This is a genomic window from Desulfobulbaceae bacterium (genome assembly GCA_015231515.1).
GTDB lineage: Bacteria > Desulfobacterota > Desulfobulbia > Desulfobulbales > VMSU01 > JADGBM01.
On record JADGBM010000012.1, the window covers coordinates 1 to 45,256 of the forward strand.

44 protein-coding genes are annotated in these 45,256 nt (G+C 47.5%); 21 read left to right on the forward strand and 23 right to left on the reverse strand.

Translation table 11 applies throughout. The annotated features are described in order from the left end of the window. Window positions 1-579 (forward strand): ATP-binding protein (locus HQK80_03530; protein ID MBF0221294.1); only part of this gene is annotated, 579 nt, incomplete at its 5' end. Next, a complete protein-coding gene (locus tag HQK80_03535; GenBank protein MBF0221295.1) occupies window positions 572-2,539 on the forward strand; it encodes a response regulator in 1,968 nt (655 codons plus the stop codon). The genes HQK80_03530 and HQK80_03535, both read left to right, overlap by 8 nt. On the opposite strand, the gene HQK80_03540 is transcribed toward HQK80_03535, so the two are convergent. The 8 genes from HQK80_03540 to HQK80_03575 form a co-directional block, all read right to left on the reverse strand. After that, window positions 2,536-2,898 carry a PilZ domain-containing protein gene (locus HQK80_03540; GenBank protein ID MBF0221296.1) on the reverse strand — a complete coding sequence of 121 codons (363 nt, stop codon included), beginning with the start codon at window positions 2,896-2,898 and terminating at the stop codon, window positions 2,536-2,538. The genes HQK80_03535 and HQK80_03540 overlap by 4 nt on opposite strands. A gap of 75 nt (window positions 2,899-2,973) precedes the next feature. After that, window positions 2,974-3,633: a (d)CMP kinase gene (locus tag HQK80_03545; GenBank protein ID MBF0221297.1), complete on the reverse strand. Its 660-nt coding sequence runs from the start codon at window positions 3,631-3,633 to the stop codon at window positions 2,974-2,976. A gap of 11 nt (window positions 3,634-3,644) precedes the next feature. After that, the gene (locus HQK80_03550) at window positions 3,645-4,739 is read right to left on the reverse strand and encodes a histidinol-phosphate transaminase (protein MBF0221298.1); all 1,095 of its coding nucleotides are present in this window, start codon (window positions 4,737-4,739) and stop codon (window positions 3,645-3,647) included. 16 nt (window positions 4,740-4,755) lie between these two features. Further along, window positions 4,756-6,216: an Asp-tRNA(Asn)/Glu-tRNA(Gln) amidotransferase subunit GatA gene (gatA, locus tag HQK80_03555; GenBank protein ID MBF0221299.1), complete on the reverse strand. Its 1,461-nt coding sequence runs from the start codon at window positions 6,214-6,216 to the stop codon at window positions 4,756-4,758. Between the two features lies 1 nt (window position 6,217). Continuing rightward, the gene (gene gatC, locus HQK80_03560; GenBank protein MBF0221300.1) at window positions 6,218-6,502 is read right to left on the reverse strand and encodes an Asp-tRNA(Asn)/Glu-tRNA(Gln) amidotransferase subunit GatC; all 285 of its coding nucleotides are present in this window, start codon (window positions 6,500-6,502) and stop codon (window positions 6,218-6,220) included. After that, window positions 6,499-7,545: a response regulator gene (locus HQK80_03565; GenBank protein ID MBF0221301.1), complete on the reverse strand. Its 1,047-nt coding sequence runs from the start codon at window positions 7,543-7,545 to the stop codon at window positions 6,499-6,501. The genes gatC and HQK80_03565 overlap by 4 nt, the downstream gene beginning before the upstream one ends. A 9-nt stretch (window positions 7,546-7,554) precedes the next feature. Next, entirely contained in the window at window positions 7,555-8,595 is a 1,041-nt protein-coding gene (locus HQK80_03570; GenBank protein ID MBF0221302.1) for a histone deacetylase, read from the reverse strand. After that, the gene (locus HQK80_03575) at window positions 8,592-9,206 is read right to left on the reverse strand and encodes a 5-formyltetrahydrofolate cyclo-ligase (GenBank protein MBF0221303.1); all 615 of its coding nucleotides are present in this window, start codon (window positions 9,204-9,206) and stop codon (window positions 8,592-8,594) included. Before HQK80_03575 ends, HQK80_03570 begins: the two co-directional genes overlap by 4 nt. 115 nt (window positions 9,207-9,321) lie before the next feature. Between HQK80_03575 and mutM the strand changes: the two genes are divergently transcribed. The 5 genes from mutM (at window position 9,322) to HQK80_03600 (ending at window position 16,693) form a co-directional block, all read left to right on the forward strand. Next, a complete protein-coding gene (gene mutM, locus HQK80_03580; GenBank protein ID MBF0221304.1) occupies window positions 9,322-10,152 on the forward strand; it encodes a bifunctional DNA-formamidopyrimidine glycosylase/DNA-(apurinic or apyrimidinic site) lyase in 831 nt (276 codons plus the stop codon). 10 nt (window positions 10,153-10,162) lie between these two features. Continuing rightward, window positions 10,163-10,918, forward strand: a complete 756-nt coding sequence (locus HQK80_03585; protein MBF0221305.1) for a hypothetical protein — start codon at window positions 10,163-10,165, stop codon at window positions 10,916-10,918. Window positions 10,919-10,961: 43 nt separating this feature from the next. After that, a complete protein-coding gene (locus HQK80_03590; protein ID MBF0221306.1) occupies window positions 10,962-13,949 on the forward strand; it encodes a L,D-transpeptidase family protein in 2,988 nt (995 codons plus the stop codon). Next, the gene (locus tag HQK80_03595; GenBank protein ID MBF0221307.1) at window positions 13,946-16,198 is read left to right on the forward strand and encodes a sel1 repeat family protein; all 2,253 of its coding nucleotides are present in this window, start codon (window positions 13,946-13,948) and stop codon (window positions 16,196-16,198) included. Before HQK80_03590 ends, HQK80_03595 begins: the two co-directional genes overlap by 4 nt. A gap of 132 nt (window positions 16,199-16,330) precedes the next feature. Then, the gene (locus tag HQK80_03600) at window positions 16,331-16,693 is read left to right on the forward strand and encodes an iron-sulfur cluster assembly accessory protein (protein ID MBF0221308.1); all 363 of its coding nucleotides are present in this window, start codon (window positions 16,331-16,333) and stop codon (window positions 16,691-16,693) included. 12 nt (window positions 16,694-16,705) lie between these two features. Here the strand turns inward: HQK80_03600 and HQK80_03605 are convergent, their stop codons facing one another. The 8 genes from HQK80_03605 to HQK80_03640 all read right to left on the reverse strand — a co-directional run bounded on the left by HQK80_03605 (window position 16,706) and on the right by HQK80_03640 (window position 24,133). Then, a complete protein-coding gene (locus HQK80_03605; GenBank protein ID MBF0221309.1) occupies window positions 16,706-17,359 on the reverse strand; it encodes an endonuclease III domain-containing protein in 654 nt (217 codons plus the stop codon). Between the two features lie 11 nt (window positions 17,360-17,370). Next, the gene (locus HQK80_03610; GenBank protein MBF0221310.1) at window positions 17,371-17,703 is read right to left on the reverse strand and encodes a hypothetical protein; all 333 of its coding nucleotides are present in this window, start codon (window positions 17,701-17,703) and stop codon (window positions 17,371-17,373) included. Between the two features lie 40 nt (window positions 17,704-17,743). Continuing rightward, window positions 17,744-19,045 (reverse strand): phosphomethylpyrimidine synthase ThiC, encoded by a 1,302-nt coding sequence (gene thiC / locus HQK80_03615; protein MBF0221311.1) that lies wholly within the window; start codon window positions 19,043-19,045, stop codon window positions 17,744-17,746. A 205-nt stretch (window positions 19,046-19,250) separates the two neighbouring features. Next, a complete protein-coding gene (locus tag HQK80_03620; GenBank protein ID MBF0221312.1) occupies window positions 19,251-19,592 on the reverse strand; it encodes a hypothetical protein in 342 nt (113 codons plus the stop codon). 11 nt (window positions 19,593-19,603) lie between these two features. After that, complete coding sequence (locus tag HQK80_03625) at window positions 19,604-20,545, reverse strand: D-alanine--D-alanine ligase (GenBank protein MBF0221313.1); 942 nt, start codon at window positions 20,543-20,545, stop codon at window positions 19,604-19,606. Window positions 20,546-20,740: 195 nt separating this feature from the next. Continuing rightward, complete coding sequence (locus HQK80_03630) at window positions 20,741-21,016, reverse strand: hypothetical protein (GenBank protein MBF0221314.1); 276 nt, start codon at window positions 21,014-21,016, stop codon at window positions 20,741-20,743. A 163-nt stretch (window positions 21,017-21,179) separates the two neighbouring features. Next, a complete protein-coding gene (locus HQK80_03635; protein ID MBF0221315.1) occupies window positions 21,180-21,806 on the reverse strand; it encodes a response regulator transcription factor in 627 nt (208 codons plus the stop codon). 62 nt (window positions 21,807-21,868) lie between these two features. After that, a complete protein-coding gene (locus HQK80_03640) occupies window positions 21,869-24,133 on the reverse strand; it encodes a PAS domain S-box protein (GenBank protein ID MBF0221316.1) in 2,265 nt (754 codons plus the stop codon). Between the two features lie 182 nt (window positions 24,134-24,315). On the opposite strand from HQK80_03640, the gene HQK80_03645 reads away from it, so the two are divergent. The 3 genes from HQK80_03645 to xerD all read left to right on the forward strand — a co-directional run bounded on the left by HQK80_03645 (window position 24,316) and on the right by xerD (window position 27,096). After that, the gene (locus HQK80_03645; protein MBF0221317.1) at window positions 24,316-25,719 is read left to right on the forward strand and encodes an FAD-binding protein; all 1,404 of its coding nucleotides are present in this window, start codon (window positions 24,316-24,318) and stop codon (window positions 25,717-25,719) included. A 104-nt stretch (window positions 25,720-25,823) separates the two neighbouring features. After that, a complete protein-coding gene (locus HQK80_03650; protein ID MBF0221318.1) occupies window positions 25,824-26,018 on the forward strand; it encodes a 30S ribosomal protein S21 in 195 nt (64 codons plus the stop codon). 175 nt (window positions 26,019-26,193) lie between these two features. Further along, window positions 26,194-27,096 carry a site-specific tyrosine recombinase XerD gene (xerD, locus tag HQK80_03655; protein MBF0221319.1) on the forward strand — a complete coding sequence of 301 codons (903 nt, stop codon included), beginning with the start codon at window positions 26,194-26,196 and terminating at the stop codon, window positions 27,094-27,096. A 9-nt stretch (window positions 27,097-27,105) separates the two neighbouring features. Here the strand turns inward: xerD and HQK80_03660 are convergent, their stop codons facing one another. The 5 genes from HQK80_03660 to HQK80_03680 all read right to left on the reverse strand — a co-directional run bounded on the left by HQK80_03660 (window position 27,106) and on the right by HQK80_03680 (window position 30,316). Then, on the reverse strand, window positions 27,106-27,564 hold the full coding sequence (locus HQK80_03660; GenBank protein ID MBF0221320.1) for an SH3 domain-containing protein: 459 nt from the start codon (window positions 27,562-27,564) through the stop codon (window positions 27,106-27,108). A gap of 2 nt (window positions 27,565-27,566) precedes the next feature. After that, window positions 27,567-28,466 (reverse strand): 4Fe-4S binding protein, encoded by a 900-nt coding sequence (locus HQK80_03665; protein MBF0221321.1) that lies wholly within the window; start codon window positions 28,464-28,466, stop codon window positions 27,567-27,569. After that, window positions 28,466-28,621 carry a hypothetical protein gene (locus HQK80_03670; GenBank protein ID MBF0221322.1) on the reverse strand — a complete coding sequence of 52 codons (156 nt, stop codon included), beginning with the start codon at window positions 28,619-28,621 and terminating at the stop codon, window positions 28,466-28,468. Before HQK80_03670 ends, HQK80_03665 begins: the two co-directional genes overlap by 1 nt. Before the next feature lie 48 nt (window positions 28,622-28,669). Beyond that, complete coding sequence (locus HQK80_03675) at window positions 28,670-29,023, reverse strand: PilZ domain-containing protein (protein MBF0221323.1); 354 nt, start codon at window positions 29,021-29,023, stop codon at window positions 28,670-28,672. A 75-nt stretch (window positions 29,024-29,098) separates the two neighbouring features. Further along, window positions 29,099-30,316, reverse strand: coding sequence for a hypothetical protein (locus tag HQK80_03680; protein ID MBF0221324.1), 1,218 nt, complete (start codon window positions 30,314-30,316; stop codon window positions 29,099-29,101). Between the two features lie 259 nt (window positions 30,317-30,575). On the opposite strand from HQK80_03680, the gene HQK80_03685 reads away from it, so the two are divergent. The 6 genes from HQK80_03685 to pyk all read left to right on the forward strand — a co-directional run bounded on the left by HQK80_03685 (window position 30,576) and on the right by pyk (window position 36,867). Continuing rightward, window positions 30,576-31,310 carry a prepilin peptidase gene (locus HQK80_03685; GenBank protein MBF0221325.1) on the forward strand — a complete coding sequence of 245 codons (735 nt, stop codon included), beginning with the start codon at window positions 30,576-30,578 and terminating at the stop codon, window positions 31,308-31,310. A 127-nt stretch (window positions 31,311-31,437) separates the two neighbouring features. Continuing rightward, on the forward strand, window positions 31,438-32,820 hold the full coding sequence (locus HQK80_03690) for a sigma-54-dependent Fis family transcriptional regulator (GenBank protein MBF0221326.1): 1,383 nt from the start codon (window positions 31,438-31,440) through the stop codon (window positions 32,818-32,820). Beyond that, the gene (locus tag HQK80_03695) at window positions 32,804-33,703 is read left to right on the forward strand and encodes a zinc ABC transporter substrate-binding protein (GenBank protein ID MBF0221327.1); all 900 of its coding nucleotides are present in this window, start codon (window positions 32,804-32,806) and stop codon (window positions 33,701-33,703) included. Before HQK80_03690 ends, HQK80_03695 begins: the two co-directional genes overlap by 17 nt. A 67-nt stretch (window positions 33,704-33,770) precedes the next feature. Then, window positions 33,771-34,529 (forward strand): ABC transporter ATP-binding protein, encoded by a 759-nt coding sequence (locus tag HQK80_03700; protein ID MBF0221328.1) that lies wholly within the window; start codon window positions 33,771-33,773, stop codon window positions 34,527-34,529. Next, window positions 34,522-35,361 carry a metal ABC transporter permease gene (locus HQK80_03705; protein ID MBF0221329.1) on the forward strand — a complete coding sequence of 280 codons (840 nt, stop codon included), beginning with the start codon at window positions 34,522-34,524 and terminating at the stop codon, window positions 35,359-35,361. The genes HQK80_03700 and HQK80_03705 overlap by 8 nt, the downstream gene beginning before the upstream one ends. A gap of 72 nt (window positions 35,362-35,433) precedes the next feature. Next, window positions 35,434-36,867, forward strand: coding sequence for a pyruvate kinase (pyk, locus tag HQK80_03710; protein ID MBF0221330.1), 1,434 nt, complete (start codon window positions 35,434-35,436; stop codon window positions 36,865-36,867). A gap of 41 nt (window positions 36,868-36,908) precedes the next feature. On the opposite strand, the gene HQK80_03715 is transcribed toward pyk, so the two are convergent. Beyond that, complete coding sequence (locus HQK80_03715) at window positions 36,909-37,388, reverse strand: universal stress protein (protein MBF0221331.1); 480 nt, start codon at window positions 37,386-37,388, stop codon at window positions 36,909-36,911. Continuing rightward, the gene (locus HQK80_03720) at window positions 37,385-38,383 is read right to left on the reverse strand and encodes a hypothetical protein (GenBank protein ID MBF0221332.1); all 999 of its coding nucleotides are present in this window, start codon (window positions 38,381-38,383) and stop codon (window positions 37,385-37,387) included. Before HQK80_03720 ends, HQK80_03715 begins: the two co-directional genes overlap by 4 nt. A gap of 339 nt (window positions 38,384-38,722) precedes the next feature. On the opposite strand from HQK80_03720, the gene HQK80_03725 reads away from it, so the two are divergent. The 5 genes from HQK80_03725 (at window position 38,723) to HQK80_03745 (ending at window position 45,179) form a co-directional block, all read left to right on the forward strand. Continuing rightward, complete coding sequence (locus tag HQK80_03725; GenBank protein ID MBF0221333.1) at window positions 38,723-39,940, forward strand: hypothetical protein; 1,218 nt, start codon at window positions 38,723-38,725, stop codon at window positions 39,938-39,940. Continuing rightward, window positions 39,937-40,488, forward strand: coding sequence for a hypothetical protein (locus HQK80_03730; GenBank protein ID MBF0221334.1), 552 nt, complete (start codon window positions 39,937-39,939; stop codon window positions 40,486-40,488). Before HQK80_03725 ends, HQK80_03730 begins: the two co-directional genes overlap by 4 nt. Further along, window positions 40,485-43,190 (forward strand): hypothetical protein, encoded by a 2,706-nt coding sequence (locus HQK80_03735; protein ID MBF0221335.1) that lies wholly within the window; start codon window positions 40,485-40,487, stop codon window positions 43,188-43,190. Before HQK80_03730 ends, HQK80_03735 begins: the two co-directional genes overlap by 4 nt. Beyond that, window positions 43,180-44,025, forward strand: a complete 846-nt coding sequence (locus HQK80_03740) for a hypothetical protein (protein MBF0221336.1) — start codon at window positions 43,180-43,182, stop codon at window positions 44,023-44,025. Before HQK80_03735 ends, HQK80_03740 begins: the two co-directional genes overlap by 11 nt. A 164-nt stretch (window positions 44,026-44,189) precedes the next feature. Continuing rightward, the gene (locus HQK80_03745; protein MBF0221337.1) at window positions 44,190-45,179 is read left to right on the forward strand and encodes a MarR family transcriptional regulator; all 990 of its coding nucleotides are present in this window, start codon (window positions 44,190-44,192) and stop codon (window positions 45,177-45,179) included. The last annotated feature ends 77 nt before the right edge of the window (window positions 45,180-45,256 follow it).

Here is a 45,256-nt window from a genome sequence, read left to right on the forward strand (position 1 = left end):
GCGGCCCTTGATGAAGAAGATGTGCAACTTGTAGATATGGCGGTTGCTGAATGCGAACGAAGGAAGGAGCTTATTATAAGCCTGCAGGATTTTAACCGGCCAACCTCCGGCCGGTTGGCGCCTATGGATATTCATGCCAGTATTAACAGCATTCTGCTGTTAATTAAAAAAGAGTGTAAGGAAAAGGGAATAGCCCTTGAAATTCGCTATGCCCAGGACATTCCACAGATTAAGGCAGTGTCGGATCAGATAAAACAGGTGCTCTTGAATCTGTTTAATAATGCCATTTATGCCTGCGTAAAGGGGTGCACGATTACAGTTGCAACGCAACGTGTCAGTGACGAGCAGATTTCGGTCACTGTGAGTGACACCGGAATAGGTATCAGGCCCGAAAATTTAGATCATATCTTTGAGCCGTTTTTTACCACCAAACCAGAGGTTAAAGGAACGGGTCTTGGACTTGCGGTCAGCTACGGAATAATCAAAAAACATGGTGGCCGAATTGAGGTGAAAAGTGAAGTTGATAAAGGTACGAGCTTTGTTGTAATCCTAACCATTGAGGGAGTGAAAGATGTCTAATTTCTCGATTTTGTTGGTCGATGATGAAGCGATCATTTTAAACGCAGTTGGCACCGATCTCCGCCAGGAAAAATATGAGGTCACGACGGCAAACGGCGGCCAAGAGGCTCTACAGCTTATTGCCAAACAGCACTTTGATTTAATCGTTACAGACCTCGTAATGACAGGAGTTGATGGGCTCGATGTTTTGAAGGAGGTAAAAAGACTAAATGATTTAACCTGCGTAATTATTCTTACTGGCTATGGAAACGTAACAACTGCCATTGACGCCCTCAGACTTGGTGCAGATGACTACCTGTTAAAACCATGTGATTCGGACGAACTGATTATTCGTATTGAACGTTGTCTGGAAAAGACTAAACTGGCAAGAGAGCTCGTAGAGCAAAATGAACAGCTTGCTAGGAGTGAGCGGCATAAGGCCTTGTTGCTGAACTCAACCGCAGAAGGGATTTACGGTCTGGATCTTCATGGTAAAACGACGTTTATCAACCCTGCTGCCGAAAAAATGCTGGGCTATAGAGCAGCAGAAATTATTGCCAAAAACAATCACGCCCTCATTCACCACACCAGAAAGGATGGCTCGGCCTATCCGGAGGAGGAGTGCCAGATGCTTGCCGCCATCGTAAAAGATGAAAAATGCCTGGTAACTGACGAAGTGATGTGGCGTAAAAATGGAACCAGTTTTCCGGTAGAGTATTCAAGCACCCCGATTCATCAAGATGATGAAGTTGTGGGTGCTGTTGTGATTTTTTCAGATGTAACTGAAAAAAAGAGTCAGCTAGAGCAGCAGCGCATACAGGAGAATCATCTCAGGCAGCTGGAAAAATTCCAAAGCCTGACCGCTATGGCCTCAGGTATTGCCCACAATTTTAATAATATTCTCATGGCGGTGCTGGGCAACCAGGAACTTGCCCTGGAGACAATGCCGGCACAGCAAAAAGAACGGAAGTTTATTGAAGCGGCCTTTAAGGCGTCGCAACGGGCCGCCAAGATTTCGACACTGATGCTGCAATTTGTTGGGCAGATACCCATCGAAGATCGGCAAATACGGGTGACTGAACTGCTGCCGGAGATCCTTGCCATTCTCCGGCCGCAGATTCCGAGCCGAATAGAGCTCGTTTGTGAAGGCGATGACGATGTTGTTATTAAAGGTGATACTGGAATGTTCCAGCAGGTCATTGTGAACCTGGTGACCAACTCTTTAGAGGCGCTTGGCGAACAGGAGGGTACGATACGGCTCCATTATGGCCAGAAATATTACTCGGAAAAGGAGCTGAAACTGCCTCATATGCAGAGGGAGCTGCCGCCGGGAGAATATGTATTTATTGAAGTTATTGATACCGGGCCTGGAATGAGTAGCACGGAGTTGGCTCGAGCCTTTGAGCCCTTTTTTACTACTAAATTCACTGGTCGAGGGATGGGCCTGGCGGCAATTTTAGGGATTATGCGTATTCACAAGGGCGTAATTTCCTTGAGTAGCCTTCGGGGAAAGGGCCTGACGGCTACAGTTCTTTTTCCGGCGGAGACCCCTGAAGCTATGCTTAAGAAAGGGCGTCCGGCTGGTACTCCAGTGGAGTCCAGTTTTAGTGGAATGGTACTGCTGGTGGATGATGAGCCGCTGTTGCGGAACCTGGGCCAGGAACTTCTGAAAACGATAGGCTTTGAGGTGCTGGTAGCCGCAGACGGGGCAGAGGCCTTGGAGATTTTTGCCAAGAACGCCAAGACCATTAAACTCATTGTGCTTGATTTTGCAATGCCACGGCTTAACGGACTGGAAACCCTGAAGAGGATAAGGGAAATGAGCAAGGTGGAGGCGATAATATCTACAGGCTACATAGTGGATCAGATTGCCGATCAGTTTGAAAATATAGAAAATGTAGCGTTTTTACAGAAGCCTTTTACCCTGAGTGGCCTAAAAACAAAGATCCGAGAAATTCTCAGTCCGACTATCTCGGCTTAATCATTAAAGCCTATTTGATTAATTAAAATGGTAAAAATTTTTCGTGTCTCTTTGTCCAGATTGGGAGCGCTTAAGCCAACCGCATAAAAGTCCGGGTTGACATCCTCACGACACCACATGCTTGAGGCGCTGAAATGTACTTCCCTGTCCGGGGTGTGGCCCTCAGGGAGAACCATTTTTAATGAGTAGTCTCTTTGAGGCTCGATATAGTTTTTACTGACTAACTTCATGCCTTCGACGGTCAAGTCAACCAGATGACCTAAAAACTCATCGGTGCTGTTGTCAAAAACCTCTAGATAATAGATGAGATGTCTTCGTTTAAGTTGTCGTAAATCGTTATACGTATCCTGATCCGCCATTTCTCTCTCCTTACCTCGTAACTGATTCAGTCCCAAGGCTGTCATAATTCTCAATAGTCTGCAATCACGTTATGGTTAGCTCTTTATAGAGTTAATCATAAATTGAACGACTTCGTCAATTGTCATTGTTGATGAATCTATAATGATGGCATCGTCAGCCGCCTTTAATGGCGCCAGCGTACGGGAGCTGTCGTCTTGGTCACGCTGTTGAATCTGTTTGAGAATATCATCATATGGGGCGGGTTGGCCTTTTTCTTTGAGCTGCTCTGTTCGGCGTCTGGCCCTTTCCTGAGCGCTAGCGCTTAAGAAAAACTTATTCTTAGCCTCTGGGAAAACAACGGTTCCCATATCTCTGCCTTCCGCGACAATGGCGCCGCTTTTGCCTTGATCCTGTTGGAGGTCTGTAAGTTTTTTTCGTACAGAAGGCAGGGCCGAAATTTTAGAGGCCACCATTGCCATATCTGCAGAACGAATCGCCGAAGAGACATCTTCTCCATTTAACAAAACTCGTGTGTCACCTTCAGCGGGTAATAAGGTAAGTTTGACGCTGGCAAGCATGTTGCGGATAGCTTCAGACTCGACTATTTCGAGACCTTGCCTTTGGGCTGCAAAGCCAACGGCTCGATACATAGCCCCAGTGTCCAGGTAGGTGTAGTTAAGGCGCTGGGCCAGCAGACGGCTGATCGTGCTTTTACCGGAGCCGGATGGGCCGTCTATGGTGATGATAGTGTTCACGGGTTAATACGTTACTTCTTTATGAGGAGTTCTTTGACGGCAGCGATCAGGCGTTCGTTTTCGGCCATGGTGCCAACTGTAATCCTGATATATTCAGGGTAGCCATAGGCGTTCATCGCCCGCACAATGACGCCTTTGTGGAGCAGTGCCAGATAGAACTCTTTGCCGTCACGTTTAATATCGACCAGGAAAAAATTGGTCTGGGTCGGCTTTGGATCAAGGCCCAAATTTGAGAACTCGCGGCTCAGATAATCGATACCGTTCCAGGTCATTTCCAGGGTTTTCCGGTAATGGTCGTTATCATCCAAGGCTGCAATGGCAGCAATTTGAGCCAGGCTATTAACGTTAAATGGTGCTCGGACACGATGAAGGCAGTCGGCAATTTCAAACGGCATTACACCGTAGCCAACACGTAAACCAGCGAGACCGTAAGCCTTGGAAAAAGTCCGTAAAGAGATAACCGGGGTTTTTGACTCTAGATAGTCAAAGGCCTTGACTGGATTGTCGTGTCGGACAAAATCGACATAGGCCTCATCAAGGACGACAACCACACTTTCCGGCACTTTTTTAAGAAATCTCTCAAATTCGTCCTTGGTGAATATTGTGCCGGTTGGATTATTAGGGTTATCAAAAAAAATCAGCCGGGTCTTGTCGTTGATTAGGCCTGCGATGGTATCAAGGTCGTGCCGCATATTCTTTAAAGGGACAACCCGGTTGATGCCGCCTTGGGCTTGGGTGACCTTCGGGTAGACCAGAAAGGATGGCTGCGAGGTGATAACCTCGTCTCCAGGTTGCACAAAGGCTGCTGCTAACAGTGCGATAATCTCATCAGAGCCATTGCCGAAGACAAGCTGATTGGCGGCCACGCCAATATGATTACTCAAGGCCTCGGCAAGATAATAACAGCTGCCGTCCGGATAGCGGTGCAGCTTGGCAAGGGAGTTCCTGATGGCCTCAACAGCCTTGGGCGAAGGGCCTAAAGAGTTTTCATTGGAGGCCATCTTGATCGAGCCGGAAATGCCGAGTTCCCGTTCAAGTTCTTCAATGGGTTTTCCTGGCGGATAGGGAATCAGGGTCTTAATATGGTCTGGGATGTGAAGTCTCATGGTCGTCTTCTGTAGGTTATGAAAGCGTCGGGCGTTTAGCGTGTATGTTCACCAGTTGTTCAAGATTATAGCCGATCTTGAGCAAGCGCTCTTCCTGGAAATGAGGGCCCTGGATCTGAAAGCCGATTGGCAGGCCCGAACTGCTGAAGCCGCATGGTATGGAAAGGCCCGGCAGACCAGCCAGATTAGTACAGACGGTTAGGGCATCGGACAGATACAGGCTCAAGGGGTCATCGGATTTTTCGCCACGCCGCCAGGCAGCAATTGGAGATACTGGAGAAACGAGTACGTCACACTGCGAAAACGCTTTTTGGTAATCGTTAACAATGAGGGTCCGCACCTGGGACGCCTTTTTATAATAGGCGTCATAATAGCCTGACGAAAGCGCATAGGTGCCGATAATAATACGTCGTTTTACCTCGTCACCAAACCCCATGCTGCGTGAAGTTTTGTACATATCAACCAGGCTTTCAGCCTCCAGGTTGCGGAAACCGTATTTTACACCGTCATAGCGCGCCAGGTTTGAGCTGGCTTCTGCTGGAGCGATGATATAATAGGCGGCAATACCGTAATCGGTATGGGGAAGTGAGAGTTCAACTTTTTTGGCACCGGCCTCACAGAGCAGTTCGATACCATGGGCAACAGCCTTTTTGACTTCCGGGTCAAGCCCTTCGCCAAAATACTCACTGGGTATACCGATTTTAACTCCCTGGAGACCTTTGGTGAGGGCCTTGCTGAAGGCGGGCATCTCCTGTCGCACGGAAGTTGAGTCCTTAGGATCGTAGCCACCGATAGCATCAAGCATAAGGGCACAGTCCGTAACATCTTTTGTTAAAGGGCCAATCTGATCGAGCGACGAGGCGAAGGCCAGAAGCCCGAAACGTGAAACCCTGCCGTAGGTTGGCTTGAGTCCAACAACACCGCAATGCGATGCTGGTTGGCGCACAGAACCGCCGGTGTCTGAACCAAGTGAGGCGATGCATTCACCAGCGGCTACGGATGCCGCCGAGCCGCCGCTGGAACCACCGCAGATATAATCGGTGTTCCAGGGATTTTTAGGGACGCCGTAGGCACAGTTCTCATTAGCCGAACCCATGGCAAATTCGTCCATGCTGACCTTGCCGACGATAACGGCACCTTGATCCTTGAGCTTGGTGATAACAGTTGCATCGTAGGGTGGAATGAAAGGTTCCAGAATTTTTGAGCCGGCCGTTGTCCGTAACCCTTTTGTGCAGAGTACATCTTTTATGGAAAGGGGAATCCCGCACAAAGGGCCCGCAGATCCGGCGGCAATTTTTTTATCTGCCTGCTGGGCCTGCTCAAGGGCCTGCTCCCGGTTTTGGGTAATGAACGCCCCTACCTGTGGTTCAACCTGGTCAATGCGTCGAAAGACAGTTTTTGTCAGTTCAACAGAGGAGATTTCGCCCTTAGTAAGCAGTGCGTGCAGTTCATGGATGGGTTTGTCATAGAGTTCCATTTTATATCACCTTTGGAACAACAAAGGCTTCACCGTTTTGGAGAGGACCGTTCCGGAGTGCCTCTGCCTGGGGCAGTGATCTGCAAACCTCATCGTCCCTGAAGGCGTTGTTGACTTGAATGGCGTGGGTGGTTGGTTCAATGCCGTCGGTGTTCAGCTCGTTTAGTTTTTCGACATAACTTAAGATTTTACCGACCTGTTCTGTCATGCTGTGAACCTCGGCATCATTGAGCACAAGTCTGGCTAGATTGGCCACTTTTCGGATATCTTTTTCGGCTATTTTCATTTGTTGCTCTTCATAAGTGTTTTTGCGAAGGCCTCAACGACCTCAAGGTCAAACTGTGAACCGGCACAGTTATACAACTCTTCGATAGCTTCTACCATAGGTTTGTTGTCTTTATAGCTTCTTTGAGAGGTCATAGCATCATAACTGTCAGCCACGGTGAGTATACGAGTTAAGGGATCAATGGCGCTGCCTTGCAGCCTGTCCGGATACCCTTCTCCATCAAGACGTTCATGGTGGTGTTTGATGATTGTTGCCTCTCTGGCCAAAAAATCCAGGGGCTGGACAATGTTATAGCCAATTACCGGGTGCTTGGTCACTCGCTTCCACTCTTCGTTGGTTAAAGTACCCGGCTTTTGAATGCAACTGACGTCAATAACCAGTTTACCGATATCGTGAATCTGTCCGGCCCAAGTCAGCGCCTGTCTGTCTTCACCGGATAACCCCAGGGCTTCGCCAATCATTGTTGCGTACTGGGTTACTCGTTTGGTGTGTCCAGCCGTGTATTTATCCTTTTCTTCCAGGGCAATCTGAAGCGTGGTGATGGTATTAAGCGTTTGTTCTTCAAGTTGCTGCGAGTAGTTGTCTAAGAGGATGTTTTTTCCCAAAAGCTCTTTTGTTTTTTGATTGACCTCGTATTCAAGATTTTCCTCGTAGGCTTTGTGCATGAGGACATACATCCTCTTTTCGATGGCACGTTTTATTTTTACAGCAAACAGGTCAAGGTCACTGATTGGTTTGGTTAAAAAATCGTAGGCCCCAAGGTTAATGGCCTTAACGGCGTAATCCATGGAGCCGCCCCCTGTTAAAAAAAGAACCGGGATATCGAGTTTACGCTTGTTTAACCCTTCAAGGGTCGCAAAGCCATCCATTACCGGCATATTGATGTCTAAAATAATGGTAGAGTAGGACTCATCAACAGCCTTAAGCACTTCACTGCCATTGCTTACGGAGACGACTGTATAACCGAAGATCTGTAATATTTTCTCAATGGCCTCCCGAACCAGGGAGTCATCATCGGCGATAAGAATTTTTGGTTTGACCATTTTGGTATTCTATAAATTCCAGTATTTTTTTGCAAGGTCTCTTGTCGCTTCCATGGCCATAACCGGATAGGTGTTTGACGTGAAATTCATGATGCTTTTATCATCAAGTATCGATTTGCCGCGCATCTCGGATACGGAGGCAATCACACCTTCTTTAAGACCAGCTAAATCGTAGCCGCCCTCCAGACAGGCGACAAAACGACCGTCGCACAGCTCAGAGGCTAAATCCAAGAGAACCTTGGTCATATAGGCAAAGCCTTTTTTACTGACCATCATAGCGCCTAAAGGGTCATTGATGTGGGTATCATAGCCAGCCGAGAGCAGAATCAAGTCCGGTTTGAACTGGCGGGCGATGGGGGCCAATAACTGGTTGAAAATTGTGCAATATGAAAAATCCTCAAGCCCGGCCGGTAAGGGCACGTTGATAGTGTAACCTTCGCCCCGACCTCTGCCGAGTTCGTGTGCTGCGCCTGTGCCTGGATAGTAGGGCGACTGGTGGGTTGAAAAGTAGAGGACCTTATCGGTATCGTAAAAGGAGTTCTGGGTTCCATTGCCATGGTGCAGGTCCCAATCAACGATTAACACATGACCCAAGCCCAGTTCACTCAGGGCATATTGGGCGGCAACGGCAATAGTATTAAAAATACAAAAACCCATGGCTCGGTCATGTTCTGCATGGTGTCCAGGTGGACGGACAAGGCAAAAGGCGTTGTCGATCTCTCGGGCAGCAGTTTGCTTGACAGCAGTGATTGCCGCACCAGCAGCGAGACAGGCGGCATCGTACGAAAGGGCTGAAGTCTGGGTGTCGGGGTCTAAACTTACCTGTGGCTTACCGGCAGTTTTGGCAACCCTGTTGATATATTCGGTAGAGTGGTTGCGCTCAAGCTGCTCACGAGTGGCGGGAGAAAACTCAGGAAAGAGAAAGTTTTTGGCAGCTGGGCCGTCAAAGTATTCATTCAGCACCTGCAAACGGCTTGCTGATTCAACATGATGTAAGCCCTTCATATGTTCCAGGAAGAGATCGTCTCTGAAAATTGCGGTTTTGGTCATAGCTGATCCTTGGTGAAATTGAGTATGGTACTTTCTGTAATAAGATAATCCAGCTTCTGATCGTGGGGTAGCAGAGGTAGTGGGTCTGCCACCAGCTGAAGATCAAAAGCCAGACCCACTGTAATCGACTCGGGGGCCATAGTGACAATAAAACGGTCATAAAAGCCGCCACCGTACCCTAATCTGCCGCCAAAACGGTCAAAAACACTGCCGGGAAGGAGTATAAGGTCAATTTCCTCTGGGGCCACTGGTTGATGGCGTAGAGGGTCGGGTTCAGGAATGCCCCAATAGCCTGGCTGTAAAAGGGTCTCATTGGCGACTTCGTAGGGTACAAGGCGAAACTCCTTTTGCAGAGTTAATGGTGCGCAGAGACGCTTGTTAAGGCTGGGGCAAAGTTTTATGAGGCTAGTGGTAATCACTTCACTTCGAAAATTGATATACGAAAAAATAGTTTTCGCCTGTATAAAGCGTTCATGAGAAATCAGGGCTTTAAGTATCTGGTCGCTTTTTTGCTGACGAGCCTGCATAGATAATGCATCCCGAGCGCCAAGAACCTGGGTACGTAGTTTGCGTCGTTCTGTCTGGGCTGTCTGTGTGATGTGCGAACTCATTGTCTGTTGATATATCCTTAAAACCTAGCTCTCGATTTGGTTGCTAAGGGCTGGTACTGTAACACTGAACGTGGAGTTTTGCATAAAAAAACATTCTATATGGGGTTAATAAAGAATGCCAGAATTACCTGAAGTAGAAGTAGTGAAACTGGGCCTTGAGCCTTTACTTGTTGGTCGAGTACTGCAAAAGTGCGGTTTTTCCGGAAAGGCTTTGCGTCTGCCAATTCCCCGCAGCCAATTCAAAAATTGGGTTCTCGCTGCTAAAGTTATCGGCCTCAGGCGCCGGGCAAAATTTATCAGTATTGACTTGGACAACAAGGCAAATATTGTTGTTCACCTTGGCATGACGGGTAAACTTGGGCTTTTTACACGGAAATCGGTGCGAAAGCCTCATGACCATGCCTGGATTCTTCTCGATAATGAGATGGAACTGCGATTTAACGATGTGCGCCGCTTTGGTTCGCTGCAGGTTGTTTCACCTGAAGAAGATGGTGACGCTCTTTTTGCTAAGATTGGCCCGGAGCCTTTTTCTGAAGAGTTTTCGGTGGACTATTTAACGGGAAAAGCCAAAAAAAGGGGCCAACCGGTGAAAAACTTTCTGATGGATTCGCACATTGTAGCTGGAATCGGCAATATCTACGCCAGTGAGATTTTGTTTGAAGCTGGTGTGAGGCCGGACAAGGCGGTCGGCAGAGTGACGGCTGCTCAGTGGCAAAAGATTATCCGGAAGAGCCGCTCTGTTTTAAAAAGGGCAATTGCTGCAGGAGGTTCAACCATTGCCGATTTTGTTGGCAGCAGCGGTGAAAAGGGTTATTTTCAGTTGCAGCTAAATGTCTATGGAAAAAAGGGGCAGAGCTGTCCATTATGTGCAGCGTCTATTAGCAAGACAGTTATGGCCGGTCGGGCAACCTATTTTTGCCCGGGTTGCCAGGCAGAAGACAGATGACAGAAGAGAGATGAAAGAACTCAGCAATATTGCAGTTATTCTTGTCAGGCCCAAATATGCTGAAAATATTGGCAGTGTAGCGCGAATTGCCCTGAATATGGGGGTTGAGCAGCTTTGGATTGTTGGGGTTGACTCTATTGATCGTGAAGCTGCAGGCAAAACGGCAACTCATAATGCCGCACATCTTTTGGATAAGGCCCGATTTGCGGCGAATTTTTCAGAGGTAGTACCACATTTTTCCATGCTGATCGGTACGACCGCCAGAGTTGGCAGGGGCAGAAGACCAACCTCTTGGCCGGATCAACTCGCTGCACCTCTTCGTCCCTATCTTCATTCCGGCAAGGCAGGTCTTGTCTTTGGTCCTGAAAATACCGGCTTGGGCAATGATATATTAAAACACTGTGGTATGTTGACCACGATTCCAACTGCACAGTTTTCGTCATTAAACTTGGCGCAATCTGTTGGTATTCTCTGTTACGAGCTGCGAAAGGGGCTTTTGCAGGGTGTTGCAGATCAAAATCAAGCGTTTTACCCAAAGCAGCCCGCTAAAGAACAAGAGCTTGCGGCAATGTATCTGGAAGCCACACGGTTATTTGAATCCTTGGACACAGCTGCCGGCCAGGCCAAAACGGACTTTCACTTGAAGTACATGCATCAGCTTCTTGGGCGGGCTGTAGTCACTTCCAAGGAGGCAAAATTAATTAAAGATGCCTGTCGCGATCTCGTTGAAGCGGTGGAAAACACAAAAACTGAGGCCTCGAAATGATTTTTCCCTTAAATCATAGGCTTGGACGTGGTAGATTGTTTCGATGAATTTTTTATTTACAACTTCAAAGAGATGTAGCCTGTTTTTGCTGTTCTTTTTCTTCCTCGCAGCTCACCTGCCGGTATGCCCCGCAAGTGCCGCTGTCCCTGTAAACGGCACCTCAGCATTGCTGAATCTTGACCTCAAGGTTCTGGTTGCCGGTAAGCCTATTTACTTTATTCTTGTTGAAAAAGATTTCCAGAGACTTCGCGTGCTGGAACATGACGGAAGACTCGGCGTGGTTGCTGAGTATTTTGCCGTTACCGGTGAGAATTTTGGCCGTAAGCAAATAGAGGGTGATGAGAAAACTCCTGAGGGCGTTTATTTTATCACCAAGACCTATGTTGATAATAAAATAACAGTTTTTGGTACTAGGGCATTTCATCTCAACTATCCCAACGTTTATGACCAGACAGATGGGAGAAGCGGAAACGGAATTTATATTCACGGAACCAATAAAGAACTTCGCTCAAACAGCACAAATGGTTGTATCACTTTAAACAACAGTGATCTTGATGATCTTTCTCAATATTTGAGTGTCGGCAGTATCCCGGTCATTGTTGTGTCGAGTCTTTATGATGAATCCGGCAGTAAAGGGTTATATCCGGATCTGACAGAAAATGATTTTTCCCTGGCTAAAGAACTGCTGATTTTAGGAGGCAAGCAGGATGATCTGGACTTTGTAAGCCTTTATCTGATACGGGCAGCCGGGCAAACAGTAGTGGCTGGGGAATACAAGGCCGGCAAGGTTGCCAGTCAGAGTCTTTACAGTGCCGCTTATCTGGATATATCTCAGGAAAAAGGCTGGTTTGTTGCTGAGCGGGGGCCGGGGAGTGAAACCGTTGACACTGCCCCTGAGGAACTGGTAACGGCCGTTGAAGATGTGGTTGCTAACTCCCAGCAGCCTTCTGCCTTGGGCAAAGAGCCCTGGTCAGAGTTGTGGGAACCCAAAAATGAAGACATTTATCTGGGATGGTACAGAGACTCTCTTTCAGAGGGGAAAGCCATTGTCGATATCATGGTTGAAGAGGCCCAGGCTCAAAGCAGTTTGCCTGCAGCTGAGCAGGAATCAGGCTCCAAGATACTGTATGGGCTTATGGTTTTATCTGTCTGCATAAGTGTGGGCTCCGTGTTGATTTTACGGCGGGGTCAACCCGGGCACTCTGTGATGGAGGTTGATTGTAAGGCTGAGCAGAAAATAGCTCGTCTGACAGCGGAAAAACTTGCCAATGAACAGCTTATTAACGCTATACAGAAGGAACTTGACCGGACAAATGCATCGATACTACTTGTTCAAGAAAAGTTGCAGGAGGAGAAACGTTCGATGGAGAAGGACTTAGAGCTCAAAATTAAAGAGTTGGAATCAGAGTTGCGCGAGATGCAGTCTGAGGTTGACAAGTTATCAACTGAAAAGGCGGCCTTGAAGCTCAAAGGTATGTCTCACATGTCTGGTCAGATTGAAGAGCTTGGTGCGCTTAAAGTTGAACTTGAAGAGGCAAAAGAACAACTGGCGGAGGCCCGTAAAGAGAGTGCGCGACTCCCTGTTCTTGAGAGTATGATAACGGCTCAAAAAGATGAAACAAATCGACTTGCCGCTGAAAATGCAGCCTGGAAGATGAATGAGGCCGGGGCTGATGCGGATCATAGAGATGAGATCCATAAATTTAAGAACCAGATTGCCGCACTCGAAAGCCAGGTGCAGGAAGAGGTTGAGAGAAGGAGCCTCATTGAAACACAAACGTTGGCTTCAGCCGGCCTGGAGCAGGAGCTTGCTGCGGCACAGTCTGAAGCCGCAACCTTGCGCCAGGAACGTGACGAGCTGCGGGAACTTCATGATGCCAACCGACAGTCAGAACTTGAGCAGGAAATTACCAGCCTTCGGGGCAGGGTTTCGGTTTACAAGACGGAGCTTTCATCTGAATGTGAGAAAAATGAAACTCTTGCCTATCAGCTGAAAATGGCACAAGAAACAGAGAAGAAGCTCTCAGCCCGCACGGCAGCTCTTGAACAGTTAGAGAGAGAAAACAGTCAGCTTAAGGAAGAGCTGGCCGCTAAAGACCATGAGGATGAGTTGGTTGTTCTGCGTCAGCGTTTGTCATCGTATGAAGAGGAGATAGCCTCAAAAGGCAGTGAAAACTCCGAACTGTCAATTGAGCTGCAAGCTGCCAAGGCGGCCCAGGAAGAGCTGTCAGCCCTTAAAGCCGAGGCTGTTAATCGTTTAGAACAAGAAAACTGTCAACTCAAGGAAGAGCTGGCCGCTAAAGACCATGAAGAGGAGTTGGTTGTTCTGCGTCAGCGTTTGTCATCGTATGAAGAGGAGATAGCCTCAAAAGGCAGTGAAAACTCCGAACTGTCAATTGAGCTGCAATCTGCCAAGGCGGCCCAGGAAGAGCTGTCAGCCCTTAAAGCCGAGGCTGTTAATCGTTTAGAACAAGAAAACTGTCAACTCAAGGAAGAGCTGGCCGCTAAAGACCATGAGGATGAGTTGGTTGTTCTGAGAAATCAGCTTACAGAGCACAAGACCGCTCTTGACGAAGAACGCAGTATAAATGCCCGTTTTGAGAATAGGTTGGCTAAACTGAGTGAGCTTGAAGATTTTGTGCTGGCTCGCCAGATTGAAGTGACCAGCCTCAAGAATGAACTTGAGGCCTTAAAGAACAAAGAAAGGATGAGCTCTGAGCGTGTTATTGGTCTCCAGAATCAACTTGATACCTTGCAGACAACCCTTGAAACAGAAAGGGCACAGCGTCTTGAAATTGCCGAAGCTGTTGTTGCCGATGAACGGCCAGTTGTCAGCCAACCTGAACTTCTTTATGCGGATATTCCCAAGCCTCAAGTGCAGGTTGAAAAAACAGAAATTCCGTTGGTTAGTACAGAAAAAGCAAGTGCGATTCGCTCAGAAGCAGCTCCGCAGCGTTCTGCTGAAAATCTTCGCTATGGAACACAATTCTTACCAGAAGATATTTTAAAGAAATGGATCGGGCAGGGTTGAAAACAGTTATGGGTTTTGAACACAGGATTTTAGTGCAAGCCGGTCTGGCATCGACACATCAGAACCTTATGCCCACTGACTGCAACGGGCGCTTAAAAAAGATGATGCTGTTGACTGTGGCCTGTGGGTTTTTTTTGATGGGTCTCTTTTTTGCTGGACCTGTGTGGTCTGGTCCATCTGCTTTGGAAGTGAAAGCTCAAGGAGGTGACGCCAAGGCGCAGACGGATTTGGGACAGGCCTATGAGCGAGGCCGAAAGGTAAAAAAAGATCTTAAAAAAGCTGCCTATTGGTATGAAAAGGCTGCTGGGCAGGGTGATGCTGATGCCCAGCGACTGCTTGGCGTACTCTATGAAATGGGTCGCGGCGTTAAGAAAGACTATCTGAAGGCAGCCCAGTGGTATGAGGCAGCAGCTAATCAAGGCCAGGCCAGGTCACAGGTGAATTTGGGGTATCTCTACGAAAATGGTTTGGGGGTGCCGCAGGATTATGCAAAGGCTAAAGAGTGGTATGAGAAAGCAGTTCAACAAAAGTATGCCCGGGGCGAAGTGTCTTTAGGGCTGCTTTATGAACAAGGTCTGGGGGTTGAAACGAATACCGCAAAGGCATTAGCATATTATATGAGTGCCGCCGAGCACGACTATAGTCGCGGAATGTTTAATGTTGGGCGTTTGTATGAGGAAGGCTTTGAAGGTGTGGCCAGCGATTACAGTAAGGCCAAGTTCTGGTATGAGAAATCGGCTGGCCAGGGATATGATCCGGCTCGAAAAAAGTTGGCAACCCTCAAGAAGCCAACTTCGCGTCCCCAAAAGGTAGCGATTGTTAAAGTTATTGAACCAACCAACGAGAAAAAACTGGCGACAAAGGTAATTGAACGAGCGGTGCCTGTTCAAGAAGCTGCGCCGGATTCTGAGCCTTCAATACCGGAAGCGGATCAAGTTGACAACGCCATAGCCCAACACATGGAGAAGTCTGCTTTTGATATGGCAGAAATGTATTTCAAGGGCGCAGATGGCGCGCCTCGGGATTATGAGAAAGCGGTTGAATGGTATTTACAGGCGGCCGAACAGGGTGACAGAATGGCTCAAAGCCGCCTTGGTCTCATTTACACAGAAGGACTAGGCGTGCAGAGGGCTTTGTCCAGGGCGGCATACTGGTTTAAACGTTCTGCTGCTGAAAGTGGCAGCCAGGAGGCGCAGAACGATCTTGCCATTATGTATATTGAAGGTGATGGTGTCGAAAAAAATCTTGTAAAGGCCGCAGATTGGGTAACCAAGGCTGCCGAACAAGGCAACTCTACGGCGATGAATAACTTAGGTTTGATGTATGCCCACGGGGATGGTGTTGCTCAGGATCTCCAAAAAGCGGCTTATTGGTATGAAAAGGCCGCAGCACTTGGTGAGGCAAATGCCCAGAACAATCTTGCCATTATGTACAGTAAAGGTGAGGGCACAGCCTTAGATTTTGAAAAGGCCTTTGACTGGTTTACCCAGGCAGCAGAACAGGGCCATATCGATGCCCAGAACAATCTTGGCCTCATCTACTCGGATGGCTCGGCTGGCAAGCGCGATCTTGAAAAAGCGGCTTTCTGGTACCAGAGAGCTGCGGCAGAACAAGGTGATGCCGCCGCACAGAACGAATTGGGTGTTCTCTACGCTCAGGGCATGGGAGTACCGCAAGATTTCAAAAAGGCCTTCAACTGGTTTCTGAAGGCTGCAGAAACGGGGCATGATAACGCTCAAAACAACCTTTCCATAATGTTTACAAAGGGCGATGGTGTTCCGCAGGACTTAGAGAAAGCCGCCTACTGGTGCAAAAAATCAGCGGAACAGGGAAATATTACGGCCCAAAATAATCTGGCCATTATGTACAGTAATGGCGAAGGAATGAGTAAAGATCTTGGTAAGGCCGTTCATTGGTTTCAGGAAGCCGCCGCTCAGGGAAACGTGACCGCCCAGAAAAATTTGGCCATTTTGTTCGCCGAAGGTCGTGGTGTTGAAAAAGACGTGGCTCAAGCTGTGTATTGGTTTGAAAAGGCAGCAGAACAGGACAGCGTCAGTGCTCAAAACAACTTGGCGATTTTGTACACTAATGGCGATGGTGTCCCGCAGGATTTTGACAAGGCTATCTACTGGTTTGAAAAAGCCGCCGCCCAAGGTGATGAATCGGCTCGAATGAACCTGGCCCAACTGAAGGCCTTTTCTGCTGAACGTCAGGGCAAAGAAGCAGAGGCAAAGCCAGGAGAAAAGTAGGGTTGCTTTTTAGTGCTCGAACGAAAGGAGTTTTAGCCGAAGAACAACAATCGAATACTCGAACAACGAATTACGAACAATCGAATGATAGACAGTTCGATTGTTACTGTTAACAGCCCAACAGGAGGATTTATGAATATTACTATTACCGCAAAAGCCAACGAGATGTTGCTGAAGAACCTTGATTCCGAGAAGTTTTTAAGAGTTTTGATCACTAAGGGAGGTTGTGCGGGGTTAACCTATGGTGCTGAAATTGGCAACGCCTTGAAAGAGGGGGAGAAAATCGTCTACCAGGACGGAGCCATTCGTATCGTTTCTGACCAGGAAAGCCTGCAATATCTTGAAGGGCTCAATGTTGATTATTCTGATGATCTGATTGCCGGGGGGTTGAAGTTGACCAACTCTAATAGTGGAAAAACCTGCGGCTGTGGGGCAAGTTTCAGCCTGGCCGGTTTCCCAGTGCAGGCGAGTGGCGGTTGTAACACCGCCAAGTGATGCTCGCACAAATCATGGCAGCAGGTACTCTAAAGGACAATCGGAGCATTTGGGATTAGTTTTTTTGCAGTAGTTTTTGCCGGTTTGGACCAAGAGGGCGTGGTACTCGTTAAACAGAGCAGTGTCGAGGGGAAGTGAATTGATAAAAATCTCCTGGATCAGGTGATAATCACCCTCATCTTCGGCAATAATTCCATGGCGGGAGAGAACTCTGTAGGTATAAGCATCAACAACAAATGTTGGCTTATTGGCGGCGTAGAGCACGATTGAATCAGCAGTTTCCGGACCGATTCCTTTTACAGAGAGCAGTGTTTGGCGTAGCGTTTGAGTTTCTTCACTAAGGAAAAGATCCAAATCTCCGTCGTAATCTCTTTGTATTAGGGCCAGGAGGTTCTTTAAGCGCGTTGTTTTGAGGTTGAAATAACCACAGGGTCTGATCTTTTCGGCTAATAACTCATGGGGCATAGCCTCTAGGGCTGCAAAGGAGAGCAGCCCTTCATTTTTGAGAGGTGTAAGTGCCTTTTCGACATTAGTCCAGGAAGTGTTCTGGGTTAGAACCGCACCGACCATGACCTCAAAAGGGGTTTCGCCGGGCCACCAGTTCTGGGGCCCGAAAAAGGTCAGCAGCCGGTCGTAAATTTCTTGAATGGGGTTGCTGCCGGGCATCTATTGCTTTACTAGTCCTGGCGGATAAATAAGAGATAAACCAAGGTGCCGATGCCCCCAACGCCCACTGCAATTGTTGGGAGAAGTTTGTCAAGCTGTATCTCGCCGTTTACAATTGCACCTGACACATATTCAGTTCCACTGAAATACCACAGACCAATGGCCAGGGCCATAATAGCCAGGCTCGTGAAGGCCTGTTTATAAAGATAGTAGATAATTACGCCAATAAAGGGCACAAGAAAATAGGTGTTTTTGAACAACCCGAGAGCATCAACATCTCTAATCTGATCAAGCACCTTGGTACTGTTAATCCAATCAACAATAGAGGTTAAAAATTCCGGCATGTAATGATCCTCCTATACCAATTGGTATTGCGGATAAATTTTAGCTAGCCATTCGTTGGGGTAGAGTTGCTTTCTGGTAGACCTTGATGGCGCAGTATGACCCACACATGCTGCAGGCATCACCTTTATATGTTCCTCCTTCATCACGGAATCTCTGGGCCTTTTCAGGGTCGAGCGATAACTCAATCTGACCCTTCCAGTCTAGTTTGTTTCGGCATTTTGCCATGGCAATATCACGTTCCATGGCTCCGGGTATCCCCAGGCATATGTCAGCAGCATGAGCGGCTATTTTTGAGGCGATAACACCGTCGCGCACGTCTTCTGCATTTGGCAGTTTGAGGTGTTCAGCTGGGGTAACGTAGCACAAAAAGTCGGCACCGGCCCTGGCAGCAATGGCGCCGCCAATGGCACCGGTTATGTGATCATAGCCAGGCGCAATATCTGTTACAAGGGGGCCAAGCACATAAAATGGCGCGCCGTGACAAAGACGCTTCTGAAGCAGTATGTTGGCCTCAATCTGATCCATGGGCATATGGCCCGGGCCTTCAATGATAACCTGCACGCCAGCGTCCCAGGCGCGTTTTGTGAGTTCACCAAGATGGATGAGTTCCTGGATCTGGCCAGCGTCGGTGGCATCAGCTAAGCAACCGGGTCGGACACTGTCGCCAAGGCTCAATGTAACCTCATGTTCCTTTAAGAGATCCAACAGCTCATCATAGTGCTCATAAAAAGGGTTTTCTTTTCTATTGTTGGTCATCCATTCAATAAGAAATGATCCTCCCCGGCTGACAACGCCCATCAAGCGCGGGTGGCCTTGCAGACGTTCCACAGTGTTTCTGTTGACGCCACAGTGGATGGTCATGAAATCAACGCCAGCTTTGGCTTGATGGCGAATCGTATCAAAAAGTTGTTCTTTAGTGACCTCACCAATGGCTTTTTTCTGGTTTTCAACAACCTCGGCAACGGCCTGGTAAATTGGCACAGTCCCAAGCGGTATGGGGCAGTTTTTTAAGATCTCTTTACGAACCTCATTTAAGTCACCGCCCATACTGAGATCCATAACGGCATCGGTTCCGGCTTTAACGGCAACGCACAGTTTTTGTAACTCCTGTTCAACGCCCTGATGGTCTTTTGATGAACCGATGTTGGCATTGACCTTTGTGGAAAGCCCAGCGCCTACGGCCATAATTTTATCAAATGAGTGGTTATTGTTCTTGGGGATGGCGATGGTGCCTTTGGCAACACCGGCCATTAAAAATTCCGGGGTCACTCCTTCAAGTGCGGCACATTTTTTAAAAACCTCAGTGAGATTTCCTTTAATAGCATCTTCACGAATCGACATGTTTTACGACTCCTACAAAGTATTAATCAACAGATACTTGGTACACGTCTATTATGTTTCTATAGATAGACAACACTGTTGAGTTCGAATTTTTAATTGAGGGGCATTGCGGGATAAGGTCACCTGAGAACAATGCCACAGCTTTTACCCCAGTCGGGATAGGTAGTATGTGTAGAACTGTACTTAACAGTGGTATGAGCGGATGTCAATATTTGACCTCTCCGTAGCCACCTAGTTTTTTGCGGTAGCGCATTTCCTGGTCAAAACCTTCGATATTGATTAACTCGGGATCGCCTGAGGGAAGGCATCTGAAATAGAGTTGGTAAAACGTCGCGCTATAATTTTTTTTATCCGGCATCAGGTATTTTTTTTTCTCATGACAAAAGGCGTCGGCCTGTTCGAAAATAGTTTTTCGTAAGCTAAGGCTGTCATCGCCATCAAGAGCAAGAGTCCAGGTCTCCGGGGTGTCAACCTTTCTGATAGTGCCGATTTGGGCGGCACAGCCCAAGGCGGTGATGGCTATAAGAAGAAGAGAAAAACGCAGCATAGTCGTGTTGATCAGGGCTCCATGGCCAGGTCGATAAGTCTGTCCAGTAGTTTGTTGAAGGGCAGCCCCGCTGCAGCAGCAGCTTGAGGCAGCAGGCTGGTCGGTGTCATACCCGGAATGGTGTTGGTTTCAAGAACCCAGAGATTGTTGTCCTTGTCAACAATCATGTCGGTGCGACTGTACCCCCTGAGCTTTAGAGCCCGATGAGCAGTTATGGCGTACTCGTGGGCCTTTTGGACTATGGCCTCGGGGAAATCTGCCGGACAGATTTCGGTGGTGGCACCGGGCTGATATTTGGCCTGATAATCAAAAAATGGGTGTTCGCTTCCAGGAATAATTTCTACCAGGGGCAATGGGGTCAGCTCATTGTTACCAATAACGCCGACTGTAATCTCACGACCCTTCACGAAACGCTCCACCATAACTTCGCTATCGTAGTCAAAGGCCAGACGGATACCAGCAGCAAGCTCTTCTACAGAGTGCGCAATTGACATCCCCAGGCTGGAGCCCTGGCGGACAGGTTTAACAACAAGCGGGAGGCCGAGTCTTTCAACTAAGGGGCCGGGATTTTCAGCATCGTTGATTGCGACCATTGCCCAGTCCGGAACAGGAAGGCCCCTTACTTTATATAAGGTTTTAGCACTATCTTTGTCCATGGCCAGGGCGCTGCCGAGGACACCGGAGCCTTGGTATGGCAGGTTAAGCAGATCAAGAAAACCCTGGACTGTTCCGTCTTCACCGAAAAGGCCATGCAGCAGAATAAAAACCACATCTATCTGACTTGCCTCCGTGGCCAGTTTGGCCATGTCGGTCGCCGGATCATAACGCCTAACATCGTACTTTGTTAAATCAAGAGCCTTGATCACGCCTTCAGCGCCTTTTAAGGAAACGTCTCGTTCACCTGATTTCCCGCCCGCTAAAAGAGCGACACGTAATTTTTGTTGTACTGTCATCGTAGAATCGTTCTCCCTGCTGATTTTTTATTGGTTGTATTTTTTTACCAGATAAATATCAATTTGGGAAAAAATTTCAAGAGTCATCTCTGAAGATGTTCTATACTCTTTCAAAGAAATGAGAGCAAAGAGGCCCGGTGGTGGGTTGGAAGAGTTGCTGGATGAGCGGGTTCTACTGAGAGATGGGGTTGCCTTTTACCGACTTGCAGCTTGTTTGATGATTGCCTGATACTGTTGTGGAAACTGTTTTTGAACACAGCTAGGGCAGATCCCGTGACTATGATTAACGCCTGGTAAATCAATATTTACGGAGGTATCTTCTGCCCAGACGCCGTTATCCTGGCGGACATGGCCACAGAAACTACATATTGGTATAATGGTCTCTATGGCTTTCATGGCGCGAATAGCCTCTTGCAGTTCCTGGGTGAAGCCATTTTTGTACGAGTGGCGATGTGTCAGCTTGGTCAGCATATCTGTTTTTTCAACATTTAGGTTAAAAAAAGTTTACTAACTGAATTCTAGCAGGATTGATATCCCCTGATCAGGGTATATTTGGGGTAGAAGGGTTTGGCGGCCGCAGAAACGGTGTCGTTTCATCAAGAGTAACAATTAGCAAAAGCCAATCACTTTGCTTTTAAATAATTCCTTTGCGGCGCGCCTTAATCAACGCATCTTTTCTGCTTTTAGCATGCAGCTTTTCGTAGATATTCTTGATGTGGCTGTGGATGGTATGCGGGCTGATGCAGAGTATTTCGGCTAAATCCTTATAGGTATGCCCTTTCTCAATTTCGCGGATAATTTCAGTTTCACGTGGGGTGAGAAGGTACTGGTCTTCGATGGTTTTTTCATGGAATTCGCCGATAACTGCCCGAGCGATTTTTGGACTCATTGGCGCCCCACCATTAGCGAGGTTATATATTGCTTCAATAATCTCACGTGGGGATGCCCCCTTTAATATATACCCTGAGGCCCCGGCTTTAATAGCTTCAAAAACTTTGTCGCGGGCATCAAAAACCGTATGGACAAGCACTTCAACTTCAGGCAGCAGCTCTTTGGCGGCACGGATTAACTCACTGCCATCAAGCTTACCTGGAAGGCCGAGGTCAACAAGCATGAGATCCGGCAGGATGTTGCTGAGGGAGGCCAGGGCCTCTTCAGCTGTTCCGAAGTCACCGCAAACCTCAATATCTTTTTCACCCCCCAACAAAATGACCAGGTTCTGCCGCAGCATGGTGTTGTCTTCAACGATAGCGATTTTCATGAAACTCTCAATATTTTCGTAACATAGGGTCTGTAATGGCTAGAGTATTTCGGCTAAGGCTCCTAATTGTGTGCCGATTTGTTTGCCTGAACGATTGGCACCTTGATTGTTACGGTTACACCCTTTACCCCTTTTAAGTCAAAGGCGCCACCGAGCTCTGAAGCCCGGGTCTGCATGCTTAACAGGCCTCGGCCGCTGCCGGCTTTAGGAGCAAGCCCACTGCCGTCATCTTTTATTGTGCAGTGAAACTGCACTTGACTGATTTTAAATTCAATCCATATGTTTTTGGCGCTGGAATGTTTAATGGCATTATTAACAGCTTCTTTAACCATGCGAAAGAGGCTCATGTATAATAAAGTATTAGGCTGGGTTGCTTGCACCTCAACTTCTGAGGTGACAGATAGTTTGATCTGGCGGGATTCAACAACTCGCACACAGTACTGCTGTAGTTCGTCGACGAGGCTTTTCCAGTCTAAGGCGTCGTTGTCCAGGGCGTTCATGTAGTTTCTGGTCTCGCTGATACAGTCGTTGCTGATATCGGCAATTGAGCCTAAGGCGTTTTGAAGGTGTAGATCATCTGTTTTATCTTTGAGCATTTCGGAAAGGAGTTTAATGTTTGTTAAGTTGCCACCGATTCCGTCATGAAGATCATGGGCCAGCCGTTTTTTAATCTGTTCGTTATTGGCCCTTTCGGTAATGTCACGCACAATGGCAAGCGCATGCCACTTGTCATGGATTTTCAGTTTCGAAATCGATATCTCAACAGGAAATTCCTGGCCCTCGCTATTTACAGCAGTGATCTCAAGCGTTTTTCCGCCGGTCGGGCCATTTTCATCGCTGCCAAAATGTTTAAGGCCTCTACTGTACTTTGAAAAAGAGGGTGACGGTGCTAAGGTCTGGTGAAAGGCTTTGCCGAGCATCTCTTTACTGGTGTAACCAAATATGCGCTCGGCGGCAGGGTTCCAATAGGAGATTAACTGCTGGTCATCCATCATGATAATAGCATCATTGGCAGTGGTGGTAATGGCACGGTAGATCTCTTCTTTTTCCAAAAGAGAGTCTTTATGGTCAATAAGCGAGGTCTTCATTCGGGAGAAACTATCGGCTGTTTCCTGCAACTCTATAAAGATCGAACTGGTTCGAAAGGAGGTCAGCATATCATTTTGTTCGATAGCTTTTGCCTCCTTTTGCAGGTTTTCAATAGGCGAAACAATTTTTTTAGCAAGGGATAATCCGAGTAATGAGGCCAGTATTGAGATGACCACTGTGGCAATCGTGTTAATTAATCTATTGTCTCGTATCTCACCCAGGTAGTCCTGTTCTGGAATATAAACAGCCACAATCCAGGGCAGACGTTTGTCGGGAAATGGTGCGAAGATGCTGATGTATTTTTTCTTGTCCACTGTAAAAGAGGTGAACATTGGTTCTTCCAATTTCAGAAAACCCTCATCGTCATATTGCCACTCAATTGACCGGAAGGCGTTATTGACAATATCGTTGCCAATTTCACTTACCTTGGGCAGCCGGAAAGAGGCGGCATCTTTGTTGCGGATTATCAGGTTGTCAAGATCATGGTAGGCGATTACGTCACCATTGCGGTTGAGCATGAAGGCTTGGCCGGATTTGCCAACCCGTAGCTTGCTGATAAAGGTTGAGAGTTCTGAAATCTCTATATCGACCCCGACAATACCTTTGAGAGTACCGTCGTCTGTCAACGATGGTCCGGCAATGGTGATGCCTGGTTTCTGAGAGGAGAAAAAGATATAGGGTGCAGTCCAGATCACCTCACGATTTTCGAGAACCTGGGTAAACCAGGGCCGTTTTCTGGGGTCATAGGTGTCTTCCGGGTCGGATTTCGCCCCCACCTGATTAAAGTTTTGATCACGCCAGGTCAGGTCAACGTGTCTATGTCCATTAGTGTCTGTTCGGATGAACTTTGTGCGGTAGCCGTTTTCAATTTTTTCATTGGTCCGACTTACAAAAAAGAAATCGCCCTCAAGTGTGGCGAAATAGATACCGGAAAGATGCGGATAAATGGAGAGCTGGTCGAAAAAATAGCGCTCCAGAGACGATACCCCGCTGATGTCGTGTCGCACAACATTGGCGCTTAGAAGTTGTTTGGCGAGATTAGCGGCACTTTTTGCTTTGTTCAGATGATTGTTGCTTTGCTCAAGGGTTAAATCAACAATGTTTTGCATGATGTCTTGAACGTGGCTGGTCAAGACCCGTTCAGAGGAAAAATAGGAAGAAGGCATAATGATGAGGTGGGTTCCCCAGACCAGCAGAAAAGAGCCTAAAATGATGCACCATTTAATCGATAAACGCATAAATGAATTACCTTTATCTGCAACGTTTAGGGGTGTGTTAAGTCCTTGAGCCTTGACGAGACAGAAGAGTTTTATGAATTATTTGGGATGGTAACAAAATCCATAAAATTGTGCTTAAAATAAATAGCTGCACATCCGGTTTTTATGGTAATGCAAGAGTGAGATGAGATCAACAACAGAAGATGTTAACGAACGACATAGAAGACGAGACTATGGATATCAAGACGAACCAACTGCTGATTGACATTGTTGGAGATGAGAACTTTTCAGCCAGTAATGAAGATCGTCTCTGTTACTCGTATGACGGCACCGCTCAGGAGTTTATACCTGAGGCGGTTATCTTTCCGGCCAATACTGAGCAGGTCGGTAAGATTATGGAGTTGGCCTCTCAGCATGGTTTTCCTGTTGTGCCCCGTGGCGCTGGAACAGGTATGACCGGCGGGGCTCTTGCTATTGCCGGCGGTCTGGTTATGGTGATGAGCCGGTTTACGCGGATAGTGGAGATTGATGTTGATAATCAACTGGCGGTTGTTGAACCGGGTGTAATTACCGGCGACCTGCAGGCTGCGGTTCGGCAAAAAGGCCTTTATTATCCCCCTGATCCGGCAAGTTTGAAGTTTTGCACAATTGGCGGCAATGTGGCTGAATGTGCTGGAGGGCCAAGTGCCGTCAAATACGGTGTGACCCGGGATTACATCAAGGGGCTTGAGGTGGTGCTTGCCGATGGCAAAATTATAACGACGGGGGTAAAAACCGACAAAGGTGTGGTCGGTTACGACCTGACCCGCTTATTTGTCGGCTCGGAAGGAACTCTTGGCATCATAACCAAGATCATTGTGCGACTGCTTCCCCAGCCTGAGGCCAAAGAGACCTTTCTGGTTCTTCTTGACTCTCTTTCTAAAGCCGCGATTTTAGTGGCCAAACTCTTGTCTCGTTTTACGCCGTGTACCCTTGAATTTATGGATCAAACGGCCATCTCTATTGTGAAAGATAAACTGCCCTTTACCCTGCCTGATACGACCCGGGCCCTGCTGCTCATCGAACTTGATGGAACAGCGGAATCGGTCAGTTCTGAAGGGAATCTATTACGAAGTTTTGTCGAACAAAAAGCGGGAGTCCTGGAGATCCGTCAGGCAGGTAGCAGTGCTGAGGCAGATAGGCTGTGGATCGCCAGGCGGGCGGTTTCGCCAAGTGCCTTCAAGTTGAAACCTCATAAAATCAGCGAAGATATTGTGGTGCCTCGCAGCAGGATAGCCGAGCTGGTTGAATATGCTGAAAGCCTGGCCCTAGAGCTTGGCTTAACCATTTTTTGTTTTGGCCACGCCGGAGATGGTAATATTCATGTCAATATTATGCTTGATAAGACAAATGCCCAAGAGGCGGCCAACGGAGCTTTAGCTAAACAACGATTATTTGACAGAGTTATCGAGTTGTCCGGCACATTATCTGGTGAGCATGGTGTAGGAATAACAAAGTCGGGTTTTTTACCTTTAGAGCTTTCTGTAGACACTTTAGGGGCGATGCAGTTGATCAAAAGGGCGTTGGATCCTAAAAATATTCTTAACCCTGGGAAAATATTTCCGTAAAAACTATTGACATTACCCCGGACAATATTCTATATAGATGGTTTTTGTGATGAACACTGCCTGGCCAAGAAGGCCAATAATAGTTTAAATATTAGGAAATAATCATGATTGAAGTCGAAGTGAGAGGCGACATTGAAATCGCTATTCGCCAGTTGAAAAAGAAGTTGCAGCTTGATGGAGTTAAAAAAGAGTTGAAACGTCGTGAATATTACGAAAAACCCAGTGATAAGCGGCGACGAAAGTCGGCCGAAGCCAAAAGGAAAATTCGTAAGCTTGCCTGGCGCATGAAAAACGACTAAAAAAATGACCGGCAAAACCGGAAATTTTGATATATAGAGTGGCCTGACCGAGTTCCTTGGTCAGGCCATTTTTTTTGGACTGAACGGCAAAAAAACCCGTGTTGCCGCAGTATGAGGAGTGTTCGTTCGAGCCTTTCCGGCAACAACCTATTAATTCGTGAACAACGCCTCCCCTATGAGTGAATCTGCCTTAAGCGCATGTTTGGATCTTTTTCTACATTTTATCACTGCTGAGCGGCGATTGGCTCAAAATACAGTCTCTGCCTATCACAATGATCTTCTTGCTTTTTTCAGGTCAGTGCCTGTCACTGGAAAAACCAGCCCATCACAAATCAAACAGAAACATATTCGTAACTTTCTTAGCCGGTTGTATGAGCAAAAGGTGTCGTCAAAAAGCAGTGCCCGTAAGCTTTCGGCCATCCGCCAGTTTTTCCATTTCTTAGTAGCCGAAAATTTGGCACTTGTCGATCCGACCAGTGGCGTTGAACTCCCAAAAATTAAAAAAAGCCTGCCAAAAAGCTTGAACGTTCAAGAAGTGACGGCCCTGCTTGAGTCAACCGATATTAAGTCACCCCTCAGTCTACGCAATACGGCTATGCTTCATCTTCTGTACGGCACAGGATTAAGAGTTTCTGAACTGGTTAAAGTGCCGGTTTCCGGCCTCAATCTGACTGCGGGCTATGTCCGTGTTCTTGGCAAGGGCAGTAAAGAACGTCTTGTTCCTTTCGGGGAAGAGGCAAAAGAAAAGATTGATATCTATATCGGGCTTGGCAGGCCCCTTCTTTTGAAAGGCAGGAGGAGTGATTTTCTGTTCGTTACCAGCCGTGCAACAGCCATGACGCGCTTACGCTTCTGGCAGATTATACAGGAAGTAAGTTTTGCCAGGGGAATTAATAAGAAGATCAGCCCCCACTCTTTACGGCATTCCTTTGCGACGCATTTAGTTGAAAATGGTGCCGATTTACGAACAGTTCAACTGATGTTAGGGCACTCCGATATTTCAACAACCCAAATTTATACCCATGTAGATAGTCGGCGTCTGAAGACGGTTCATCAGAAATTCCATCCGCGTGGGTAGTTAGCCAGCTTACCACCCCCAAACCAGATCCCGGCGAATCCAGCCGACTAAGCCATTTTCATGCTGCAATTTCGCCCAGCCGGATTTTTGCTCCAGCGTTTTGAACACCACTCCATAATTAGCTTTACCAAGTAGTTTATATTTGGAGCCAGGCCCACTCCGAATGTTAACGGTTTTCTTTTTTACGATCATGTGGGGATCTTTAGTCACAAGCTTTTTGTATACCCAGCCGGCGTCGTTTTCAAAATCAACGACTTTATACCAGTTTCCTTTGGTCTGAACGATTCGTAAAGGGAACCCTTTGCCGTATTCCCACAAAATATTATGGTCAGGGCCGGGGCCTGCTCTCAGATTCACCTTTTCACCAGCCACGCTGGTCATGTTAAATTTTGCTGCCTGAACAGGGGTACAAAAAATAAGAAAAATACAAAGAATAAGGACGTTTTTTTTGTGCAGAATAAATGTCATGATTACAAATACGCTTTTTCCGATAGGGGTTTTTTGACCTTTATAACTGAATTTATGGGGACCCCGCCAATTTCAAGTTCTATGGCGCCAAATTTACAGGCCTTGGTGCAGGATAAACATGAAATGCATTCCATGTCTTCAGGTGACTCATTGAATTTAACCCCCATGGGGCAGACAGTATGACAAGCCTTGCACTGGGTGCATCTGTTTTCGTCAAGGCGCAGTTTCACCAGTTTAACTTTACTGAACAGAGCGTAAAAAGCCCCGAGTGGGCAGGTGGTTCGGCAAAATGGTCTGCTGGCCGGGATGCTCCATAGCACAAAAACGAACATGAAAAACAGTTTATTGTAAAACAGCGGGCCTATCGTTTGACGCAACGCTGGCTGAAGGGCCAGCATTGGCAAGCCAGCCTCCAGCGTACCGGCAGGGCATAGATATTTACAGAACCAGGGGCTGCCCAGACCGAACTGATCAACTGCAAAAAGGGGCAGCACAACTACCATAAGGGCGAGAACACCGTATTTTATAAAGCGGAGTACGCGTGGTACATTAAATTTTGGAGAAGGGATTTTGTGCAGCAATTCCTGGAATAAGCCAAACGGACAGATCCAGCCGCAGACCATGCGACCGACAAAGCCGCCGATAACGCCAATCGTACCGATAACATAAAATCCAAAAAACATCTGACCGTTTTCTAAAGCAAGCCTGATTCCCGCCAAAATCTGCTGCAGGGAGCCCATGGGGCAATACGTGGTAGCTGCGGGGCAGGAGTAGCAGTTAAGTCCGGGAGAGCAGACAACCTTTAAAGGGCCCTGATATATAGTCCTGGTGAAAGGAAAAGACCAGCTGCCGTTGGTCAGGACGAAAAAAATTGTTTGTACCCATTTCCTGAGAAAATCCATCAGCCAAGTCCTATACAGCTTAAGCAGACCTGTAAGGCTTGCTCTAAAACTCTAGACGGCTCCTCAAAAGAGATACCGATTATGCCGATAATCAGAAAAAAGGCGATAACCAGAAACGGGCTTTTACGGATAGCTGTGGTTGTTTTTTTTGACATGGGAAAATAGAAGTATCGATGTACTCATAAGAGATTAATAGTATTTTATTATTCAGTCAACTCACGATCTATTTTGTCGGGATCCTCAGAGTTGTAGTAGATAATATTCTTCAAGTGATAATAACTATCCAGGTCTATCTCGATAAATTTTAGCCCGATACCGTCCTCTTGAAGCCGGACAATTTTGCCACGCATGGCAAGCTTTAACTCACTGGTACTTCCGCTTAAAGCCAAAGAGAGGTTGCACTCCTCACCGATTTTATGGCCTGAAATGCCAAGGACTGAGACACCTTTAACGCTCAGGTTTTCGGTTTCACAGTTCGTGTAGTTTTTGTTGGAAAAGCTGACGTCAGCGGTAGTTTGAAAAGGTACACGTGTGTTTTTGCGTCGCTCTTGATTCATTGATATTGTCCTCCTGTCATGCCTTGATTAGGCATTTTGTTCAGATCGTGCCGGGCTTTTCTGTCCGCAGCAATACTATACCATAACTAAAAAACCTTCTCGGTGCAAAATTCTTTGTAAATCAAGAAGCTCAACCTGCCGGCCATTCTCAAGATGACCGATGCCGGCAATGTCACCATTCTTTTGTTTATTAAACTTTACCATCGGTTCCTTTAGGTCTTTGACCGACGAACAGGGAATAATGCCATGCCAGTTACCATTGGATACAACAACAACTGTACTTGCCGTGTCATCAGGTGGTTCCGGCCAATCACTGCCCTCTGGAGTCATGATTGGCAGATTTAATTTTTTGAGTTTTTGGTTAGGTATTTGGGAAAGGCTGCCGTTAAACTGACACGAGAGGCCTTGGAAAAGAGTGGAAAAATCATTTAACGGAATATTTGAGTGTTTCAGGTATAGCGAAAGTTTAGAGGCCTTTACCGGTCGGATCAGGCTGGCGGCTTCAGCCACCAGTGCGACGGCCTTTCCATGAATGACGAGTTCTTTAAGTTCTGCCGGCGGGCAGGCTTGAACTTTTGGGGCCGGGGTAGATTTTTCTTTGAGTAGTTCTTCCGGCACGGCCTGGAACTCTTCTGGTGGCTGGGACTGTAAGACTGGCTGCGCTATTTTCGAAGAGCTTTGAGCGCTGTGTTTTTCAAGGAGCTCCTCAAGAACACGACCGATTGCTAAGCCGACCTCCCCCGCTTTTTCCAGAGTGTTTTTTAAGTCCGCCATCAGGTGCTCGATGTCGGTGCTGCCTATAGTAGAGGGCGATGCTTGTTGGGGGAGAGGTGTCTCCTGCGGGCCGATTGCGATCGGTTCGTCGCTTTTCTGGGGTTGTTCAGGTGCCTCTTCTTTTGATGGTGGCGTTAAAGGTGTACTGGTTTTTTTATGTTTAATTTTTTCTTTTAAGCGGTTGAAGCGGTTAAAGAGGCGCTGGAAAACCAGCTCTTCTTTTTCCGGGTCATAGGCCAGCTCCTCATAGAGACTGACGATATGGGCCATAGCTTCCTTGAGGAAATCAATTGTGTCTGGAGGTGTCCCACCCTTCTTTTTGATGTGGTCGAGCACACTTCCAGCCATAACCAGCATAGCATGGGTGGCCTTGCGGGTTTTAAAGCGCTGACGCAGACAATCAAAAGCAGCTTCGAGCTGGCTTGCTCGTTTGGGGCTGAGCCGCCAGTCTTGGGCAATGATTTCAGCTTTAAGACGCTGGATTGATTCTTCTATTGAAAGGGCCGGTTGTTGTTCCATAATCAAAATTTTAAGGTGACTGATTGTGTGTTTTTGTGTGGGTCTGTGGCAAATTTAAGCAGTCTGGTCTTTAAAGTTCGCTCGCAGTGCCCAATCTAATCTCACTTCAGAGGGTTGGAGCTAATTGTAGATTCTTAGTATACAATACTTTTAACTCTGTGCTAGAGCCTGTATAATAAATGGAATTACATTTAAAACAACTTGAAAATCAAGCAAGTGAGATATCTGAGTGGAATTAATTTTTGCAATAATTTTTGGTATGCTGGTTGGTTCGTTTCTTAATGTTGTTATCTTGAGACTTCCGAATGCCGAGGAATCGATAGTTTTTCCAGCCTCCCACTGCCCAAAGTGTAAAAAAAATATTCGTTGGTACGACAACTTGCCAGTTATAAGTTTTCTCGCGCTCATGGGGAGATGTCGCTATTGCAGAGAGCCGATATCATGGCAGTATCCTTTGGTTGAATTGCTCATGGGCTTAGTGTCAGGGGCACTGTTTGTTACCCGTGGTCTGGGTGTTGAATTTTTGGTTTATTTTGTTTTGTGTGCGGCCTTGCTGGCCATAATTTTTATAGATTTGTATCACCAGATTATCCCGGATCTCATAAGCTTGCCCGGCATTGTTCTTGGTTTCGCGGCATCTTTTGTTCTGCCTGGTATAGGATGGCAGGAGTCGGCGCTGGGCCTGTTGCTTGGAGGAGGCGTTTTTTATAGCATTGCCGCCGGCTATTATCTGTTTACCAAACGATCTGGGATGGGTGGCGGAGATATAAAGCTGTTAGCAATGATTGGCGCTTTTCTCGGTTGGCAGGCACTGCCATTTGTTATTTTTTGCAGTGCGCTTCTTGGCTCTGTTGTGGGCATTGGGGCGATGATCCAGCAGGGGAAGGGCGGCAAAACGGTCGTACCTTATGGGCCTTTTCTTGCCGTTGCCAGCTATCTTCATATCTTTTTTGAACAGGATATTATCGGTTATTACGAACGGTTTTTTTACTAAGTCGATGTTCAAAAAATAACATGGCCATTTTAATTTGCAAAATGGTAGAGTAGCAGTTCCAAAATGAATTAAACGCTAAAAAATATGCAATCCTTGAGTTCTATAAAAAGAAAAGGAGACAACGACATTGACTGAGACTGTAAAGCGAGTCCTTCTGGTGGATGATGATGAGATTATCAGGGAGGTGTTGTCCGCAGTTCTTACAAAAAATAACTATCAGGTCGAGACAGCGGAAAATGGCAAGTTAGGCCTTGAACATCTCTCTTCAGCTTTTTTTGACCACATTATTACTGATATTGATATGCCTGTTATGGATGGCTTGAGTTTTTTAAAAGAGCTTAAGCTCCGTGAGGTGGATGCAATTATCACTGTCATTTCAGGTCATTCTGAACTCGATAATGTGAGCCAGGCCTTTAAGCTTGGAGCGACGGATTTTTTAGCCAAACCGTTTCAATCTGATCAGGAAGTTCTGTTGACGCTGAAACAGGCGGAAGACAAAAAAGAGCTGCAAAAGGAAAATCATCGTCTGCATAAGGAGTTGGAAGGGAAATATTTTTTCCAAAATATTGTCGCCAGAAGCAGGTCGATGACATCGATCTTTGAAACGGTTGAAAAAATTGCTGATTACAAGACGACCGTGCTGATTACCGGCGAGTCGGGAACCGGTAAGGAGTTGATCGCCAAGGCGATTCACTTTAACAGCATCAGAAAGAACAAGGCCTTGGTTGACATTAACTGCGGGGGAATTCCTGAAAACCTTCTGGAAAGTGAGTTGTTTGGTTATGTAAAAGGGGCTTTTACTGACGCAAATCGCAGCAAAAAAGGCCTGTTTGAGGAAGCTGACGGGGGCACACTGTTTCTTGATGAAATTGGTGATATGCCTATGCCCCTTCAGGTAAAACTGCTTCGGGCCCTTCAGGAGGAAGAGATCCGGCCCTTAGGGCATGGCCAGTCGATTAAGGTTGATGTCCGCATTATTGCCGCTACTGCCAAAAATCTTCGCGAAGCGGTGGAACAGAAAAATTTCCGGGATGATCTATTTTACAGGATTAATGTTTTGGCGATAGAGATCCCCCCTCTCAGGAATCGTAGGGAAGATATCCCCCTGCTTATTGATTATTTTGTGGCTAAATACAATAAGCGATTGGCCACTGAAATTGAGAGCGTTGAGAAAAGCTGTATGGAGCGCTTCATGAATTACGGCTGGCCTGGTAATGTCAGGGAGCTTGAGAATGTGATAGAGCGCTGTATGGCCTTGGCTGATGACACTATTTTAACCTGTAAACATCTGCCGGTGGAAATTCATCAAGGGGCTGCCTTTAAAGATTTTGATTTTGGTTCAGCCGGGCTGTCGATTAAAAAAAATAGGGCCAACCTTGAAAAAATGTTGATAACTCAGGCCTTAGAAGAGAGCGGTGGCAACAAGACCAAGGCTGCCGCTGTTCTTGAAGTCAGCATCCCAGCCTTGCTGTATAAAATTAAGGAGTATCAGATTGACACACAAAAATGATTTTTTTAGGATGTTTGTTACACGGTATAAGGTAGTCTGTTACGCTGTTTTTTTGGGGATTGCATTGTGGTCGACGCACTCCATGGCTGCGCCAAAATCGCTGACGGTTATAACTTCCGTGCCACCCCATGCCTTCATTGTCGAACAACTTGCAGCGGGACAGGTGGAAGTTATTTCTCTGGTAGATCGGAGCAGCGATCCGCACACTTATGAGCCAACACCAAAGCAGATGTTGGCTATAAGCAGGGCGTCGATTTTTTTTGCAAGTGGACTCGAGTTTGAACGGACCTTGCTTGAAAAAATTAACTCTGTTAACCGGAAGCTTGCAGTTGTCAACCTGGCTATTATGGAAGACGCTGATCATGATGAGCACATAGAAGAAGCAGATCATGATGAGCACATAGACCAGCATTCATGGCTTTCTCCTACCTTGTATTCCTCTCAGGCAGAAATTGTTTATAATACGCTTCTTAAGCACTTGCCTGAGCAGAGCGAGGCGATAACCCTGGGCCATGACCATTTTCAGGACCAGCTTAGCAAAACAGCTCAGCAGGTAAGAAAACTGCTTGAACCGTATAGAGGACGAGTGTTTTATGTGTTTCACCCGGCCTTTGGTCATTTTGGCGAGGTTTATGGTCTGCAGCAAAGGGCTGTGGAGGTCGGCAGCAAAAGGCCAACTGCCAAGCAGTTGCAGGCAATTATCAAACAATCAAAGAGCGATATGGTGAAGGTTATTTTTTCTCAACCACAGTTTGATCAGCGCAGTGCTGCAGTGGTTGCCGCCGCTATTGATGGAAAAATAATGGTTTTAGATCCAATGGCGAAGGATCTGTTTGCCAACTATTTGGCCATTGCTGAAAGTTTTGTTGATTCGTTTCAGTGATGAGATTGGCTCGACACACTGTCGGGCAGGTTCGTAATCACTCAAATTGACCTATAACTCCCAAATCATGACCAATACTGATCCAGTTGTAGAAATAAAAGACCTTAACTTTTCCTCTAATGGAAAATCTATTCTGCGCAACGTGAACTTAACCATTAACCATTTGGACTCTACCTGTGTGGTCGGGCCCAATGGCGGTGGAAAATCAACGTTGATCAAGCTGATAATGGGGCTTTTACAGCCGGATAATGGGATTATTAAATTGATGGGTATGGCCCCGGCAGACAGCAGGGTCCGGGTTGGGTATGTGCCTCAGTACGCGAATTTTGATCCCGATTTCCCGGTTACGGTTATGGAAGTGGCTATAATGGGGCGGTTAGGCACGTGGGGTGGGGCCTACTCCAAATCTGATAAACGAAGAGCCCTGGATGCCCTTGGTGAGATGGAGATGGCAGATTATGCCAAAGCCAGATTTTCAGAGCTTTCCGGCGGCCAGATGCAGCGGGTTCTGATTGCTCGGGCCCTTGCTTCAGCGGCCAGTATGTTGATTTTAGATGAACCAACCTCAAATGTTGATGCCCATGTTGAGTTTAGTCTGCTTGAAATACTGCAAAAACTCAATAATGATATGGCCATTATTCTTGTGACCCATGATCTGGGCTTTACCTCAAAGTTTTTTAAATCAGTTGTCTGTGTTAATCACGATGTCCATATCCACCCTACCAGCGCAGTGACAGGAGAGGTTATTCAAGAGCTTTACGGCGGCGATATCCACATGATCCGACATGACCACCGTTGTGCGGAAGAGGGGCATGTGCATGTTTGAGTTTTTTGCGGCCCTCAATGATCCCCAAATCCCCTTTTTACGATATGCCTTGCTGGCTGGCCTGATGGCAAGTATAGCCTTCGGAGTGATCGGTTCGTACGTTGTGGTCAGGCGAATTACCTACATTGCCGGAGCAATTTCACACTGTGTTCTGGGCGGCATCGGCGCTGGCCTTTACGCGCAAAGCAAGGGGGTCGTCTGGCTGGAGCCCATCCTTGGCGCCTTGATTACAGCCCTTTTGGCCGCGATTGTTATTGGTTTGGTCAGCATTCATGCAAAAGAGCGCGAAGATACGGTTATCGGCGCTTTATGGGCAATAGGAATGGCTGTTGGTCTTCTGTTTATTGCCGCAACTCCCGGTTATGTTGACCCGATGAGCTATCTCTTCGGCAACATTCTATTAGTTTCGCAGAAAGATCTCTGGCTGATTATCGGCTTGGATTTTCTGGTAGTTGGTGTCGGCTGGTTTTTTTACAATAATTTTTTGGCGGTTTGTTTTGATGAGGAGTACGCCAGAATTCGTGGTTTGAACACCAGTGCGTATTATCTGGCCTTGCTTTGTCTTACGGCTTTGACTGTTGTCCTGCTTGTCCGGGTAGTGGGAATTGTTATGGTTGTTGCCCTTTTAACTCTGCCTGCGGCAATTGCCGGGCATTTTGTCCGGGGCCTCTGGCAGATGATGGTGCTGGCTTCAATGCTCTGTATGGTTTTTGTCTCAGGGGGGCTTGCGGCAAGTTACTCTTTGGATCTTCCCACTGGGCCGGTAATTATTATTTTTGCAGGAGCTGTCTATTTATGCGTTGCTGTGGGTCAAAGGCTACGTTCGAGTTAATACGGTATTTGAGAATAGTTGAAAATTCATAAGCGTAACAGAGCAACCTTAACAGATCAAAGATGAATACTTATGGCCAGAACGAAAATAATTGCAACCCTGGGCCCGGCAACATCCGATACGGCCATTATTGAAAGAATGATTCTATTGGGGGTCAATGTATTTCGCCTCAATTTTAGCCATGGCGATCATGACTTTCATAAAATGCTTATCAACAACGTACGAAGTACGGCTGATAAGCTTAAAAGGCCGATCGCCTTGCTGCAGGATATTTCCGGACCTAAAATCCGGGTAAAGCCGATGGAGCCTATGCGGCTGGCTGAGAACGATCTTCTCTATGTCCAGCGAAAAACCTGTGCCAATAGAGTACAGAACTCTATTGCCATCAACTATCCTAACATCCTTGACGGGGTGTCTATTGGTGATCAGATCTATTTTGCCGATGGAACGATCCGTTCAATCGTAGAAAATATTGATTCCGACAACGTCACAATAAGAATTCTAACCGGCGGCAAGCTGACTACGGGAAAAGGCGTCAATTTCTCTGTGGGGCAGATCAAGATATCGGCGATTACCGAAAAAGATGAAAAAGATATTAACTTTGGCATTTCGCAGAACGTCGATCTCATCGCGCTCTCATTTGTCCAGTCTGCTGAAGACATACGACAGGCCAAAATGCTTGTTAAAATGGCCGGGGCGGACGTTCCGGTGTTTGCCAAGATTGAAAAAGCTGCGGCTGTAGATAATATAGAAGAAATTATTCAGGCAGCAGATGGTTTGATGATCGCCAGGGGCGATCTCGGCGTTGAGATGGGCCCCTATGTCATACCTGTTTTACAGAAACAGATCATAGCAAAGGCGAGGGAGAAGGGGCTGCCGGTGATCATCGCAACTCAGATGCTTATGTCAATGGTCTCTTCGCCCTACCCGACAAGGGCAGAGGTCTCTGATATTGCCAATGCGGTCTTAGATGGCACCGACGCGGTAATGCTCTCAGATGAAACAACTGTCGGGGATTTTCCCGAAGAGTCTGTACAGGTTATTTCCGATACGATAAACGCCACAGAGAAATATTATCCATGGTACCGGGAATTCGTGGAAATGCGGGACAACCGAAAAGCAATGGCAGCTGCAGCCGTTGCGCTTTCACAGAAAATGGGGGTTTCGGCGATTGTTACCTTCACGGAAACAGGTCTGACGGCATTGATGGTTGCGCGCCAGCGTCCGGAGATAAAGATTATTGCCGTTACCAGCAATCAAAAAACATATCGGAGGTTGTCGGTAGTTTGGGGTGTGGAGCCCTTCCTGGTAGACCGAACCTATCAGGACAGCGATAAGGCGATCTTAAATTTTTACAAAAGAGCGATAAAGCTGGAGAAAATTGATCCCGAGGAACCGTTTATCGTTACCATCAGCCGACACTCAATCAAGACCGGAACAACCAATGTCGTCCAGCTTGTCGATAAACAGAGCATTAAAGAACTCCAGGTTCTTGCCTATAGGTAAAAAGGAGCTATCAAAGCTTCAATTTGTCACTGTTGGGGAATCTATTCGATTACCATAACAGCACAGTTTTTGGCGTGATGCAGGATTTTATTGGATGTTGAGCCGAAAATAAACTCCTCGCTGTGGGTCAGGCCTCGCCGTCCAACTACCACAATACAGCAGCGTAGCTTTTCCTGTTCTTCCAGTATTACGTCGCCGATTGAATCGCACTGCCGGACAGAAAGACGCGTCTCCAGCTGGTTTTCTTGAAACCCGGCCCCCAGAAGGATTTGTCGGTATCCAGCCAGTATTTTTTCCATAGTTTCTTTTTTTTCTTTCACCCATTTATGGCGTTCAGCATCAGTAGGGAAAAAATCTTCTGAAGGTTCCTGGATGATGGAGAGCAGGGTAATGAAAATATCTTTGTTGTCACCGAAAAAATCAGCTAGATACATTACGGCGCGTTTTGAGTTTTCCGACTCGTCTACTGCTGCCAGAAGATGGCGTTCAGTGTCTCTTTTTGTAAGATCGTTCACGTTCATGATCTCCCTCCTGTCAGGTCAAGAATATCGGTACGGGCAGTGTAAAGATCATCAAGCATTTGGCCCGTTGTATCATAGAATATTTGAGCTCCATTGGAAAAATGAAGAAGAACCCTGTTGAGTGATTCTGGGATATACGGAAATATTTTTTTTATATTCGCCACCCTATTCTTATAGGAAATATTGAGGTCTTCGCCCCACAATGTGTCGAAAAGTGCCTTATTATTGTTGTGGAGATCCGCGACAAGCACATCGCCACGCCCTACCAGAAAAATCAGAATATTGCCAAGCCCTTGTAGATCAAAGCTGAATTTAGATTCGCCATGCAGATAATTGTAATCAAAATCGATCCACCTGAGAACTTCTCTCTCCCTGTCCCAGAGGATGTGGTCGCGGCGGATATCGCCATGTTTTTCTCCATGGTCGTGAAGAAATTTTATAGCCGCCAGCATTTCAATGAACTGATCGAGAACTTTAGGGAAATAATTGTAGAAATAATCCTGGTGGTCTTTTCCGTAGGGCACAATGATGTCATCGTAGCGCATGCCGTAAATGAAATCGAGAATTCGGATAACGTTGCCGGCCGAATCTTGAACCCAATGGCCATGCATAAAATTGGGGTGATCAGCGACCAGATCAAGGATGCGAGCTTCCTTTTTAGGACTGCGGAAGCATTTGATGACTATTCCGCCGATCTTTGTTTCGAACTGTTCATGGAATACAAGTTTGAGGATCCTGGTGGAGCCATCCAGGAGATTAATGGCTCGACGCACCCAGTATTTTGGCTCGTCATCCAGGCCGAAGCGGCCCTCTTTTTCGTAGCGTTTAACCCAGTAAGGAGAGTCTCCAAGCAGAACTACATCATTGTATTCCACCTTGAAAAAGTCGCTGGTGTCGATGATGATATTAAATTTGGGGGGAATCCGCTCTTCACCTCCATGGTCTGCTATAAGCCGACATATTTCATCTCTGCTAAAGCTTCTCGATGTCTGCACAGGGATACCTCCTCTTTCTTATATTTAGTACTGAAAAGGCGAGAAATGGCAAAGGATTTTTTGAAGCGCAAAAGATTTATGACCCCAGACTACCATCCAAAGAGACGACATACCTATTCAACATCGCTTTATCCCCTTTGTCTTCAGTGGGTGCCAGGAAAGATCCCACTGGAAAGTTTTCAGGCGTAACCTTTTGACTTTAGCCTCCAAAAAATATTAAAGTGTTCAATCTGATACTGCATCCCAAATATTTTTTACTGATTTTTCGGTTGTAGTGACAAAAATTCAGCCTGAGGCGCTCAAGCCTTTGCCCATAACGCCTAAATGTAGACTAAGCCAATGGCCACCAACCCTCAAAGTTTCTTCCGTTTTGCTGATCGGCACTACCCTCTGCTGCTTGATCTTTTCTACCGCAGCACCGGGCTGACGGAAGCGGATTTGCGGGATTTGATTGATGCTTCCCGTACTGAAGGCGCCCCGGGTTCGGCGGCAATCATTAATCAACTTATATCGTATGGTATTATTGAGCCGGTTCCTGATGCGACTGCGACCTTTGAACTCACCGCTCCCATAGGCGCTCTTCTTGCTTTTCTGCTTAGGGAACACCGCCTCACCTCCGCCAAAGTCATTCAAGGCTATCTGAGCGATCTCGAGGATCTGCGCAACGAAATTGATGGCGCTGCACTCCAGAAGTTAAACAACCAGGCAGCCCGAGCGCTCACTGACATCTCACAGGTGATTGAGCGCATCCGCCAGGATTCCCAGGCAAATCGTGAAGCCATCCTCACCGAAGTGCTCAAGCTCAAAGCCAACCGTGATAAGCGCACAGTCCGGGAGCGTTTTGAGGTCATCAATCGTCTGTGGAACCGCCACCTTGAGCCCCTTCGGGATTTGATTGATGTCAAAAAAGCAATGGATGCAAGTCTGGATGACTTGGAACGCAGCCTGCTAACAGACGGGAAAACTTTTGTTTTAGACGGAGCGCTCACCCGTGAATTCTCTCGTTGCCGGGCCCGATTACTGCGCTTGCGCCGGGAAGTTGCCGAAAACTTTTATGAATCGATGAAAGAGGTGGAACCGCTCTATATTTCGCTCAAGCGGGAGAGCGAATTGGTGCGCGGGGCCTCCCTTGCCCTGGAAAAGATTGACCGTGCAGGTCTGGCGAGCCTAAATTTTGATGCCTGCCTTGCCATACCGATCTGGCGGCTTGAAGGAACTTTTTCAGATACCTACCTGGAGGCCTTCTTCCATGAAGTGCAGGGCTATGAGCCTACGGTTCCTCAACCGCTGCCTGCTGCCGAGGAGATACCACTCCATGAGTTCATTCTGCCGTCGGATTTGTTTGCCCGTCTGGATGCATCCGTACCGGTTCCCGACCTTTTAACCTGGTTATTGGCACAATACCCCAAAGCAACTGCTGGAGAATTGGTGAGAGCTTACGGCCGTATCTATCTTGGCGATCCCCGGGAGATGCATTTTAATGAAGAGGTGCAGCGCTACGCTTTTTCCGACATCTTTCTAATCGCTCGACCTCTGCAAATTGGAAAACGCCTATGAGCCAAAACAGCCCATTTGCCCTGCCTTTCCTTAGTGAAATATTCGAGGCCCTACGCCGGGGACGACATCTCTGCGCCGAAGACGGTGGGCCTTACGCAGCGCTGCGAGACAATCTGGATTCCTACCATGACCTTTTTGGGCATCTTGGTTTCCGGCTGGAGCGCCATCCTCGTGACTTTTTTTATTTCCGTGGCAAAGACAGTTTGAGTTCGCAATCCTCCCGTATGGCGTTGTTTGTTCTCATCCTCATCGAGTCTCTTGCCGATCATGGCCAACCGATTGTCGACACGCTCATGACCAAGACCTTTGCTATTGCCGATCTACCTCATCTGAAGGCGGCCCGCTTCCGAACCTATCTCAAGGAATCGGGAGTTCTCGATGAAGACGGTTTACGCGGCATTGTGCGGCAACTGGATCGTTTCGGCTTTTGCCAACGCCTTACCGATAATACCTTTCGATTCCGGCCACCGGCCTATCGATTCTTTGATCTCTGTTTGGAGGTGTTGAAACAGCAGGAGATGGTGCAGACCGAGGAGCAGGCGCCATGAATATAGTCGGCCCAGCCAGACTGGTACTCGTACGCTCCGGTAAATACGACTACGGTGAGATCGAGTTAATTAATCCGCTGCATCTGATCGGCCCCAACAATGTGGGTAAGACCTCATTGATTGCCGTGCTTCAGTTCCTCTACATCGATGACCAGCGCAGCATGCACTTTTCACGGGAGATGTCTGATACGCGGAAATACTACTTCCCCGATCAGAACAGTTACATTCTGTTTGAGTGTCTGACCCAGACCGGGTATCAGGTGGTCGGCGTCCAGGGGCTGGGGCCCATCCGTGGTTATGAATTTCAACGGTTTTCCTATCAGGGCGTCTATGATGCGGCGGATTATTTAGACGAGGCTCGATGCGTCCGGCCATCAGAGGAGATACGCTCCCGTCTTGCCGCCCGAGATTTTCGTCTTCTCGAACCGCGACATTTGCGGGCCGCTCTCACGGGATTAGGGGAGAACCGTGGAGTCAATCTTGGACTCGTGCCGATCCGTCAACGAGACCACTATGAACGATTTCGCGCCGTGTTCGGCAATCTGTTGCGCCTTGCCCATCTGCGTCAGAATGAGTTGAAGGAGTTTCTTCTTGAAATCCACCAGGGTGAATTTCAACAACGAGCCGTCGATCTGGAAGTTGGGTATTCAAGCCAATACAGCAAGGTCTGTAGGGAAGCCAGGGAGTTGCTGGAACTGCGCACAATTGCCGACGATGTGCGGCGTGTCCTTGAACTTGCCTCTGGGCGCGACAGCTTGCGGCGCCTTCTTCCAGGTCTCTGGCAAGAGATTACTCGTGCCCATTCTCGGCAAGAAGATGAGTTTGCCGGGCAGGAAAAGAAAGTCCACGATCGTCTTGATCGTCTCAGAGAGGAAGGACAATCGCTGATTGAAAAAATCGCCGGAGGAGAAAAAACCCAGCAAGAATTGAATCAAGCTCTTGGCAAGCTCGAAGGTGCCATAGAAAGACATCAACAGGCAACCGAAGAGTTTCAACAGTATCTTGTCGATTTTGAAGAATCCAGATGCCAGCTGTTGGAAACAAAGATTGATGACCTCGGCGCCTCTCTCGGACAGGCCGCAGACCTTTCTCTTTCCCAAATGCAAGCCCGGATATCGGCAATGCAGACGGAATTGACCGGGCTTGAAAAGCAGCGCGACCAGTTTTCCCGACTTGCCGCCACCAAAATCCTCCAGATGCTGCCCGATGAAGATCTACAGAATGCCTTCAGGTTAATTAACCCGGATATATTAGGGTTGATCCAAGGTGAAGAGGCCATAGAACTTCGCAATGAGCAAAAGATACAGGAAGCCCTGGAGCACATCAGTGGCCACATTCAAGAAGGCGTCTATCAAGATGACCGGATCCGCCTGGTTCTCTCCTCCATAAATCCGCCGGATCTTTCTCGGTATCGTGATGCCGATGTCCTCCATACCCGCATTGAGGAACAGAAAAAGGCTCTGGGTCGGGAACAACAGCTTTTTGAGGCTGCCCAAAATGCTGAACCGCTAAAAAGAGATAGGCAAAAATTAAAAGAAGAGTGGAAACAACTCTCTCACCGCCTGCTCCGCTATAGAAACTACCGAAAAGAGCTTCCTGAATTTGAAAAGAACAAGCACGCTCTGGTGCTGCTTAATTCGCAGTTAACCGAACTTACTGGGGCCATGGCACAACTTAAAAGCCGACAATCGACCCTGAGAGAAGAAGAACGTTCTGCCAGCCAGGGTCTGAAAACAATCGAAACAAAGCGCCAGACCCTGATTCAACGACTCAGGAAATTGACCAAGCCGGATTCGGCATGGCCCCTTGAAACCTTCACCCCTGAAGGTCATGACCTTGAAGCGCTCCTTGAAATGTATGAACAAAAAAGCAGGGAGCAAAGCGAAATAGCGCAACGCTTCAGTGAATATTTCCATACGGTTAATCAGCGCACCTATGATAAATATCTTGGCGAAGATGAAGCTGTTACCTTAGCCAATCTGCAAGACGAAGTCGATGCCGTGGCCGAACGGGAAAATGCGGTTCAGGAACTCTGGAAGAGTCTGGTTGCCGGTCTGCAAAGTTCATTCAAAGGCCTGAATCGTGACCTGCAAACCCTTATCATGCGGATTGATGAACTGAATCGCCGCCTGGGGCGTATTTCCATTTCCAACCTGGCTCGGCTGCGGCTCATCTTGCGTGAGCATCCGGAATGGACCAAGAGGATAAAAACCATGGTCGAAGCGGAAGTTTCACCCTTATTCGCAGACCCAACGGCAGTCAGCGAAGCGCACAGCCAGTTAGGGGATCTGCTTAAAAAACATCAGCGCGTTGAACTGGCCGATCTTTTTGACCTGCACTTTGAAGTTACCAGCGTTGATGGGCAAATCAGGCGTTACCCCCATCTTGATTCCATTGAATCAAACGGCACGACGATCACCATCAAGGTTCTCATTAATCTGTTGCTCCTCAAAGGCCTGCTGGGAAATAAAGAAGTTACTATGCCTTTCTATCTTGATGAGGCCTCCAGCCTCGACCGGGAAAATCTGACCGCAATTGTTTGCGAAGCTCGGAAAATGGGATTTGTGGCCGTGCTGGCCAGTCCTGAGGCCATGGAAGCGGCTGATTCTCTCTATTTTCTGCGTGAACAAAAAGGTCGGATCATGCTCGATCCGAAAACCGCCCTGGTGCGCATCGAAAGGAAAACCGCCGATGGCCGTTGATTTTCTTGCCGAAAAACTCGTGCTCCTGCAGACGCAGGGCTTTATTGCCGAGAGCCGATTGGGCGCTCGGGACCGAACTTGTTTGAAAAGCCTGTTTGAGGCCGGAGTTCTGCAGACAGCTCGCAGTGGCGCAGGCAGACGTGTTGTTTTGCATGATGCAAACGCACTTAAATCGTTCATGAGCAAAACCTATCCCTCCGGCCCGGAGGGAGTTACGGCAAAGGTATCATCTCGCAGTCAAGCTATAGCCGAGTTGCGGGATTCAAAAAAAGCACGGACAACACAGCCGGTTGCTGTGTTGTTGCGCGGATTTAACGGCAGTACATTCCACTCCGGCAATCAGGCTTTGGCCGTTGCTGACTGGTCTGCAATGGCTGGTGTTGCCGCTCTTCGTCTCGACGAGAAAACGCTCTGGGGATTTTCAGGAACTGTTGCCTTTGTCGAAAATCTTGAAGTTTTTTGGAATTTCGAAAAACTTGACATAAAGGCTGATATCGCGATTTACGCCCAAGGGCGGCTGAACAGCAAAGTCTTGGCCTGGTTGGCCTCTCCGGCCATGCAACATGCCCGGATAATCCACTGCGGAGACTACGATCCTGTCGGCCTAGATGAGTTTTTGCGTTTACAATCGGCTTGTCCCGGCAGGACGGAACTTTTCATTCCTCCAGACCTCGAGAGTTTATTGTCCCGATACGGCAAAAAAGAACTTATCAGCGACAATATTGCCATTCTGGCCAGGCTTAGAAAAAACGCCGATCCACAAGTTCGTTTTGTTGTCGAACTGATCAACCGTTGGGGTGTTGGTCTGGAGCAGGAAGTGCTATTATTGAAGTAACTCGCAGAGGGTGCAGTATGGTCTGTCAGAAGTTCTTTCACAGTGGTACGTTCCGGTTTGCGATCTTTAAAGAGGAGGATCCGGCCTTGAAAACTATCGCGCTTTTCTTGTCTCGGATCAACCAATTAAATGTTATCGTTTAAAAAAATGTTATTATGGCTTTTATGGACGAGATATTAAAACAGTTTGAGCAGTTTATGGCAGTCGTGACCCAAGAGCGAATTGCGATCACTCCCTTGACCGTGGGGAAACGCCTTCCGCATTTTTTGCGGCAGCTTTATGCATTATACAGCTTACAGATAAGTAATCGAACACATCTGGGAGTATTGCTTCGTGATCAACGGGAGTTTAAACCAACTTCCTTCATGAAGCATTTATCTCAATTACCACTGGGTGAAATGGAAGGCTACTGCCTGATTGCTCAGGCATTGCCAGGGTATGTGCGAAAAAAACTGATAGAAAATGGAATTCCTTTCGTGGTACCGGGCAGTCAACTTTTCTGGCCGGCTCTTGGCATGGTCATGCAGCAAAGGGGGAGCTGGCGCCAACCATTGATCAAAACCGACCAGCTAAGCCCCGCCACTCAGGTAGTGATACTCCACTCTCTTACCGGCAACATTGATGAGGAAGTCACCCCCAAGGCACTTGCCGCGCGACTTGGTTACACCGCCATGACCATGACTCGGGCTTTGGACGAAATCGAAGCCCATGGATTAGGAGTAGTCACCAGGGAGGGACGCGAACGTCATCTATGCTTTTCCAGTGGGAAGAAAACTCTATGGGAAAATGCCTGTCCTCTTTTGCGGAATCCGGTACGTGAGGAAGTCCGGCTCATGGAGAACGATGTTCCCATAAAATTTCCTCTGCTTGCGGGAGAAAGCGCCCTGGCTTCTCGGACAATTCTGGGCTATCCATCTACCCCGGTCTACGCAGTTGGCAGAGATGGCTGGAAGGTCATCCGGGAAAAAGGGGTTGAAGTGATTCCTGTGGAAGAGCCAGGAACCTGCACAATCCAGATATGGCGTTATAACCCGACCCTTCTGGCCGATAATGACAGCGTCGATGTTTTTTCTCTTTATCTGAGCCTGCAGGATGAGCGGGATGAACGGGTACAATCCGCGCTGGATGAAATGATGGAGCGTTATTCATGGTAGTTGGCCTGGACAGATTCGGAACACATTTTGCTAACTTCATGGATCAATTCAAATTGTTAGTTGGAGGTTGGTTATGA

Bases quoted from the DNA above. Each gene is read 5' to 3' on its own strand.
- gatA (MBF0221299.1), bottom strand. From the start codon at position 6,216: ATGGAACTCTATGACAAACCCATCCATGAACTGCACGCACTGCTTACT.
- HQK80_03745 (MBF0221337.1), top strand. From the start codon at position 44,190: ATGGACGAGATATTAAAACAGTTTGAGCAGTTTATGGCAGTCGTGACC.
- HQK80_03675 (MBF0221323.1), bottom strand. From the start codon at position 29,023: ATGAATCAAGAGCGACGCAAAAACACACGTGTACCTTTTCAAACTACC.
- HQK80_03570 (MBF0221302.1), bottom strand. From the start codon at position 8,595: ATGACCAAAACCGCAATTTTCAGAGACGATCTCTTCCTGGAACATATG.
- HQK80_03625 (MBF0221313.1), bottom strand. From the start codon at position 20,545: ATGACAGTACAACAAAAATTACGTGTCGCTCTTTTAGCGGGCGGGAAA.
- HQK80_03730 (MBF0221334.1), top strand. From the start codon at position 39,937: ATGAGCCAAAACAGCCCATTTGCCCTGCCTTTCCTTAGTGAAATATTC.
- HQK80_03620 (MBF0221312.1), bottom strand. From the start codon at position 19,592: ATGCTGCGTTTTTCTCTTCTTCTTATAGCCATCACCGCCTTGGGCTGT.
- HQK80_03630 (MBF0221314.1), bottom strand. From the start codon at position 21,016: ATGCTGACCAAGCTGACACATCGCCACTCGTACAAAAATGGCTTCACC.
- HQK80_03665 (MBF0221321.1), bottom strand. From the start codon at position 28,466: ATGGATTTTCTCAGGAAATGGGTACAAACAATTTTTTTCGTCCTGACC.
- HQK80_03670 (MBF0221322.1), bottom strand. From the start codon at position 28,621: ATGTCAAAAAAAACAACCACAGCTATCCGTAAAAGCCCGTTTCTGGTT.
- HQK80_03540 (MBF0221296.1), bottom strand. From the start codon at position 2,898: ATGGCGGATCAGGATACGTATAACGATTTACGACAACTTAAACGAAGA.
- HQK80_03585 (MBF0221305.1), top strand. From the start codon at position 10,163: ATGAAAGAACTCAGCAATATTGCAGTTATTCTTGTCAGGCCCAAATAT.
- HQK80_03605 (MBF0221309.1), bottom strand. From the start codon at position 17,359: ATGCCCGGCAGCAACCCCATTCAAGAAATTTACGACCGGCTGCTGACC.
- HQK80_03680 (MBF0221324.1), bottom strand. From the start codon at position 30,316: ATGGAACAACAACCGGCCCTTTCAATAGAAGAATCAATCCAGCGTCTT.
- thiC (MBF0221311.1), bottom strand. From the start codon at position 19,045: ATGTCGATTCGTGAAGATGCTATTAAAGGAAATCTCACTGAGGTTTTT.
- HQK80_03535 (MBF0221295.1), top strand. From the start codon at position 572: ATGTCTAATTTCTCGATTTTGTTGGTCGATGATGAAGCGATCATTTTA.
- HQK80_03740 (MBF0221336.1), top strand. From the start codon at position 43,180: ATGGCCGTTGATTTTCTTGCCGAAAAACTCGTGCTCCTGCAGACGCAG.
- HQK80_03645 (MBF0221317.1), top strand. From the start codon at position 24,316: ATGTTAACGAACGACATAGAAGACGAGACTATGGATATCAAGACGAAC.
- HQK80_03660 (MBF0221320.1), bottom strand. From the start codon at position 27,564: ATGACATTTATTCTGCACAAAAAAAACGTCCTTATTCTTTGTATTTTT.
- HQK80_03685 (MBF0221325.1), top strand. From the start codon at position 30,576: ATGCTGGTTGGTTCGTTTCTTAATGTTGTTATCTTGAGACTTCCGAAT.
- HQK80_03600 (MBF0221308.1), top strand. From the start codon at position 16,331: ATGAATATTACTATTACCGCAAAAGCCAACGAGATGTTGCTGAAGAAC.
- pyk (MBF0221330.1), top strand. From the start codon at position 35,434: ATGGCCAGAACGAAAATAATTGCAACCCTGGGCCCGGCAACATCCGAT.
- HQK80_03715 (MBF0221331.1), bottom strand. From the start codon at position 37,388: ATGAACGTGAACGATCTTACAAAAAGAGACACTGAACGCCATCTTCTG.
- HQK80_03565 (MBF0221301.1), bottom strand. From the start codon at position 7,545: ATGGTCAAACCAAAAATTCTTATCGCCGATGATGACTCCCTGGTTCGG.
- HQK80_03700 (MBF0221328.1), top strand. From the start codon at position 33,771: ATGACCAATACTGATCCAGTTGTAGAAATAAAAGACCTTAACTTTTCC.
- gatC (MBF0221300.1), bottom strand. From the start codon at position 6,502: ATGAAAATAGCCGAAAAAGATATCCGAAAAGTGGCCAATCTAGCCAGA.
- HQK80_03575 (MBF0221303.1), bottom strand. From the start codon at position 9,206: ATGAGTTCGCACATCACACAGACAGCCCAGACAGAACGACGCAAACTA.
- HQK80_03650 (MBF0221318.1), top strand. From the start codon at position 25,824: ATGATTGAAGTCGAAGTGAGAGGCGACATTGAAATCGCTATTCGCCAG.
- xerD (MBF0221319.1), top strand. From the start codon at position 26,194: ATGAGTGAATCTGCCTTAAGCGCATGTTTGGATCTTTTTCTACATTTT.
- mutM (MBF0221304.1), top strand. From the start codon at position 9,322: ATGCCAGAATTACCTGAAGTAGAAGTAGTGAAACTGGGCCTTGAGCCT.
- HQK80_03635 (MBF0221315.1), bottom strand. From the start codon at position 21,806: ATGAAAATCGCTATCGTTGAAGACAACACCATGCTGCGGCAGAACCTG.
- HQK80_03640 (MBF0221316.1), bottom strand. From the start codon at position 24,133: ATGCGTTTATCGATTAAATGGTGCATCATTTTAGGCTCTTTTCTGCTG.
- HQK80_03735 (MBF0221335.1), top strand. From the start codon at position 40,485: ATGAATATAGTCGGCCCAGCCAGACTGGTACTCGTACGCTCCGGTAAA.
- HQK80_03590 (MBF0221306.1), top strand. From the start codon at position 10,962: ATGAATTTTTTATTTACAACTTCAAAGAGATGTAGCCTGTTTTTGCTG.
- HQK80_03705 (MBF0221329.1), top strand. From the start codon at position 34,522: ATGTTTGAGTTTTTTGCGGCCCTCAATGATCCCCAAATCCCCTTTTTA.
- HQK80_03610 (MBF0221310.1), bottom strand. From the start codon at position 17,703: ATGCCGGAATTTTTAACCTCTATTGTTGATTGGATTAACAGTACCAAG.
- HQK80_03725 (MBF0221333.1), top strand. From the start codon at position 38,723: ATGGCCACCAACCCTCAAAGTTTCTTCCGTTTTGCTGATCGGCACTAC.
- HQK80_03550 (MBF0221298.1), bottom strand. From the start codon at position 4,739: ATGAGACTTCACATCCCAGACCATATTAAGACCCTGATTCCCTATCCG.